The organism is Mucilaginibacter angelicae, from assembly GCF_042434235.1.
GTDB classification, from domain to species: Bacteria; Bacteroidota; Bacteroidia; order Sphingobacteriales; family Sphingobacteriaceae; genus Mucilaginibacter; species Mucilaginibacter angelicae.
This window is the reverse complement of sequence record NZ_JBHLTS010000078.1, coordinates 1-57,671: the sequence shown is the minus strand read 5'-3', so window position 1 is coordinate 57,671 and position 57,671 is coordinate 1. Positions and strand designations below refer to the sequence as shown.

The following is a 57,671-nucleotide window of genomic DNA, read 5'->3' as shown; positions in this document are numbered from 1 at the left end:
TCTTCTTTATGAAAAAAACAGTACTGCTGGCTCTTTTTCTTTTTCCGCTGATAGCCGCTGCTCAAAATCCCGATTCAACCTGGTTTGTTAATAATTTTACTAAAAAAGAGGTCAGCATTCCCATGCGTGACGGTGCAAAGCTGTTTACCTCTGTTTATGTACCTAATGATAAATCAGAAAAACATCCCATACTCATCACCCGTACGCCTTATTCGTGCGCACCGTATGGTAAGGATTACCGGGCTTACTGGCGTAATTTCATGCTTAACTATTGTAAGGAAGGCTATATTATGGTTATCCAGGATATTCGTGGTCGTTGGATGAGCGAGGGGACATTTGAAGTTGTACGGCCTTTTAATCCTAACAAAAAAACAAATAAAGATATAGATGAAGCCAGCGATACCTACGATACAATTGACTGGCTGGTTAAAAATATTGATAACAATAATGGTAAAGTAGGGGTGACCGGAATTTCGTTCCCTGGTTTTTATGCTACCATGGCTGCTTTGAGCGGTCACCCGGCCTTAAAGGCCGTTAGTCCGCAGGCCCCGGTAACGGACCGCTTTTTTGGCGATGATGACCATCATAATGGCGTTTTGTTTTTGATGGATGCCTTTGATTTTCATGCCGGTTTCGGCTTTAGCCAGCCGCGCCCGCAGCCTACTACCAAACCTGCCAAAACTTTTAACATTCCGGATTATGATAACTACGCATGGTATTTAAATATGGGTGCTTTGCCCAATTTTACCAAAGTAACGGGCGATAGTCTCAAGTTTTGGAGTGATATGATGAACCACCCCAATTTTGATGCCTGGTGGAAAGCACGTGATGCCCGCTCCGGAATTAAAAATGTAAAACCTGCCATGCTGATTGTAGGTGGTTTGTTTGATGCCGAAGATGGTTACGGCACCTGGAACACCTACCAGGCATTGGTTAAACAGAGTCCCGCAACCAAAAGCAATCTGGTGATTGGCCCGTGGTATCATGGGCAATGGGCCAGCAGGGATGGTACGCATTTAGGCAATATAAATTTTGGCAGTAAAACAAATGATTGGTATACCACCAATATCGAGATCCCATTTTTTAATTATTACCTGAAAGGTAAAGGCAACATTGATACGCTGAGTAAGGCTACCATATTTTTTTCGGGCGAGAATAAATGGAAGACTTTTAAACAATGGCCGCCTGCCGATGTAACAGAAACACCTGTTTATATTGAGCCGAATGGCAAACTATCTTTCCAGGATATGCCGAGCTTCAGGGCTTCAACAGATAGTTATGTAAGCGACCCGGCCAAGCCGGTTCCATACGCCGAAAAGGTTCACTATTACCGTACCCGTGAATACATGACCGACGATCAGCGTTTTGCCGCTCGCCGTACCGATGTTTTGGTTTACAACACCGATACGCTTACTGAAGACCTTACCCTGGCAGGCCCGGTTGTTGCCGACCTATTGGTAAGCATCTCCAATACCGATGCCGATTTTGTTGTGAAGCTTATTGATGTATTCCCCGAAAATGCAGGTACCGATCCGGTTACTAAATATCCTATGGGCGGTTACCAGATGCTGGTTCGTGCTGAAATTATGAGGGGCAGGTACCGCAACAGTTTTTCGGCTCCGGAGGCTTTTGTGCCAGGCAAGCCTGCGCAGGTAAAGTTTACGCTGCCCGATGTGGCACATACCTTTAAAAAAGGGCATAAACTCATGATCCAGGTGCAAAGCAGCTGGTTCCCATTAGCTGACCGTAACCCGCAGCAGTTTATCGATATCTATCATGCAAAAGATTCGGACTTTGTGAAGGAAACCATCAATGTTTACCACAATAGCTCGAAGGTGATATTACCCGTTATGAATTGATTTTTGATTGAAATTTTTTCACTATACCCATCACAAGATTAATGATAAATAACAGCTGCCCCAGTAAAAAGGCAGCTGTTATTGTTATGGAAGCCAGGAAAGTATCTTGCTGCTTTTTTTGAAATTCTGAAAACGCATAATATCTCCGTGGTGCACCGTCCAATCCCATAAAATGTATTTGCTTATATAACAAAAGGATAACAACGGTTATGGTGATCAGTACATGTGCCCAGCTTAACCAAAGCGATGGCAGCACATCTGTGGCCAATGCATAAATTGCCCATACCATAATGAGCACAACAGCTATCAGCCTGTAAACTATGGCATATGAGATCACAAAGTAAGTATCATGCAGGTTAATATCCATGGAGCCATTTGTAAACAGGAATGAAATTACTGCCGATAGCAATGCAAAAATGGCCAGTAAGTTATACGGCTTAGTTTTAATGTTAAAAAAGTAATAAGGCTTCAAGGCGTTGGTAATATTTGTTGCTGCTATAAAGCTATAGATAAGTTGAAACATCTCAATACTTATTCTGAAGTTCATACAGGGTTATTAATCAGAGCTTATTTTTATGCGGGTTAATTAAAAAACATGGCACCAATTAAGGGCAGTACATTTATTTTAAGATCGTGGCGGTTAACAGATGCACCTTCGCTACAGCACCATGCCGATAATGCCAATATTTACCGTTTTCTTTTTGACCGATTTCCAAACCCGTACACCATGGCTGATGCAGAAAGGTGGGTGTTAGCTCATCAAAGTAAAGCTGTTATAACCAATTTCGCCATTGTAATAAATGATAGTGCGGTTGGGGCAATAGATTTTAAACAGGGTGATGATATATACCGCAAAAATGCCACGTTAGGATATTGGCTGGGCGAGGAATATTGGGGCAAAGGTATAATTACTGAGGCCGTAAAGCTTTTTATACCATATGCTTTTCAAAACTTTAATATAACCCGGATCCAGGCTACCGTAAATGGTAATAACCAGGCATCAATGCGCGTGCTTGAAAAAGCCGGCTTTACAAAAGAGGGGATCATGAGGGACGCCATCATCAAAGGCGGCGAAGTTATGGATGAGCATTTGTATGCAATCCTTAAATAAAATGGCCCGGTTCCCTCAAAAAATCACGTACTTCCATCAACGCAAAACCCAGCAGGTTTAATCCACGCCAGTTATTTGGATTTGTAATTTGGTCATTATCCTGTGCCATACCTATTCCCCAGATCTTGTCAACAGGGCTGGCTTCAACCAGGATCCTGTCGCCGGTGTTAAGCAGGTATTCTGCAAATTGGGGGTGTTGATTAAATTTATGGATATTGCCGGTTACAACTATTTTGTAGCGGTATTCAGTCCACCTTGTTTCGTCAAAACCTGTTACTTGCCGACCCAGTTCTTTTGCTTCGCCGGGTTTAACGGCATTGATGATCTTTTCATATGTTTTCAGATCTTCAAATAAAAATGCCTTTTGGGCCATCATCCAATGCTCGGCGGTATTATACGTAGCACCATCAACTGTAAAAGGCAGCTCATACCATTGGCTGAAACAAAACTTCCCGGCTTCCTCGTTATGCTTATTAGTATGTCCCCAAAAGTAAAGGTATTTTAAGGGCTCATCATTATGGTGTTTGTCAATGAGCCATTGTAAGGTATAGGTTTGCATTATCATTAAGATTTGGCTACAATTTCAAATGTGCTATAATATTATTATCCCGGAGCTGTATAAAGTTGATACGCTCATCCTGCGGATCGTAATCGATACTTAATACAAGGTTATCTATTTTGTAATGGTCTATCAGGAAAGCTTTATCCAATACAATCGAATCTTCGTGCTTTGTTTGTGTAGGTTCGCCTGCTTTTTTGAAAACTTGTGTTCGGGTGTCGGTAAATGAAATTTCAAATGGCAGCCCGTATATCGCATCCGGTTTAGGATAAACGTTCAGGTGAGAAAATATAGGCTGGCCGGGCTCTAAAACTATCAGTTCATCTTCATCAATAACGGCATCTTCGTTTGTGAAGCCTAAATCAATATGCAGTAATTCAGATCGCATATAATCGCTTTTCAAAAGATTGTACGGGCTAAGGTCTGTAAAAGTATCTGCCAAAAATGCCTGGAAATTATCATCATATAGATACGAGCCGAATTGATCTGTAAAGTGAAGATATGTGAACATGCTGAAGTTATTAATGAACAATTTTTCGTTCCATCCGGTTTTTTGAGGCTTTTATAACCTGGTATATCATCCCAATAATTAAGCCCGCAAGACCACCAAGGTAGCCAAAGTTGTGCATTGAGCCAACGGCTATGAAACTCTTTTTATCAATAAGTGTCTCCGGTAAATACCAGTTGACCTGGGTGCCCGAAAGATAAAACCAGCCATAAACCAAGCCGATAAGCCCGCTGATTGCAGTTGTAATTAAAGTGATAAATACGGCGTAGCTAATTGTTTTTAGCATTAGCTTATAATCTTTTTGTATCAGTCCCATCAATCCGTGACCTACGCCAATAATCAATCCTACCCACCAGGTGGCCCAAAAGCCAACCATTGCTACATACAACCTCGGATTAGGTAAAATGGTTTCCGTGCCGGGCTCAATAAAACCAAATTGGTAAAACTTGAATTTTGTGAAATATTCATGGCTTATAGTGTAAGTAAACTGATCATGAATGATGCCGTAGCAACCGGCAATGATAGGAGTGGCGGCTAAAGTGAGTAAAAAGATGAGTACTTTTTCAATTTTATTGATTGATAAGGTTTACCGGATAAAACTACAATAAATCAAAATAAAGCTGAACTATGTTTTTTACTTTAGCGATATGATTGCACGGTTCGCCGGTTTATATTTAAGAGAGGAAGTCCCCGATACCTTCTTTATAACTTCTTATTTTTCATTACTTGATTTTGAAAAAAAACTCCAATTTAACCCCGGCGATGTCTTGTACACCGATAAAAAAATCTCAAAAACAATTGCAATTAATAAAAATAGCAGGGTGCTAATTACTATTGATCAGGGAAGCCCCCGTGGTTTAAATACACACTCCGAAATCTTCATTAAAAATGAAGATGAAACCAGTTTGCTTTGTAGTTTCCGTGTATTTGAAGAAGTGAACGACCTCCGCAAAACGGAATGCTACAAACTGGTTGAATACATTGCAAGCCGGATGAAGGCCAAATATGGAATTGAGTGGGAGTACAAAATTTCGGTAGATACGCCTGAAAAAGAGAAACAGTTTAACAAAAGTGTTTTCCTGATAATCCTGACGCTGATAGTAACATTTATTATAATTTATTACAGGTTAAGGTATGACATGGATCATCCCAGGATAAATTCTGGTCACTAATAAAATGATGTAATTTATTTTTCTCCGTTAAATTGGACTCCCTCTAAAATTCATACTTTTAAACCCGCAATGGAAGCAAAAAATAACAAGAAAACCATTTGGGCCTGGTGCATGTTTGACTGGGCCAATCAGTCATATAACATCGTTATTACCTCTACCATATTCCCGGCGTATTTTGTGGCGGTTACGAAGTTTAATTCAAAGAATACCCAAATGGTGACTTTTTTGGGGCACAGGTATGTTAATACGGTTTTATCAAACTATATACTGGGATTATCATATCTCGTGGTTGCGGCAATTTTGCCTATCCTCACTTCTATAGCCGATTATCGGGGGAATAAAAAATCGTACCTGCAATTGTTTACCTGGCTGGGCAGTTTGGCTTGTGCGGGTTTGTTTTTCTTTAAGCCCGGAGTTGGATTGGAAATCCCGATGCTTTGCTTTGGTCTCGCTTCTATAGGCTATTGTGGCGGCTTTGTGTTTTATAACTCCTATCTGCCGCAAATAGCTACGCCCGATAAGCAGGATGCTGTAAGTGCCAAAGGTTTTATTTATGGCTATGTAGGCAGTATTGTAGTGCAGGTGTTATGCTTTATAGTGGTGCTTGAACCTAATTGGTTTGGCATAACCGACGATTGGTTGCCTGCCCGGATCTCGTTCCTGATGGTTTTTGTCTGGTGGATAGGTTTTTCCATTATTCCGTTCCGCCTGTTACCAAAAGGCCTGCCTAATGAAGGCAGGCAAAATTATAACGTGATAACCGGAGGCTTTAAAGAACTGGCAAAGGTTTTTGGAAAAGTGCGTAACATGCCGCTGCTGAAGCGCTTTCTGGCTTCGTTTTTCCTTTACTCGGTTGGCGTGCAAACAATTATGCTGGTTGCAGCCAATTTCGCGGCCAAAGAATTGCATATGCCCGATGCCGCCTTGATTTCTATTGTGCTCATTATCCAGGTTGTTGCTGTTCCCGGTGCGCTGATCGCCTCCAAATCGTCGGAGAAATTCGGGAATGTGCGTACGCTGGTGGGTTTGGTAGCGGTATGGTCGGCCATTTGCTTGTATGCTTACTTTATTACCAACTCTACCCAGTTTTATGTTGCCGCGGTGATCATAGGTATAGTAATGGGAGGGGTACAATCTTTATCGCGCTCAACCTACTCCAAATATTTGCCCGAGAACATCCCGGATACGGCTTCATATTTCAGTTTTTATGACGTTACCGAAAAGCTTTCGATAGTGGTAGGCCTGTTTTGCTTTGGTTTTGTAGAGGCAGTGACTAATGAAATGCGCGACTCAACACTGGCCCTCGACGGTTTTTTTGTGCTCGGGCTTATTATGCTTATCGTGCTGATGCTTACCGAAAAAAAGCTGCGTAAGCAACGTGTTGAAGTGGAAGCTTAAACAATTTCATTGCACACTTGTACTATCAATAAATAAAAGCATAAGCCATGATCCACACAGTAAACCACAACGTAACCGGCGACAACGGCACGCAAAGAAATATCATTATTGAACCGGTGCTGCATCAATCCGTAAACCATGAACTAAATGCCACCGGCTTGTATAAGCTTTATAAAGGGGGCGCCGATGGGGAAGCTATCCTTTTTGAGATCCAGGAGATAGCCCCCGAAATTGGCGAAAGCAAGCCTTTGCTTGATGATTTAAAGAACCCGGATTATTTAGGCCAGATCCGGTTTGATGGTGATAGCACCTCAAAATGGCATTATTCGGAAGGCCCGCTTTCGCATTATGAGCAGCAGCAGGTAGTGGAGTTTATCCAAAACACAAATAGTTAATTTTTCTTTTTTCCTGCTGACATAGGGCTGTCACCGCCCGTAGGTTACTTTGTATTGTAATCACAAACAAAAAACAATACAATGGAAACTAACGCAATTCAACAACCAACAGAAACTGCAGCAGCATCTGTTTATACACCCGATCAATTTTTACAAAGTTGGCTTGGTCAGCGCCGTGTTACCCGTCGCCTTATCGAAGCTTTCCCCCAGGAAGCCCTTTTTAACTATTCAATAGGCGGGATGCGCCCCTTTGCTGAAATGGTGAAAGAGATCATCAGCATGAGCAGCCCGGGCGTAAAAGGACTTGTAACCAACGATTGGACGCCAATAGCAGGCCTTGATCACCATACCGGAAAAGTTGAGGCCCACTCCAAAAATGACCTGTTAAGGTTATGGGATGATGCTACCGAAGCTATTACCACTTATTGGGCACAGATCCCGGCCGAGCGTTTTCAGGAAACTGTACTGGCATTTGGACAATACGAAGGAGTGGCTAACAGTATTATTCAATACATTATTGACAATGAAATTCATCACCGCGGCCAGGCTTATGTTTATCTTCGTTCTTTAGGTGTTGAGCCGCCTGCGTTTTATGAAAGAAGTTAATCAGTTTTTATAAGAACAATGGAAGGCTTCCCATTAAGGGAGGCCTTTTTTATGCTGGTTTCAGGCGCATGCAGCTATTTTTATATCTTTAACATATCTTACATCTAATTTTTATAATGGCTATCATCCGCTCTTTTGCTCTTTTTTTATTGGCCGGTTTGTTTGAAATAGGCGGCGGTTATCTTGTCTGGCTTTGGCTGAAAGAAGGCAAGCCGTTTTGGTTCGGAATAGCAGGTGGGGTTATCCTGGCGCTTTACGGCGTAGTGGCAACATGGCAAACCGCTAATTTTGGCCGGGTGTACGCGGCTTACGGCGGTATCTTTATTGTGATGGCATTGGTTTGGGCCTGGAAGATTGATGGCTTTAAGCCCGACCGTTATGATATTATCGGGGCTTTGATTGCACTAATAGGTGCCTGCATCATTGTTTATGCACCGCGTGGGCATTGATAGACATTGTCTGGGTTTTAACCTGATTTTTATTTTAGGGCTGAAGTGTATTTTTTAGATTATTTACGGATATTGGCATAAATAAATCTAAACCAATCATGAATGCCAGAATTTTATTTATCACTGTCGTTTTACTTTTGAATAGTATTGTTGCATTTTGCCAAGCTCCATCCGGAGAGTTTCTTAATGGCTTGAAGCAGATCAACACCGACCTGCCTGCCGCTAAATTGAACTTCCTGGCAGCGGTTGCAAAATATCCTTCGTTTCATGGCTCCTATCATTTTTTAGGGGTGATTTATTTAAATGAGCATAAACCTGATTCCGCAATCTGGTATCTAAAAAAGGCGGTTGAATTAAATACGCAAAACATCAATCATACTGCAGAGCATAGTTATTCCCGCTTAATTGCAGCTTATATAAGTAAGCAGGATTATGAAAATGCTTTCGCTACAGCGTGGAGTGCCTATAAACTATTTCCGGATTCAAAATCATTACAATCAGGACTTAAAGACGCTTGTTTGTGGGCTTATTATACTGAAAATAATAAACTCGACCCTCAATATTCTTCTATCGATCCGCGCGACGAATATGTAGTTAATAACATAGATGAGGAATATTTAATTGTAAGGAGTTTGCTTATAAAGGATTATAACCTGCAGGTGGCCGGGCAAAGCCTTGCTAACAAAAAAGGATCTGCCTATGATGTTTTAACTTGTTCAGTTGGGAATACCAATGACACCAGGAAAATTGATTTTAAAATAAACTGGGATATGAATAAATATTTCGGCGGAGACAATGGGCCTACTACAGATGTAGTAAACAATAAACAAAAATCAGTAGCCGAACGGGTCGGGGCAATGCTGGCTGCTGATAATAAAACCGACTTGCCCGAAGCAATTAAAAAAATGCTCAGCGAAAGATAGAGGTGTATTTAATCGGCATTTTTTGCAGTTTCTAAAATTTGCATACATTTAGTGAGCAAATGGAAAACAAAAACAACAAAAAAACCATACGGGCCTGGGCTTTCTTTGATTGGGCCAACTCTGCATACAACCTGGTTATCACTTCAACTATTTTTCCGGCTTATTATGTGGCCATAACCACCAATCACTCCAATGGCGACAGGGTTAACTTTTTCGGGAAAAGCTTTGTAAATACAGCACTTTCAGATTATGCATTATCGGCGGCCTACCTGGTGATGGTATTGCTGTTACCCATATTATCATCCATAGCAGATTATAAAGGCAATAAAAAGCTCTTCATGATGTTTTTTACCCTACTTGGTTCGGCCGCCTGCTGTGCATTGTTCAATTTTGATAAAGACCACCTGGAGATGGGCATCATCTGTTTTGCGCTGGCGGCTATTGGTTACAGCGGCGGTTTTGTATTTTACAACTCATACCTGCCCGAAATCGCCACGGTTGATATGCAGGATAACGTGAGCGCCAAAGGTTTTACCTACGGCTATATCGGCAGTGTGCTGCTTCAGCTCATTTGCTTTTTATTTGTATTAAAAGGCGAGTGGTTTGGCATTGTTGACAAAACCTTTGCTCCGCGATTGTCGTTTTTGCTGGTGGGTATATGGTGGATAGGTTTTGCCATAATCCCATTCAGTGTATTGCCTAAAGGCAGCCCGAATGCGCTAAGTCATAACCACAACATTATAAAAGGTGGGTTTATTGAATTAGCGCATGTTTGGAAAAAGGTTAAAGAAATGCCGCTGTTAAAAAGGTTTTTGCCGTCGTTCTTTTTCTATTCAATGGGAGTACAAACCATAATGCTGGTGGCCACGGGCTTTGCTGCAAAGGAGCTCAAGATGGAAACACCTCAGCTTATCACCATCATTTTAATTATTCAGCTGGTGGCTATTTTGGGTGCAACGCTCATGTCGCGCCTGTCGGGCAAATATGGTAATGTGAGGGTTTTAATAGGGGTGGTGATCCTTTGGATTATGGTTTGTGTAGCTGCTTATTTTACCTATACACAAACACAATTCTACGTTATAGCAGTGGTAGTAGGTTTGGTAATGGGCGGCATTCAGTCTATGTCGCGCTCTACTTATTCAAAATATCTGCCCGAAAATATTCCTGATACGGCATCTTTTTTCAGCTTTTACGATGTTACCGAAAAGCTGGCTATAGTAGGCGGGGTATTTAGCTTTGGCTTTTTTGAAGAAATAACAGGAAGCCCCCGGAATTCGGTTTTAGTATTGGGTGTATTTTTCATAATTGGCCTTATTTTATTGTTTTCTTTGCTGCGGGCTGAGCAAAACATTAATAAAAATTCGGATTTTAGCGCCCGTTAACTATTTTGTGCCGATGAAGGTTGAGTTGTTCATACCATGTTTTATAGATCAGTTGTTTCCTGCGACAGCTTTTAATACCATAAAGTTGCTGGAGAAGGCGGGCTGCAAGGTTAGTTACAACCCGGCGCAAACCTGCTGCGGCCAGCCGGCCTTTAATGCCGGTTTTTGGGACGATGCCAAAGAAGTGGGCAATAAATTTTTAAGTGATTTTTCGGAAGATAGTGTAATTGTTTCGCCCTCTGCCTCATGTACTGGCATGGTGAAAAACTATTATAACGACCTGTTTACCAATACAGCTGTACACAATAAATGCAGGGCTATACAGGGAAATATCTATGAGCTATCAGATTTTTTGGTGAATATCCTGGAGTTTGACTATTTCGGCGCCGAACTTGACGGTAAGGCTGTTTACCATGATAGCTGCGCCGGTTTGCGCGAATGCAAAATAAAGGACGAGCCGCGCCAGCTGCTTTCCAAAGTGCTTGGTCTGGAACTGCTTGATTTGAAAGATGGGGAAACCTGCTGCGGCTTTGGCGGTACTTTTGCCGTAAAGTTTGATGGCATTTCAAGCGCCATGGCACAGCAAAAGGTAAATAATGCCCTTGATGCCGGTGCCGAATATATTATATCTACCGATGCCTCCTGTTTGCTGCACCTGCAGGGCTATATCGATAAAAACAACCTTCCTATCCAAACTATGCACATTGCCGATGTACTGGCCCTGGGCTGGGGGAATGTGTGATTAGCAGCTATTCCTTAACCAGTTTCAACTGCAGGATATCATCATACACTTTGGCATTCCATTGCATTTGTTTACCGTTGTAGTTACTGATCTTTACCCTTGTGGTATCGTTGTTTGTACCGCCATCAAAAACGATATTGAATATTTTTTGATTGGGCTTATAGGTATAACGGCCAAACCAGGCACGGTTAGCTTCAAAAATATAAGGGTTGGCACAAAATGAAATCCGGCCGCCTTCTTCAATATACACATAGCACCAGTTTTGTGCGCCATTCATCCATTCATTTTTACCTACAGGTTTACCATTGCGTATAAATTCGCCTATTTTCCATTTCCCCGTAAAAACAGACGGTGGGTTTGCCATTACAAAGCCGTAGATCCTGTAGAAAGCGAGGCCTATAATAAGCACTTTTATAACCGGCTTTGCAAAGCTTAACCGCACAGGTGATAGGTCGGTCTGTTTAAAAAGTATATTCTTAATATCGGGCCATCGTAATAATAAAAGGTACAGCACTCCGGTAGTGATAATGATTGAGTTTATAAAAGCGCCGGTATCGATGTTATAAAATATATTGATGAGTACGATGTTTAACATTACCGGCAACAGTATGCATGTACCTGATAACGTTGTTCGCCTGAAAAGGAGTAATATGCCTCCGCCAATCTGCAAAAGCCCTAAAATAACCGCGAAAGTATAGGAGTGCCCAAAATAGTTCCAGGTAAGATCAAAGCCGCTTAAGTTGCCCACCGGGATATTGTCCCTCATATAAAAATGTCCAAACTGCGTTTTCAGGATCTTGGCAAAGCCATAAATCATTACCTGGTAAGCGATAAAGTATCGCATTACACCACGCAAAAAAGCATGCCTTATCCCCGAATTAAAACCTGCATTTTTACTTTTATTGTGCCAGTAAACAGCATACGCTGCAGATAATAAGCATATGGCGCAACCGACATAAAAGAACAAACGGATAAATGAGTGTTCATCGGTAAAAGTAAAAAGCTTGTACAACAGCGGCCCTGAGAACATGAATAAACCATCGGCCACTGCTATATAAAGATATAAGCATTCAAAAAACTTGTTGAACCAATAGGAGCGGGGGGCTGCTGCTGAAGACATAAGTATGTATGTTATTTCTTACGCTCAATGTCCAAAATAGCGCCCTCTTTTGCCATTTGTACAAGTATTGGTTTGGCAACGCCTTCCTGTGCACTTTCAAAGGCTGTGTCACCTTTTGCGGCAATATCATCAAGTCCATCCTCACGATCAGCTTCATATTTGTTCAAGGCCAGATAAACAGAATCGCCGGATACTTTATTTACTTTGTAAAGGGTGTAATGGTCGTTTTTAAGTTTGATATGAAAAACATCGTTCTTTTGAGGCGATAAAACCCATTCGTTTACTTTTTTAGCCTTCTGCTTTTCGCTTACATAAAAAAATATCGAAGCAATAATAATTAAAACGCAACCTGCAAATGTCCATACCGGGATAGTGGTTTGAGCCTTCACATTATCATAGCTTAATTTAAGCGGGGCAGGCATTTCCTTCAGCTTTAAAACCTGCTTACAATTGAGGCATTGCGAAACACCTGTTTTACCGATCGGGAAAAACGGGATCCAGAAAATATGCGCCCAGCGCTGAAATACATTCATCTGGATGCTGTTATTAGTATTGCAATTGGGGCAGGAGTCGTTGATTAGGTCGTTTTTTAGAAGTTTGGCCTTGATACCGTATATGATCATGATTGATAAGGTTTGGATACATTAACCCGGTTTGAAAATACAGAATTCATGGCGATAAATAAAATTATCAAATTGTTATAGCTTATTCTTTTACGCTGATATGAAAATTACCCCAAACTAACATTCTGTAAAAAACTGTATCTTTGCCGATTGAAATGAACAAGAAAGTCGCTTTTTACACTTTAGGCTGCAAGCTGAATTATTCAGAGACCTCATCAATCGGTCGGCTGTTTAACCAGGCCGGTTACGATACTGTAAATTTTACAGATACGCCGGATGTTTTTGTGATCAATACCTGCTCGGTAACTGATAATGCCGATAAAAAGTGTAAGAAGATAGTGAAAGAAGCGCTTAAAATTTCGCCTAAGGCCTACGTAACCATAGTAGGTTGCTATGCACAGCTTAAACCACAGGAAATTGCCGAAATCCCCGGCGTTGACATGGTGCTTGGCGCTGCCGAAAAATTCCAGATCGTTGACCACATTACCGACTTAACCAAAAGGCCAAAAGCGCTGGTGCTTAATCAGCCCGTGTCTGAAGCTAATGAGTTTGTTCCCGCATATTCTTTTGGCGACCGTACCCGTACTTTCCTTAAAGTGCAGGATGGCTGCGATTACTCATGTACATTCTGTACCATTCCGCTGGCCCGCGGCGCAAGCAGGAGCGATACCATTGAAAATGTTGTAGCGCAGGCAAGGCAAATTGCCGAATCGGGCGTAAAGGAAATTGTGCTTACCGGTGTAAACCTGGGCGATTTCGGCATCCGCAATGGCAAGCGCGAGGATAAGTTTTTTGATTTGGTTAAAGCGCTTGATGAGGTAGAAGGTATCGACCGTTTCAGGATCTCATCTATTGAACCTAATTTGCTTACCGACGAGATCATTGCTTTTGTTGCTGTCTCAAAACGTTTTGTACCGCATTTTCATATCCCGCTGCAATCAGGATCTGATAAAATCCTGGGGCTGATGCGCCGCCGGTACAAACGCGATCTTTACGTTAACCGTGTTGCCAAAATAAAAGAGCTGATGCCCGATTGCTGCATTGGTGTGGATGTTATTGTTGGTTTTCCGGGCGAAACAAGGGAAGATTTTATCGATACTTATAATTTCCTGAACGAGCTTAATATTTCATACCTGCACGTATTTACCTACTCGGAAAGGGAAAATACCCTGGCTGCCCAGATGACAGGTGCGGTTCCGGGCTCAGCACGTGGCGAAAGGAGCAAAATGCTGCATATCCTGTCGGATAAAAAGCGCCGTGCCTTTTATGAAAGCCAGCTCAATAAAAATGAGGAAGTTTTGTTTGAGGGTGATATTAAAGATGGCTTTATGCACGGCTTTACCCGCAACTATGTAAAAGTGCGTACCAAGTATGACCCTGTACTGGTTAATGAATTAAAAAAGGTGCACCTAACAAATATTTCACCTGATGGTGATGTTGAAATAACAGAAGGCGAAGAAATATTAGTTCATTAAATTCTATATTCGCCTTAAAATTTGACCTATGTTTCCAACGCTCACATCGTTACTGCGATATCTTTTTGGTTTTAATCTTCCTTTGCCTATACAAACCTTCGGCTTTTTTGTAGCGATAGCTTTTGTTGGCGCATATTGGGCCTTTGCCCAGGAGTTTAAACGGAAGGAAGCATTAGGCGTTATCCATTCTTTTAAAAAAAGAGTTACTATCGGTTTACCGGCTTCTAACAGTGAGCTTGCGGGCAACGGTATTTTTGGTTTTATATTGGGTTACAAAATAGTTGATTGTATCCTTAATTATCAGGCCCTAATAGATAGTCCGCAGGATTTTCTGTTATCCTTAAGGGGTAACTGGATCGGTGGTATACTCGGTGCGGCGGCTTTTGCATACTGGGCCTGGCACGAAGCTCAAAAGCAACGTCTTGATAAACCCGAGACTAAAGATGTTGATGTACATCCATATGAGTTGATGGGCAATATTTTGCTGTGGGCAGCCGTATTTGGCTTTGCCGGTGCCAAGCTGTTTAACGCATTGGAAAACTGGGGCGACTTCATGAAAGATCCGGTTGGCATGCTGATAGGCTTTAGTGGTTTAACTTTTTATGGCGGCCTGATCTGCGGTGGTGCAGCAGTGCTTTACATTGCTAATAAGCACGGCGTTAAACCGCTGGATATGCTTGATATTGGCGGCCCCGGTGTGATGCTGGCTTATGCATTAGGCCGTATTGGCTGCCAAATGAGCGGTGACGGCGATTGGGGTATAGTTAATAACGCGCCCAAACCACACTGGTTAAGTTGGGCACCGGATTGGATGTGGAGTTTCAAATTTCCGCATAACGTGAATGATGAGGGTGTACAGATGGTGAATTGCGTAGGTAAATTTTGCCATGAGCTGCCATATCCTGTTTATCCAACATCATTTTACGAATCTGTAATTTGTTTATTACTGTTCTTTGTATTGTGGAAAATAAGGCACAATTTTAAAGCTTCGGGCGTTTTGTTTGGTGTATACATGATATTAGCAGGAGTTGAGCGTTTCTTAATCGAACTCATCAGGGTTAATACCAGGTATGTTGTTGCAGGTATTCCATTTACCCAGGCCGAAATGATCTCGGTGATTATGGTTTTAGGAGGTATTACACTTATTGTAACAGGATTAAACAAAGAAAAGAAAGCGCTGGGCACAACAAATGGCTGATAACAAATCAAAAGGTAAACTAATCGATAACCAGGTATTCAGATTTGTACTTTCGGCCGGTGCCGGTTTTTTGGTTGATGTTTCAGCATTTTACCTGTTTTACCATAACCTGCTTACACAGCACACTTACCATATATTGGGGTTAACTGTTCGTAATTATACCATCTCATTGGCATTATCGTTTTTTATGGGCGTACTGGTTAATTTTTTAATTACCCGCTACATGGTATTCAATGAATCAAAATCGGCACCGCGCAAACAGTTTTTGCGTTTTGTAATGGTGGCCATTATTGGCTTCTTCGCTAATCTGTCTGTAGTAAAAATATTGATCCAGGCTTGCAGCTTTAACCCTACGGTAGCGCGGATCTCAGCGGCGCTGAGCCTGTTTTTCGCGAGTTTTTTTATTCATAAAGTTTTTTCATTCAGCCTATCATTAAAACGTAACCATGCAAACGGCGAGCATCATAAATCAGGTAATTGAGGTTTCAAAACAAGCAGGTGATTTCATCAGGCAGGAGCGTAAAGCATTTGATCCTGATAAGATAGAATATAAAGGCCTCAACGATATGGTATCATACGTTGACAAAACCGCCGAAGAAACTATTGTAAAAGGCCTGAGCAAAATTTTGCCTGAAGCAGGTTTTATCACCGAAGAAAAAACAACCACTAAAACAGGCGAGCGCTACAACTGGATCATCGACCCGCTGGATGGTACTACCAATTTCATTCACGGCGTACCTGCCTTTTCGGTAAGTATCGCTCTAAAAGAATATGACGAACTGATAGCCGGCGTGGTATATGAAATAAACCTTGACGAATGCTTTTATGCCTGGAAGGATGCGCCTGCGTACCTGAACGGCAAAGAGATCAGCATAAGTAAAAACAATACAGTAGACACCAGCTTACTGGCAACCGGTTTTCCGTACTACGATTTTACAAAACAGGCAGCTTATATTGAGTTATTTGCCGAACTGATGCGTAGCAGTCACGGCTTACGTCGCTTAGGTTCGGCAGCAGTTGATCTGGCCTATACAGCATGTGGTCGTTTTGATGCTTTTTACGAGTATAACCTTAACGCCTGGGATGTTGCTGCCGGGATAGTGATCGTTAAGCAGGCCGGGGGCGAGGTGGTGAACTTTAAAGGTGGTGCCGAAGTATTAGATACCCGTGAATTGCTGGCCACTAATGGGAAGATAACAGGGGAGATGCTTCAGGTGATTCAGAAGTATTTTAAGTAATCATTTTTATCTTTCTCCGGGATAGTTTTGATGCTTCAGCTTTTGTTGAGCGAGCTAATCAATATATTTATATTAGCAGCAAATAATACCTTATCATGAAGTTTTCTTTACTCCTATGCGTGGCATTTATATTATGCATTTGCAAAGTATCTGGGCAACAGTTCAATAAATCAATCAATAAAGATTCCCTTTTCAAAACGATTTTAAAAGATATTCCGGAAGAAAAGAAGAAAGAACTTCTTAACGCTTATAATTCGGGGTCGGAAGGAACAAAAGAGTTTTTGCTGGTGATGTATTCTTTACCTAAAAGCTCTAAAAAGGAGTTGATAGAAAATATCAAAGCAAATTATGATAAGATCACCTTACTTAAGACCGCGTACGCAAAATTAGTTCCCCCTAACTATACCGTTTCAATCGAATTCAATCCTGAAAATATAATTACAAGTACTAAAGAAAGTATCGATTTAAAAATAACGCTTTTGAAAGGCACGGAAGCAATTGTTAACCAGGAATGGAATTTAGATTTTAATTCCGATAAACTTAAAGAAATGCTTGCTTCCATTGGTTGGAATAAGGAAACAGTGAAAAATATTAAAAAGTTATTGGCAGAGGCACATTGTATTTCTATTGAAAATGGAAAAGTCGCTACAATAGGCTTTGCCAGAAGCGGATTAGGTAAATATTCGTATCTTTTGTTTAATAGTTCGCTAACTGCTGATAAGGCCAAACAGTATAATGATGGATGTAGTTATATATTTTATGGCAAGAATATCGTACTTGAGTATGCAGGTGGTGCATTTGGGCCTCAATGCTTTCCTGATTGATATGACAAGTTGTTTTAAAATGGAATGAGACTATCAATGTATTGTCAGTTAGAGGTTTTGAGCGTTGATAAATCAAAAAGTAATAAATTACATGGCACTTGATATGGACATTAAAGAACTTATACCTAAACACAAGGATGATCAGAAAGTGATTGCCGGACTTAAAAAGCTTTCATTTGAACAGTTGAAACCTATTGTTCCCGATTTGTTAGAATGGCTTCAGGATATGAATTGGCCAATTGCAAGACCGGTTGCCGATATTTTAAAGCCATTTGCTGACAGAATGACTCCGGATATAATTAGGATCTTAAAAACAAATGACGGGGAGTGGAAGCAGTCGATGTTAGGAAACCTTGCAAGAAATACCACAGATCCTCAATTGTTAAGTGAAATTGAGCGAATTGCAAAATTTCCTTCGAGAGATGAAATCGAAAGCGAAGTTAATCTTGAAGCGATTTCCATTTTAAATGGAGATTATAAGTGAAGCCCCACACACGTAAATCAAAAAAAGCCTCTCATTTTCATGAGAGGCTTTTGGGTAAATGATGGGGCTCGAGCCTCCAAAACTTCACCATCAAATTCTTTAATATTATAACGCTTCAGATACCACTTCGGTAACTTCGGGCACCATGCGTTTAAGCAGGTTTTCGATACCGGCTTTAAGGGTTACGGTTGATGAAGGGCAACCGCTGCATGAACCGCGAAGTTCAACAGTTACAACGCCTTCGTTAAATGAGCGGTAAGAGATAGCCCCGCCATCCTGCTCAACTGCCGGGCGAACGTAGTCATGCAGGATCTGCTGAATTTTAACTTCAGTTTCAGAGCCTTCAAAATTGCCAGCCTCAGCTTCTTCCTCTAACTGTATCTTCAATTCTGATTCGATAGCGCCTTTAACAAACTCTTTCATTATCGGCTCAACATCTGCCCAGTCGCTGCCTTCAGTTTTGGTGATGGTAACAAAATTGCTGGCAAAGAAAACGCCGTTTACAAATGAAAACTTATAAAGCTCCTTTGCAAAAGGTGATTTTTCGGCACTTTCCTTTGTAGGAAAGTCAACACTGCCGTTAATAAGCAGCTTGTTAACTATGAATTTCATAGTTGCCGGGTTAGGCGTTGATTCGGTATATACGTTGATGTTCATCGTTTCGTGTTTTAAAATCTTAATTAACAAATTTAGTGACCTTTTTCATTAAAAGCTACCCCTTACTTTGTTATGACATGCGGATGATGCTTAGATTTCAGATGTGCGGATTTCAGATGTGCAAATTGATTTAAAAATCAAGGCATTATTTCATCGATATATTATTTGCACATCTGCACATCTGAAATTTGCACATTTAAAAATCTGCACATCAGATGCCGGTATAATTTAAAGGTGTGATCTTTTTGATTTCATCTTTAATAGCATCACTTACATTTAACGTATCAACAAACTCCGCTATTGTGTTGGCGTTGATTTGCTGGTTGGTGCGGGTAAGATCTTTAAGGGCTTCATATGGATTTGGATAACCTTCGCGCCTTAATATGGTTTGAATAGCTTCGGCAACAACCGGCCAGTTAGCTTCGAGGTCGGCATTGATGGCATCGGTATTAAGCAACAGTTTGTTTAAACCTTTTACGGTTGATTTGATAGCGATAAGCGTATGCGCCACCGGTACACCGATATTCCTCAATACGGTCGAGTCAGTCAAATCGCGCTGTAATCTTGATATTGGCAGTTTGGCTGCAAGGTGTTCAAATAATGCATTGGCTATGCCCAGGTTACCTTCCGAGTTTTCAAAATCAATAGGGTTAACCTTGTGCGGCATGGCAGATGAGCCAATTTCGCCTGCTTTGATCTTTTGCTTGAAGTAATTCATGGATATATAGGTCCACATGTCACGGTCAAGATCAATAAGGATATTGTTTATACGTTTCAATGCATCGCATTGTGCGGCAAAGTTGTCGTAATGTTCAATCTGGGTAGTAAACTGTGAGCGTTTTAAGCCCAATATTTCGTTCACAAAATGATCGCCGAATGCTTTCCAGTCCTTATCAGGATAGGCTATAAAGTGCGCGTTAAAATTGCCGGTAGCACCACCAAATTTAGCAGAGTGTGGGATTGGCTTCAACAATTCAAGCTGGCTTTCCAAACGCTCAACAAAAACCAGGATCTCTTTGCCTAAACGGGTTGGCGAAGCGGGCTGGCCATGAGTATGCGCCAACAAAGGTACGTTCTCCCAATCGGCAGCAAAAGTTTTCAGGATACTAACCAAATCATTAATAGCAGGGTAGTAGCTGTTGTTCAACGCCAGTTTAAAAGTATATGGAATGGCTGTGTTATTGATATCCTGCGAGGTAAGGCCGAAATGGATGAACTCTTTATATGGCTCCAGGCCTAATTTATCAAACTCTTTTTTAATGAAATACTCAACGGCTTTAACATCGTGATTTGTCGTTTTTTCAATCACTTTGATACTTTCAGCGTCATCTTCCGAAAAATTCCTGTAAATGTCGCGTAACTTTTCTGATATATTTTTATCAAAAGCTTGTAACTGAGGTAGTGGGTATTCAACAAGTGCGATAAAATATTCGATCTCAACAAATACGCGGTACTTAATAAGGGCATATTCTGAAAAGTATCCGGCAAGTTCGGCAGTGGTGTTTCTATAACGGCCGTCAATAGGCGAGATCGCTGAAAGGGAAGTAAGCGTCATATTAAAAAGAGTGGTAATGATTTTTTGCAAAGGTAATCATTTTTGATGTGCCGTTGGCAGATTAAAAGCTTCGCAAATAAACCACAGAATAATAAGCAATAATTAAATGGATTTTAAAAATGAACAAGTATTTGTAATGGAAAAGTAAAAATGAATGGAAACTTTTTATTCAAAAAATGTTTCCTTAGTTTTGACCCGGAAAGTCAATGAGTCAAACAGAAAGAATTATAAAGGGCGCCGAAGACCTGTTTTTAACAGCAGGTATCAAAAGTATCACCATGGATGATATTGCCAGGCATCTTGGTATGTCGAAAAAAACGATCTATCAGTTTTTTAAAGATAAAAATGAATTGGTTGTTGCCTTAACAACAAAGAAGCTGAAGGAAGATGAGGATCAGATGAATGATATCATCAGCAAATCAGCCAACGTAATTGAAGAAATGATCAACATGACCAAATGCTCAGAAGAGATCTTTTCAAGGATTAACCCAATTGTTATCCACGACCTGCAAAAGTATCATCCTGAAGCCTGGAACGACTTTCAAAAGTTTAAGGCAGAGGTATTAATCAAAAAAATGGAAGAACTGCTGATCAAGGGAATGGGACAGGGGTACATCCGTAAAGATATCGATGTAAAGATAATAGCCCGTATGCGGGTTAACCAGGTTGAACTGGGTTTCAATACATCTATATTCCCGGCAACCGAGTTTAGTCCCTGGAAGGTGCAGGTTCAATTTTTAGATCATTTTAACTATGGCATTTGTACCCTTGAAGGCTACAAGCTGCTTAACGAGTATAAGAATATTAATAATGAATAACATGCTGACACACAGTTGTCATTAACTGCATGAAATTTGTATCAGCTTAAATGAAATCAAATCACTCAACCACAACATATATAATGAAATATCTATTTTACACGGTAACTGTGTTTTGCGCCATGGCCTTTAAGGGTTACGCACAGGAAACAGCGCCAAACACACAAACGTACAATTTTACGGTTCAGGATTGTGTTAATTATGCGTATGAGCATCAGGATTCGGTAGTTAATGCCAAACTTGATATCAAAAGCGCCGAGTATAAAGTTAGAGAAACTACCGGTATCGGTTTGCCGCAGGTAAGCGGTACAGCGTCGTTTCAGGATTATCTGAAGATTCCGACTACTTTATTACCCGGACAGTTTTTTGGTCAGCCTGCCGGCACTTTTGTTCCCATTCAGTTTGGTGTTAAATATCAATCAAGTTTTGGGGTAAATGCTGATCAGATCTTGTTTGATGGCAGCTACCTTGTTGGCTTAAAGGCATCAAAAACTTATAAAGAACTTTCTATCCGCAGTCATATCCGCTCAAAAATTGAGGCTAATGTTAATGTTACCAAGGCTTATTACCAGGTTTTGGTTAGCAATGAGCAGCTTAGATTATTAAATGCCAATATTGCACAGCTAAAGCAGCAGATGGACGAAACTGTACAGCAAAATAAACAAGGCGTTGTAGAAAAAATTGATGTAGACCGGATTACGGTTCAGTACAACAATTTAGTTACAAGCCGCGAAAATACCATCCGTTTGTTAGCCTTAAATTACCAGGTACTTAAGTTTCAGATGGGGATGCCTATTGAATACGCGCTTAGCCTGAAAGATAAGCTTGAAGATATCAGGCTGGATGATAACACAGCCGATCTTGCAGCCGATACCTCATTTTACCATAACCGTATTGAGTATAATTTAGCAGAAACAGCCGTAGACCTTAAGCAACTGGACCTGAAACGTCAAAAATCGCTTTCACTGCCATCGCTTAAAGCCAATGCAGCTTATACCTCATCATACCAGAACAATAATTTTAGTAGCCTTTATAAAATGAGCTTCCCATCAAGTTATGTTGGGTTAACTTTAAACGTACCAATATTTAGCGGCCTTCAGCGTGTTAATCAGATAAAGCAGTACAAAATTGCAGTGTTGAAATCACAGAATGATCTGGAGAATGCCAAAAATGGATTAAAACTGCAAGCTAACCAGGCTCATATTACCTATGTAAACGGTTTGCAATCGCTTAATAATCAAAAACGTAACCAAACGCTTGCCCAGGAGGTATTGCGTGTGTCAAAAGTGAAATATCAGCAGGGGGTAGGCTCAAGCATTGAGGTTACACAGGCCCAAACATCGCTTGAAGATGCAGATAACAAATATATACAAGGTCTTTATGATGCCCTGGTTAGTAAAGTTGACCTTGACAAAGCTTACGGACGAATTAAATAATAACAACAACGCTAAACTCACTATATAACAATGAAAATGAAAAAATTTATATACATACCGTTCCTGGTTTTACTGGCTGCATGCTCAAGTAAACCCAAAGATAAAAACGCCGAGTTGGCCGATCTGAAAAAGCAGCAATCGGATATTAACTCAAAAATTGAGAAGCTGCAAGCGGAGATAGGTACTACCGATTCGGCCAAAAGTACTGATGTAAGTGTTACTGAAGTTAAGACCGGTAGCTTCACCAATTATGTACAAATACAAGGTAAGATAGATGCCCAGGATAATGTTACCGCCTATCCGCAGGCGCAGGCAATTATTACCGCTATTTATGTAAAGCCCGGGCAGCATGTGAGTAAAGGCCAGGTATTAGCACAACTGGATAACAGCGTTATGCAACAAAATATTGCACAAAGCGAAGCACAGGTAAGTTTAAATCAACAGTTATTTGATCGTCAGAAAAACCTCTGGGATCAGAAAATAGGCACCGAAGTGCAATACCTGCAGGCTCAAACCACTTTACAAAGCAGCCAGAAAGCTTTGGCATCACTGAAAAAGCAATCGGCTTTATATCGTATCATATCACCAATTAATGGCACTGTAGACCAAATGGACCTGAAGCTTGGTCAGGGCGCCGCACCTGGTCAAACCGGTATTCGTATAGTCAATGCTGATGTTTTAAAAGTTAAGGCCGATGTTCCTGAGTCATATGCAAGCAGCGTAAACACAGGTAATGATGTTAAAATATTGATTCCGGATGCTAACGATTCATTGGTTACCAAGGTGACTTTTGCAGCCAAAGCCATCGACCCTACATCGCGCAGTTTTGGCGTAGAGATCAAGTTGCCGGTACGCAGCACACTTCGCCCTAACATGACCGCTATTTTAAAAATAGCCGATTATTCAAAAAGCCATACCATATCTGTACCGGTTAAAGCTATCCAGAAGTCAGAGAACGGCGACCATGTTTTTGTTAACCAGAATGGTATAGCCAAACAGGTAAATGTTAAATCGGGTGTTACTTATGGCGGCCAAACTGAGATCTTATCAGGCCTAAAGGCCGGCGACCAGCTGGTTGTTGAAGGCGCTACTGAAATAGAGGATGGCGATAAGATCAAAGTTGTTCAGTCGGCCAATTAGTTATTAATCAATTGATCTGTTCATTATGAAAGATGTAAAAAAAGAATTTGGCCCTTCAAGCTGGGCCATTGATAACAAAACAGCCATTTATGTGCTCATGTTTTTGATCACTGCGCTTGGCCTTGTTAGCTATAATAACCTGCCTAAGGAAAATTTCCCGGATATAGCGCAGTCAAAGGTTTTTATAACTACTACCTATGCCGGGCAATCGCCTCAAAACATTGAGAACCTGGTAACGCGTCAGATAGAAAAGCAGCTTAAATCGTTAAAAGGACTGAAGAAGGTTACCTCAAATTCGGTTCAAAACGTATCCATCATCACTGCCGAATTTCAGGCCGATGTAAAGATTAAGGATGCTAAAATTGATGTAAAAGATGCGGTTGATAAAGCGAAACAGGATTTACCTCAAAATGATAACAACCTTAAAGAGCCTGTTATCTCGGATATTAACGTGGCCGATTTGCCTATTTTGTATATCAATATTTCGGGTAATTATGATCTTAAGAAACTGAAAGAATATGCTGATATCTTGAAGGATGAAATTGAGGGTTACCGTGAAATTTCAAAAGTAGATGAAGTAGGTGCTTTAACGCCCGAAATCCAGGTGAATGTTGACCTGAATAAGATGACTGCTGCTCAGATCAGCTTTACTGATATCACCAATGCAATCGGTAATGAAAATATCCTTTCTTCGGCCGGTACAGTAAAAACCGACGGTGTGCGCAGGGCTATAGATATTAAGCAGGATTTTAAAAATGCTGATGAAGTAGCCGCCATGGCTATTCGTAACCCTAAAGGACAGGCTGTTTATTTACGGGATATAGCTGAGGTAAAAGACTCGTTCCTGGAGCAGGAAAGTTATGCGAGGTTAAAAACCAATGATAACCCTAACTTCAAGAATGTAATTACACTCAACGTAAGTAAAAGGGCGGGAGAGAACCTGATCGAGGCCTCGGACAAGATCAACGAGCTGATCAAATTAAAGCAAAAAACAGTTTTCCCTAAAGGGTTGGACATTGTTGTGACCGGCGATCAATCAGACAAAACGCGTACTACGCTTAATGACCTGATCAATACCATCGTTATCGGTTTCCTTTTAGTTACTGTTATCCTGATGTTTTTCATGGGTACAACCAACGCCATTTTCGTGGCATTGTCAGTACCATTATCATGTTTTATAGCCTTTTTGGTGATGCCTGCAATTGGGTTTACCTTAAATATGATCGTGTTGTTCTCGTTCCTACTGGCGCTGGGTATTGTGGTGGATGATGCTATTGTGGTTATTGAGAATACGCACCGTATTTTTGCAAATGGTAAAGTTCCGATCAAGGAAGCAGCAAAAATGGCTGCCGGTGAAGTGTTTTTGCCTGTGTTTTCAGGTACAATGACCACTTTGGCCCCCTTTATACCTTTGGCATTCTGGAATAGTTTGATAGGGCATTTTATGTTCTTCCTGCCAATAACACTGATCATTACATTACTGGCATCATTAGTAGTTGCTTATATCTTTAACCCTGTGTTTGCGGTTGATTTTATGAGGCCTCACCATGATGGTGAACACGATAACCCTAAGTTTGACAGGCCAACAAAAAGGGCAATGATATTTTTGGCGATAGCTGCAGTTATCGGTTATCTGATGAACGTTGGGGTTGGTAACCTGATTGTGCTCATCATGGTGTTATACCTGATCAACCATTTCTTCCTGTTGCGGGTTATTGACAGGTTTCAGAAAAATGCATGGCCTAAATTTCAAAACTGGTATGCAAAATGGCTTGAGCGTGCGGTACACCGTCCGGTTGTAGTTTTACTGGGAACCATTGGCTTATTCGTTTTTGCTATCTTCTTTATGGCTGTGCGAGGCAAAACACCGGAGTTTTTCCCATCCGGGGATCCTAATTTTGCCTATGTATATATTACCCTGCCAATAGGTACTGATCAGGGTTATACCAATGAAGTTACCAGGCAGATAGAAAAACGCGTTGCCCAGGTTGTTGAACCTGATAAGGATATCGTATCGTCGGTAATCTCGAACGTAACCAAAGGTGTAACCGATCCTACTGATGAAGATCAGGGCGATTATGAAAATAAGGGCAAGGTCACTGTGGCGTTTGTAGAGTTTGGCAAGCGTAACGGTAAGGATACCAAAAAGGTATTAGCTAATATCCGTGCTGCAGTGCAGGGGATCCCTGGCGCAAAAATAGCTGTGGCGCAGGAAAATAGTGGTCCGCCGGTTCAAAAGGATATCAGTATCGAAATTGCCGGCGATAACATTGACACACTTGTAGCTACGGGTAACCGATTAAAGAGTTATCTGGCAAAACAAAATATTGCGGGTATTGAAAACCTTATTGCCGACGTTCAAAGTGATAAACCTGAGATTGTTTTTGATATTGACCGGGAAAGGGCCAACCGCGAGGGTATTTCCTCCGGACAGGTAACGCAAAACCTGTTTACAGCTATATTTGGCTGGAAAGCTGCCGACTTCCGTAATACCCGTGAGGATGATTACAAGATCATGGTAAGGGCGCAGGAAAACCAACGCAGTAATATAGATGAGCTCAAGAACATGAAGATCACTTATCGTGACCTTGCTACTGGTGGTGCCATCCGTCAGGTTCCAATTTCTGCTTTTACCGATGTGCGCTATACCAATACTTACAGTAATATTAAACGCAAACAACAACGCAGGGTATTAACACTTGGCTCAAACGTTATTAAGCCTAATAACCCCAATGAGGTTAATGCTAATATCCTTAAAGCAATAAACAACTTTAAGAAACCGGATAATGTGATCATACGTCAAGGCGGTGGCCAGGAAGACCAGATGGAGGCTATGACTTTCCTGCTTTCGGCGCTTGGTGTGTCATTCGGGCTTATTCTGGTTATTTTAATGATCCAGTTTAACTCTATCGGCAAAACGCTTATTATTATTAGCGAGATACTCTTTAGTATTATTGGTGTGTTGCTGGGCGTTACCATATTCGGTATGACAATGTCCATAGTAATGACGGGTATTGGTATCATTGCGCTGGCAGGTGTAGTTGTTCGTAATGGGATCTTACTGGTTGAGTTTACCGATATGCTGCTTGAGCAGGGCGTTAGCATTCATGATGCTGTAGTTGAGGCTGGTCATACCCGTATGACACCGGTATTGTTAACCGCAACTGCTGCCATTTTAGGTTTGATACCGCTGGCAGTTGGTTTCAATATTGATTTCGTGGGCTTGTTTACCCGTTTCCAACCGCATATTCACTTTGGTGGTGATAACGTTGCTTTCTGGGGCCCGCTGGCCTGGACAATGATCTTTGGTTTAGGCTTTGCCACCATTATTACATTGATACTTGTACCATGTTTATACCTGATCCGTTATAACCTAAAAGCAAGGTTGTTCGGCAAAAAATCGGTTGAACCTAAGCATGTTGAGATATTAGAGCCAGAAACAGTTTAAAATAAAGCCAATAATTTACAAAAAACGGCAGTGCTATTTTTAGCACTGCCGTTTTTGCATTTACAGATTTTTAATCAACAAACATAACAGTGCGTTTCGGGTTGTTTAAATAAATGTTTTGAAGCAAATGAAACCTAAAATATCAAAATCACTTTGGCAGGTAATTGGCCTCGGCACACTGGCCGGGATGCGTACCTTATCAGCTCCTGTTGTAGCCACTCATATATTAAGCCATCATCCATCAAAAAAACTGGAGAAATCGCCGTTAAGGTTTATGCAATCAACAACAGTAGCTGCAGTTTTGAAAGTGTTATCCGTTACCGAGCTTATTGCGGATAAATTACCCTCAACCCCAAACCGCATAGAACCAGCCGGGGTAGCAGGCCGCTGTTTATCAGGTGCTTTGGCCGGTGCAAGCATTTACAAAGCTGTTGGCGGTAAAGCGTTAACCGGAGCGTTGGTTGGAGGGACAGCGGCCATAGCTGCAACTTATGGAAGCTATTATTTGCGCAAAAGCATAGTTAAGGCCAATCACATATCCGACCCGGTAATAGGTGCTGCCGAAGATGCTTTGGTAATCGGAGCAGGTATTGGCCTAAGTAAATTGGTTTAGGCTCCTGCTGTTGGCTGAACATATTTTTCAAGCTCACCCAGGTTGCTGATCTCATTACGTGAACGCGGCAGGCTGCCCGGGAAATTCTTTTGAATAAATGTGATCAGGTTTTCACGGATGTAGCAACGCAGATCGAATGCGTTTGATGAGGTACTGGAGCTCATCAGCATACGGATCTCTATGGTATGTTCCCTTACATCAGTAACCTGCACTACTTTAACCCGTTTATCCCATAAGGTTGATTTAACGATGAGGCGTTCAAACTCTTCACGTATGGCATCAACAGGAACAGTATGGTCCATGTATAAAAACACGGTGCCCAGGATATCTGCCGATGTCCGCGTCCAGTTTTGAAAGGGCTTTTGGATAAAATAATTGATGGGGAGTATCAAGCGGCGTTCGTCCCAGATTTTTAGCACTACATAAGTTAAAGTGATTTCTTCCACGCGGCCCCATTCTTCTTCCACAACCAAAACGTCATCAATGCGGATAGGCTGCGTAAACGCTATCTGGAAACCCGCAAGTAGGTTTCCCAATGAATTTTGCGCTGCAAAACCAACTATAATACCACCAATTCCAACGCCTGTAAGTAAACCGGTGCCTATTTTGCGCATACTTTCAAAACTAAGCAGGATAATGGCAACAGTTAAAAAGATGATGGTTACCACAATGATCTTACGTATAAACTGGATCTGCGTTCGCACTTTGCGCTCTTTAAGGTTATCAACCTTATTAAGGTCGTAGGTGTGATAAATATAATCTTCCAAAATGCGGACAGAACGGACAAGCAGCCCCGCAAAGGAAATAGTAAGCAAAATTTCAATAGTTTTATCGAGTGGCTGATAATAAAGCTTGTTCATCCGCATCAAAGGTGAGAACAGGTTTAACAGAAACAGCGGTATAAAATAGGCAACGGCCGGCCCGAGGTTTACGATTATTGACCGTAAGATGGAATAATCGGTGTCCTTTCGCTCAGCGTAGATCCTGAATAACCTGGTTATAATAAATTTAGTGATCAGGCCTATGAGTATCGCCGAAACGATGATGATCAGGTTCCAGGCAAAGGATGGGATCCGTTGTGAAAACTCAAGCAAATCGGGCGGTAACCTGTTTTCTATATCCATAATCACAAAATGTTTTCCTATAAAATAGTTAGAATGTAAAATTGTTTTAGCAAATGGCCCCTGGACGGGTGTTGCTACATTTATTTAATGAATTTTTGATAGTTTTGTTAAAAAAGTCAGGAAATCGATTGTATGGACTTTTTGTTTACCTGTTTAAATAAAACTTAACGATCAGATGGCAGCAGCGAATGACCAGCAGGATATTAAAAGAGAGAAAATTTTAGAGGCCTCGCATCAGCGCTTTTTACATTACGGTTATTCAAAAACTACCATGAATGAAATAGCCGGCGACCTCTCCATGTCAAAGGCACTGCTGTATTATTATTTTCCGGATAAAAGCCAGTTGTACATTGCTGTAATGCGCAAGCTTGCTGCTGATTATCTTAAAACGCTCGAAAACAGGCTAAATACTTTTACCAATTTAAAAGAAGCTTTTACTTTCCAGGTAAACACCCATCACGAGTTTATCGTTAATAATTACAACTTTTTTGATTTTTTCAGGCTTAATGAGCAAAACCTTCCGGAAACCATCTGGCAAATAGTTGGTGAAGTACATGGTGCTGAGTTGGGCCTGCTGAGCAATGCCATTAAAAGCGAAGTTGCAAAAGGAGCGATAAAACCTGTAGAAAACCCTGATGAGGTTGTTGATGTATTGATGGATGCCTTACATGGCATCAGGGTAGGGGCCATATCCCAAAAGAAAAGTAACTTCCCCCGCAAGGAACATCTTGAAGAGATCCACACCAAAAAGCTGCTCCTGCTGGATATTTTTATCCGGGGCTTAATGGCTTAAAGTCATCTGAAGGTATAAATAAGCTGTACTGTCAGTTAGCCGTCAAATGAATTGGCTATTCAATACTGTGGCTGCTATTTATGGGTACATTTGTACTTACAAATAATTTAATAGCCAGGTAATTACCTTCCCGTTCAAATTATTTATAAATACTTCTTTTTTAAGAGGTGATTGTTTTAGAGTGATTTAGCCTGCATAGCATTTTTGCCGTGCAGGCTTTTTTTATACACTGATATTCGTGTGGATATCAATATTGCCAATCAATATTTTATGAACCGGGCAGGCATTGGCTATTTTTAGTAGCCGCTCTCTTTGCTCTTCACTCACTTCGCCTTTAAAGCTAAGCCTGGTTTCAATGCGTGTACCGCTTAAAGTCTTAAACATTTCAACGTCGGCTTTAATTTCTTCGATAGGCCACATTTTGCGGTTAATGTACATGCGCAGGGTAATAACGGTGCAGCTTGCAAGGCTGGCCAGTAATAAACTAAATGGGTTCATACCGGTATCGCTGCCATCGGCTTTCAGGGGCTCATCCGTGATGATACCGTGGCCGCCACTGTTAACTACTGTTTGATATTGGGTGCGCCCTATAAGTGCAGTAGCACTTTCTATCAACTCAATTTCTGCTTCTTCCATAAGGCTTGTGTTTTCTTTTATTCCGAGCTTTCGTTAATATCAACCACAGCCCAGTTCTTTTTCAAAAATTTAGGGCCGCCGTTATATTTCAGGACCACCTCAAAATTAGTACGGTTTGTTTCGCCTTTGTCCCCCGTTGAAAGTACATACGATTTAATGATAAAAATCGAGTCGGCTTTTTTACCAAACTGGTATTTATCATCGGGAAAGGAGATGTTGCCGTTACGGATGGTTGGTTTTACAAATTCCATTGCAATTTTATAAGTATCATCGGCATTGGGCATTTTACTGAATGAAAGCACTTCTGAAATGCCCCCGGATGTGGCAAATTTCACCATGATAAAAATAAACACTACGCCGGCAATAACCATGGCATATACGCCTTTCATAGCGCGCTTTTTTTTGAGCTGCTTTTCTTTAAGATAAGTTTGTGTCATTAGTTTAAAAAGGGTGCAATAAAAATACTAATTAAATTGATGAATGAAAGTTGCGCTCCCTTTTTAACAGTATTTAGGGCTGATGACCAAAGAATAAATATGCGATAAAGATAGCGGCAATAACACCGGCCAAATCGGCTATAAGCCCGGCTGGGATGGCATAGCGGGATTTTTTAATACCCACCGAACCGAAATACAGGGCCACAATATAAAAAGTAGTATCGGCCGAACCGTTAAAGATCCCGGCAAGCCTCCCGGCAAATTTGTCGACCCCAAAAGTTTGCATAACCGTTATCATCATACCTTTTGAACCAGAGCCGCTTAAAGGCTTAAGGTAAGCAACCGGCATGGCATCAACAAAACGGGTATCTAAATTAAACCGAACACAAACCCAGCGCAGCCCTTCGTTCATATAATCCAAAGCTCCGCAGCTTCTGAACACGCTTATGCCTACCAACATGGCAACCAGGTAGGGGATTATTTTAACAGAGGTTTCAAAACCTCCCTTGGCGCCCTCTACAAAAACTTCAAATACATTTACCTTCTTGATCAACCCACCCACAATAAATATTACCGGTATGGTAAACAGCATCACATTACTGATAACAGATGATACCGTGCTGATCTGCCCTTTGGTTAACTGGGTGGTGAAGTACCATACTACCAGTGTAATAAAAGCTGTAACGCCGCCAAGCCAGCCAATGATTACCCTATCGAAAAGGTTAATCTTTTGCTTGATGGCAACCGCTATAAGTCCCACTACAGTAGCTACATAAGTAGCGATAATGCAGGGTAAAAATACCTCGGCCGGATCTTTTGAGTTAAGGATTGCCCTTTGGGCTATAATGGTAACCGGCAATAATTGTAAGCCCGATGTATGCAGCACCAGGAACATGATCTGGGCATTTGATGCGGTTTCCTTATCGGGATTAAGCTCCTGCAGGCTGCCCATAGCTTTTAAACCGAGTGGTGTGGCCGCATTGTCAAGGCCCATCAAGTTAGCCGAAAAGTTCATCATCATTTGGCCTGTAGCCGGGTGGTCCTTAGGTACATCCGGGAACAAACGGCTAAAGAACGGTCGTACTATCTTTGATAAAAAATTGATTGCCCCGGCTTTCTCACCAATGTTCAGAATACCGAGCCAGAATGCCATCGAGCCAATTAACGGCAATGCAATATCCATTACTGATGATTTTGACGAATTAAATAATCCTTCAACCAATAATTTGAAAGCTTCTGTATCGCCAAAAAAAACTAATTTTATAAGTGAAACGACAAATGCAATTACAAAAAAAGCTATCCAGATATAGTTAAGCGCCATAGTAATGTTTAAGGCTTTGAAGTTAGTGCTTTTGCTGTTTAATATGAAATGCTGATATTTATATACTACTGATATAAACAATAAATGAACGAGGCAATCAACCAACTCACCAATATAATTGATAACGTACGGCAATTAAAAGGCCATAATATTGATTGGGCATATAAAGCATCGCCCGCTAAATGGTCTAACAAAGAAGTCATCGGTCATTTAATTGATAGTGCCCAAATTAACCTGCAGCGCTTTGTACGCTGTACTTATGAAGAAAACTTCAGGCTTACCTATGAGCAAGTTGAATGGGTTGCAGCTGCCCGTTACCAGGATGCTGACGTTGAAGAGTTAATAGAGCTTTGGGCACTATTAAACCTGCAAATTGTACGTGTATTAAAAAATTACCCGCCAGGGAGGTTAGGCATACGTTGCGATAACAGTAAACAGGAGCCCAACCTACAAACAGTTGAGTGGCTTGCTGCCGACTATGTTGAGCATATGTTGCATCATTTAAAAGGGATCTTGTAATGGCTGGCTATTCAGGTACACCACTGGCAAAAAAGCTCGGCATAAAAGCCGGGGCAAAGCTTATGCTGATTAATGCACCTGATCATTACCTTGAGTTGTTTACCGATATGCCTGCTGATGTTTATTTTACAGATAATGTTTCGCTTGAAAATGATGTGATCCATTTCTTTAGCAAAAGTGCAGATGAATACCAGGCTAAGCTTCCCAAATTAATGGAGCAAATAAAGCAGGATGGCATGATCTGGATTTCCTGGCCCAAAAAGGCCTCAAAAGTATTGACTGATATTACGGAAGACCTGATCAGGAACTTCGCCCTGCAAATTGGGTTGGTTGATATTAAGGTTTGCGCGGTTGATGAAGTTTGGTCAGGTTTAAAGCTGGTGATACCTGTTAAGAACAGAAAATATATGACATAGGTCATTTTTAGCTAAAACCGCTTAAACAACAGTAGTGCGTTTTAGCATAAGCGCTTAATTGTATAACTTAGCGCAATAATACCGAATACTATGGCTCAGATTGAATTAAAACGTGTACATGGCGATTTTGGCTTTGAAGCTGTTGACGCTAACGGGCACACAGTAAAAATGGACAGCAGTCCGGAAAGTGGGGGCCAGGATTTTGGGATCCGCCCAATGCAGATACTTTTGATGGGCCTTGCCGGTTGCTCGGCAATTGACGTGATCAGTATCCTTAAAAAACAACGCCAGGAAATAACCGACTATAAAATGGTGGTTAACGGCGAACGTGAAGCCGGTAAGGAGCCTTCATTATGGGAGGATGTGGATATTGAATTTCATATTTACGGTGATGTTGATGAGGATAAAGCTGTACGCGCTGCCGAACTCTCTATTAACAAATACTGTTCAGTTGCTGCAACGCTTTCAAAAGCTGGTGCCGAAATTAAATGGAAGGTGATTGTTCACCCTGCTGAATAACACATAAACTTTTAAAGTATACCAAATGGCGGAACAGGAAGTACCTATTAAAACAGTGCACCTGTTCCCCCTTTTGGATCAAAAGCTGATAGATCTGCTTAAATCACTATCGGCCGATGACTGGAACAAGCCTACATTGGCAAAACTTTGGACGGTAAAAGATATTGCCGCTCATTTGCTTGATGGTAACATCCGTACCATATCCTCATCTCATCAATTCGCTGGCGATCTTCCGCCCAATCCCATTAATAGCTACAGTGATTTAGTGGATTTTTTGAATGGATTAAATGCCACATGGGTAAAAGCTATGAGGCGCATGAGTCCGCAGTTACTTACTGAGTTATTGGAAACAACAGGCAAGCAATACAGCGAGATAATGGCTAAGGCAGACCTGTTTGCACCTGCACCATTTTCCGTAGCCTGGGCAGGAGAGGAGCACTCCGTTAACTGGTTTCATATAGCCCGGGAATACACTGAAAAGTTTCATCATCAGCAACAGATCCGCGAAGCGGTTGGTAAACAAGGTATTATTACTGCTGAATTGTTTTACCCTTGCATTGACACTTTTATGTGTGGACTGCCGCATGCATACCGTACGGTCATAGCCAATACCGGGGCCCTTGTCCAAATTAAGGTAACGGGTGAAGCTGGCGGAGATTGGTACCTCCTCAAGATGACCGAGGGCTGGACGCTCACTAAAAATGCAGGTTCAAGCCTGGATACAATAGTTACTTTATCTCCCGATATCGCCTGGAAAGTATTTACCAAAGGCATCCATCCACAAACTGCATTAGAAGCATCAGAAATCAGCGGAAATATTAACCTTGGCGAAAATCTATTTAATATGGTTGCCGTAATGGCTTAACCGAAATAATATTTATTTACCAATATCTGTACAAAACTGTATTCTTTTTAACTCATTAACCAGTTGGTACAGAAAGTCAAATGCGCATCATTTATTGCCGTTTAAGTTAATCTGAAATGTGTCATAAAAATACAGTCGTTTAGCTTAGCTAATCAGCGTTTTATATTAAATTTCTATTATTGTTATTCGATTTGTTTTCTGGGCGTTTTGCAGTAGGTTTTCGGGGCTGTAAATATTGATGGCATCAATGTTGGACTATCCTATGTACGTTTTACTTGAATGTTAAACGTATAATTAAACTTATAAATATGAAAACAAATTTAAAAAAAGCTTCGCTACTTCTTACCGGAGTTATGATTGGAAGTAAATTATTCGCTCAATCAGCAGATACTTCAGCTACAGCAAAAGATTACGTAAAACCATTTTCCGGCGGCGGCGAATTACGCACCTGGTCGATAGGCGTGCATGGTGGGCTGTTAACTCCATTTACCGTATTCGGTCGTAACAGCAGGCAGGATTTTACAAGCCCAACTGAACAATTTGGTTATGGCGCTTACATTAAAAAACAAATATTACCATCATTTGGCTTACAAGCCGATTTCCTTCGCGGTGAGGTATCATCATCAAACAGCCACGTAAATACAGCTGGTACATCTACTTATGACTCTTACTCTACAAAACTAAATTGGTCGGCAGCCTTAAGTGCCAACTTTACATTGGCAAACATTAACTGGCGTCACGACAGGCCGTTCATTCAACCGTACTTAACTGCAGGTGCTGGTTATATGAACTATACGCCAAGGATTACACCAGCTGGCGGCACCCAGGAAAACTTCAAGAAAACCGATAACGGGCACATTGGTGAAGTATTCATTCCGATTGGTGCAGGTTTGAAATTCAACCTTGCTCCGGGTATCAACCTTGATCTGGGTTACCAGGTTAACTTTGTTCAATCGGATAACTTTGACGGTTACAACTTTGGCAACAGCGATGACAGATTTTCATACGCTCACGTTGGTTTAGAGTTTGCATTAGGCAGCAAGAAAAAACCGCAAATGGCTGTTCATAACCCGGTATCGTCAATGCGTACTGAGTACCTGTGGGAAAACCAACGTACCCGCGCTGAGTTACAGCAACAAATTGATGCTGAAAAAGCAAGAAACGCACAATTGGCCAGCGATCTTGCTGCAACCAATGCCAACCTTGCTAAGTTAACTACAGATAGTGATGGTGACGGTGTTGTTGATGTTAATGACAAATGTCCTAACACACCTGCAGGTCAAAAAGTTGATGGTTCAGGCTGTCCTTTAGCTAAACCGGTAGTATATGTTACCGAAGAAGATAAAAAAGTAGTTAAAGACGCTATCAAAAACCTGGAATTTGATTTGGGCAAAGCTACCATCCGTGACCACTCATACCCAAGTTTGGATAGGGTTGCTCAACTATTGGTTGATAAAAACTTTAGCTTGAAACTTGCCGGTCATACAGATAACACAGGTTCGGCTGATTTGAACATGCGTTTATCAAAAGACCGTGCCGAGTCGGTTAAAGCATATTTAGTGAGCAAAGGTGCAAATGCATCACGTATTGAAGCAACAGGTTATGGCCAAACCCAGCCAATTGCTACAAACAAAACCGCTGCCGGCCGTCAGGCTAACCGCAGGGTTGAGTTTACTTTATATTAGTAGAAAGTAAATTCTTTAAATAATAAAAGGCAAAAGGCCACCCAATCTCGGGTGGCCTTTGCTTTTTTGTGATTAAGTTAACGGAATTAGTTGTTAGTATAACCAGGGTTTTGATCGCTTTCACCAATATCATCATTTTGCTTAATTTCCTGCAGTGGGATAGGGTAGCGGTTGTGGTACTGTTGTATGGTTCCTGATTGTGCAGTCCATTTATTGCGGGCTTTAACCAGGTCAACCAATTTGCCTGAACGGATTAAATCCATCCTTCTCCAGCCTTCAAAGCACAATTCACGCATGCGCTCGTCAAGCATTTTAGTACGGAATTCATCCGGCGACATACCATTGTTCCAGCGTTTATCGGCAGGCAAGGTGCCACCCCAGGCCCTTTTGCGGATCTGGTTGTTTACAATATCAACCGCTTGTGTTGTATTGCCGGTTTCGTTAAGTGTTTCGGCATAGCACAGCAGGATATCCGCATAGCGTAAAAAGAAGATATCTTTACCTGATAGCCAAAAGCTCAAAGTTCCATCCGTACGAATGTCCTCAAACTTTTTAACATGCGGGTCGAGCTCGTCACCGCCAAAAGTTGGGTTAAGTACAGGTTTTTTGCCTTTGTAGGTGAAATCGTAGCGGATACTTTCGCCTTTGCGAATATCTCCATCTTCCCACAATCCACCTTTACTTACGTCTGAATAGCAGTAGGTTGTAGGTACCATGAGGTCATATCCGCCAAAATAACAATACTGATCAATATCAGCTAAAGAGCGTGAGCCCATTTGCCACTGGCATTGGTTGTTATCAGGGTAAACGTTATTAAACTGAAACTCATAAATTGATTCGGTGCTGTTTGCGTTGGTTGGTTTCCACAAATCAGCATAGTTTGGCACCAGCGAATACTTACCGCTGTTAACTACCTGCTCAAAATAGGTTTTAGCTTTGGTATAGTCCCTTAAGCCGGATGCAGCAGGCGCATACAGGTAAATTTTACCTAATAAAGCAAGCGCAGCACCTTTTGTAGCACGGCGTTTATCGGTTTGTGTTTCGGGCAGGTATTTTACCGCATTTTCAAGATCGGTAATAATAAACTGGTACACTAATGGCAGCGGCTGGCGCTTGGTGCCGTACTCCTGGAATTTTGCCTGGTCAATGATAGGGATCTCGCCCCAGTATTGGGATATTTCAAAGGTTAAGGCCGCGCGAATAAAACTTGATTCGCCTAAAAGCGTGTTTTTTCTTGTGCCTTCCTCTTTATTAAGCCCCAGGGCGTAAACCGCTTTGGCTGCTGCCGAAATTACCGGCCAGCGGTTGTTCCATTGTTCGGCCAGTGCAGTGTTACTTGGCGCTAAAAAGCCGTTATAGCGGTCAAGACCTGCCTGCCTGTCATCTGTTTTAACCTGGTAGGCCCCTTGCTGGGCTTCATCACTGCCGAGAGTGAACATAAAGCCGCCACGGTCTTTTTTAACATTTCGCCAGCTGGTGTATAAACCCAATACCAAAGGTTCAATATTGTCAAGCTTTGAAAAAACCTGTTCCTCAGTTAAAGCCGTTTGCGGCTCCTGAACCACAAATTTCTTACATGAGCCTGATACCACTACCACAAAGGCAAGTAATATCAAAATATATTTTCTTTTCATTTTTCAGTATGATTAAATCGTATTAAAATCCAATATTAACACCCGCTACAATCATTTTTTGCATTGGATAACCATCGCCGCCCTCCGGGTCATAACCTTTGTATTTGGTTATGGTGAACAGGTTGCTACCTGTTACATACACCCTGAAATTGCTTAACCTTGCTTTTTTCATGAACGGCTGGTTAAAGCTGTATGCCAGTGTTAAGGCAGATAACCTCAGGTATGATGAGTTTTGTACCGCGTAATCAGTTTCGCCTACTCCATAACGACCGGTACCCTGGTAGGCCCTTGGGATGTTGCTGTTGGTATTGGTTGGTGTCCAGCGGTTAAGCTCATCGTCAATACCTGCATATTCGCCGGTACCGTTAAGTAGGCCTTCATATAAGCCACTGATTTTTTTACCGCCAACGTTATAGGTGAATACTCCATTTAACGATATGTTTTTGTAGGTAAAGTTGGTTGAGAAGCCACCGTAAAACTTAGGATCAGTATTGCCTACAACAATTCGGTCGGCATCATCAATCTTTTTATCACCGTTAACATCAACAGGGATTATATCACCCGGACGGATAGTGCGGCCGCCGTAGTCGATACCTTTAATGCGATCCATATCCGACTGTTGGGCAATCTTCTCAAACTTATAGGTGTAAATTGAATTCAATGATTTACCAAGGAAAAGGTTGCCTTCACGCTGGATATCAACACCGGTAAAGCCACCATAATTATAAATAGCGTCAACACTGCCATAAAGTTTAGTGATCTTGTTGCGGTATGATGAGATATTTGCGCTAAAATCCCATTGGAAGTCCTTGTTGTTCAGGATACGGGCGTTTACATTCAACTCAACACCCTTGTTTAACAAGGCACCAACGTTATCAATGGTATTACTAAAGCCCGACGTTGTTGAAAGCGTGCGCTGCATCAACAGGTCATTATTATGAATAATGAAGTAATCGGCAGTAATATTAAGCCTGTTTTTCAGGATGCCAAGATCAACACCTACGTTCAGTTGTTTTTGTTTTTCCCAGCGAAGATTAGGGTTCCCTAAGCGGCCGTCAGATACATAAGTAACCGAGCCACTTGTAAATACCGGCCTGTATAATGAACGGTAAGCAAAGTCTGGTATGTTTTGATTACCGGCAATACCATAACCTGCGCGGAGTTTAAGATTATCGATATTGGCACCCTTCATGAAATCCTCGCGGGCTACATTCCATGCCAATGCAAGCGATGGGAATAATCCCCATTTGTTGCCATTTCCAAATCTTGATGAACCATCATAGCGGCTGGTTAACGTAGCAAAGTATTTATTATCGTAGTTATAGTTTATCCTGCCAATGTAACTTACCAATGAGTTGGTGGTAAAATCAGATTGAAGCTGGAACTTATCTTTCAGATATGCACCACCAAGATACTTGAACGAGAAGTCATCTGTAGCAAATCCCTGTGCATCAACCTGATTGTAATCATGGCTGTTTTTAGTTAAGCCAAAGCTAACCAAGGCCGAGAAATTATTTTTGCCGATGCTTTTATCATACGATACCGAATTGTCCCATTGCCAGTTCAACCAGTTATCTTTCTTTTGAGTAGCGCTGCCACTCGTTGAGTTACGTAGTGACTGTCCTAAATCCCTTGGAATGTAGTTGAAATAGTTTTGATTCCGTACATCAACAGAGAAGCCGCTGCGGATATTCAATCCTTGAATTGGATTAACAACCACGTAGTTGGTAGTTAACAAGCGGTTTTGATTGCCTTTTCCATCAATCCTTAAGCTTCGTATGGGGTTATACAGATCCGGACTCTTGATGCCTTTCCAGCTCAAATAAGCAACGGTATCATTTATTGGCAGCAACGGGTTCGCGTTAGCTGCTATGTTGAATACGCCACCGTCGATATAGGATTCTTCGGTGCGGGCAAACGTGGTGTTGGTACCAACTTTTAACCATGGTTTTATTTTTTGGTCGAGATTGATCTTGCCACCGTAACGTTTATAGTCGGAAGTTTTTAGCAAGCCTTTTTGATCGGTATAATTAAAGCTTACATATACAGATGAGCCATCGGTTGTGCTTTTTGAAAAGCTGATGGTGTGATTTTGCTGAACACCGTTTTGCTTGATCCTGCTAAGCCAGTTGTAGCTTTGACCTGCGTTATAGGTTTTTAATTCATCAGCGCCAAAAGCAGGCGAGCCAGGCGATAACAGGGTTTTAACATATGTCGCCCTATCGGCAGTTGGATTGTCATCCATGTATTTATTAGCATAGGCATCGACGCGCAAATCAACTATTTGCTGCGCATTAAGGTAGTTTACATTGTGGGTAAATGATTGGAAGCCTACCCATGCATTATAATCGATCCTGCCTTCACCGCTTTTGCCTTTTTTGGTGGTGATCAAAACCACGCCGTTAGCACCCCGGGCGCCATACAGTGCCGTTGCCGAAGCATCCTTCAAAATGTCTACACTGGCAACATCGTCGGGGTTAATGGAGTTAAAGCCGTCTTCAATCACCAAACCGTCAACAACATAAATAGGGTTTGCTCCATACTGAATAGAATTGTTGCCCCGTACCTTTATAGATGCAGTACCACCGGGGCGAGGGTCGGTATTCTGCACCAATACACCCGCAACGCGGCCCTGGATAGCCTGGTTAACATTGGTCACCGGCAGCTCTTTTAAGGTTTTTTCATTTACACTGCCTACCGAACCTGTCAGGTCGCCCTTTTTTATCACAGCGCCTACAACCACTACTTCGGTAAGGTTGTTGTTAGCCGGTACCAGCGCAATATTCATCGCGCCTTCCTTTGCCGGCAACTCCTGTGTCTCAAATCCTACTGCCGAAAATACCAAAATGGTTCCCGCAGCAACATTTAAGGTGAATGCCCCGTTATTGTCGGTTACTGTACCTGTTTTGGTGCCTTTTATGGTAACCGAAACCCCGGGCACAGGAAGTCCTCGCTCGTCGACTACTTTACCCGAAACAGGGGCCTGTGTCAGATCAAGGTCGTTCCTTTTGGTAAGTGACGGTAGCTGCTCAATATTTAAATTCCTGATCACAATAACATCTCCCGAAACCTCGTAGGTGAGTTTCAGCGGTGTAAACAGATCTGTTAATACAGTACCCAATGATTTTTGGAAGTATGAAGCATTAACCTTTTGATTGCCATTGATAAGATCAGGGCTGAAAACAAAATTAATATGATATTGCTGCTCCAGTTTTTTGATCACCGTTTTGAGCGCTGTATTGCTTTCGCTTACTGAAATTTTTGTGTCAAGGATGGCCTGTGCTTTTGAATCTTTAGCAATGGCGGTGCCTAACAATGAGAGACTTAATGTTAACTGTAAAAACGTGATCTTCATTATTTTTACGAGTATAGGTTTATATTTCATAGATTTGGTTAGAGTTAATAATTCGTTAATAACTTGACAAAAAAGCCCCGCTCAACCTTTGCAAGAGGTTACAGTAAAAATGGGTATCAAGCATTTTGGGGCTAAACTTTTGGACCGGCAGTACCGCAAATATTGCCGGTTTCTTTTTTCGTGGGGCGCTTATGTAATCATTTCTTTCATTTGCATCATAATTTGGTTAACGGGTTAATTAATTTAATTGGTTGTGCTATGGTTAAGGCCTGGGTTGGATATGATGATGCGGCCGTCGATAAACTGGCAGGATGCGTTTATCGCTTTGCATATAAGTTTTACTTTTTCGTCAAGTGGACGGTCTGACAGGGATGCTGATAGGTTGATACTGCCAATCGCGGCTTTATCATATTCTATGTTCACATCGTAGGCTTTATCGATTTTATCAATGATCTCTGACAATGGGGCGCCATCAAAGGTAAATTCCTTTTGTGCCACCGGGGTTGATAGGGTGAGGGGTACAGGCAAAGTTTCTTTTTTAACCAGGGTTAATTTAGATGTATAGGTAACCTGCTGATTAGGTAAAAGAGTGACTATCTCTTTAGGTAATTCGCTTTTTGGTGCTTTATTTTGGTTGTATACCAATACTTTACCGGTGTTAACAATTACCTTAAACTCCTGATTTATGCTGAACGACCTTACTGTAAAACTTGTTCCCATTACCCGTACCGCCATTTCGTGGCTGTGAACGATGAAAGGCATAGCCGGGTTTTTATGGATCTCGAAAAACGCTTCTCCGTTTAAAAATGCTTCCCGGCCCGCTTTAAATGATTTGGGGTATCTTATGCCCGAACCGGGTTTTAAAACAGCAAGGCTGCCATCATCCATCCTAACCAGTTTTGATTCGGCTGTATTGTTGGTGATGCTAATATATCCGTCAGTTTGCACAGCCAGGGATAGTTGCGATGATGACCCGGTACGTGTTTTTAAGAATACCAGCCCTGCAGTTATAAATATCAATAAAATTGCCGCTATCCTGAACCATTTGGTTTGATATAGCTTCAGGGTCTTAACCTCCGGCTCCGGGTTTTCATCATGGTAATGACCTTGCACATGCGCCACTATTGCATTTACCTCATCATCACTTAAACCACTATCAAGAGGTTTAATATTAAGGGAAGAAATGATTTGACGTGCGCTTTCTGCAACTTTCTTTCTATCGGGATTATCCAAAAGCCACTGTTCCCAAAACGTTTGGTGCTCAGCAGTGCTGTTTAAAACCCAGTTGATAAAAAAATCGTCATGTAAAAAGTCTTCAACTTCGTAATTGCTGTAATTAGTCACGGAAACTGATTCAATTGGTTTGTAATAGTATATATTCCGGATCGGTAAAAAATTACCCCTCTAAAAAGAGAAAAAATTAAAATGTATGTTAACTGTCTGATAAACAGTTTTATATTTTTTAGAAAGTATGCTTTAAAAACAGGGTAAGCAGGATCAGCCACTCCGAGCGGAAGTTTTTGTAGGCCTTTTGCAACAGGTTGTGTACCGATTGTTTGCTGATCTCCATGATTTGCGAAATGTTATCAAAATCAAGGTTTTCATAAAACCGCAGGTACATGATCTCGCGCTGGCGGGGAGGGAGGGCATTCAATACCTGTTTGATCCGTGTTGAGAGTTCAAGCGTCTCCATATCGGTGATCATTTTTGATTCGATATTGAACTCCACTATAAATTCATAGTTTTCATCAAGGGGTTCGCCACGGTTCCATTTTGATTGCTCCCTGAAAATCCTTAATCTAACCGACTTAAAAAGGTAATATTTTACGGCAGGAGTGGAGCTGATCTTTAGGCGACGGTTCCACAGTTCAAGAAATACATCCTGGATACAATCCTTTAAAAAATCTTTATCCTGGCAAATCCGGAAACCATAGTTGAATAACGGCCTCGAGTATTTCTGCATTAAGCGGGTATAGGCTAACTCATCACCCGCCCTGAACAAATCCCATAGTATGGAATCATTGGAGGTAATCAAGTGTTCTGTATCAGCGCTCATTTTTGTTGCAAATCGGTCTGTCTTTCTTTACTTGTACATCAAAAACCGGCGTTATTTAATATCCAGGTAAATTAAAACAAAGTTATTTAAAAGATTAATTAACATAACCGATTATTGCTGCAGGTGGTAAATAATATTCGATTTTAGTTAAAGGTTAAAGATCATAGTTAGTCAGTAAAGCGTCGCCTGTTTAAAACTGACTTTTTAATGACTTTATTAATTAGAAATTAAAAAACCGAGTTTGCTGCTGCTTGTTTATTCCACGACATCTCATTAATCTATCAATTAGCTATGAAAGCAATCTTAGTGGTTCACAATCTCAAAAAGGAAAGTAATTATGCGCTTACCTACGCCAGTAATTTAGGTGCAAAACTAAAAACCAAAGTAATTGTCATGAACACGGTACCCGAACCCCTTAGTGTTCAATTATCCGATACCGATGCGCAGGACATGTTCGACAGCGAAGATTTTATTATTAAGGGTCAGGATAAAGGCGCTGAAAATATACTCTTCCTTAACTACCTGGATATTTTAGGGATGTCGCTCCATGCAATTACGGCTAAATACGATATAGGCCTAATAATTAAAGGTGTTAGCGGAACGGCTAAAGAGATCAATGAACAGCTTACACCTATTCTGAACCACTCGGGCTGCCCGTTGCTGGCCGTTCCCGAAGATGCTTCCTTTAATATTACCAACATGGGTTATCTCGCCGATCTGCGTTATGCAAAAAAGGATATCGTAAGTTTTTTAAGTAAAATGAGCGAGGCCATGAATGTAAAGGCCTCGCTTTTTAATACCACGGAATCGGGATTGCCACATATGAATGAAACTTATGCAGAAACCGTGTTCAGGCAATTGTTTTCCAATTCGGGGCTTAACCTTGTAAATATTAAAGAGCGGGATATCATGAAAACAGTCGACGTTTTAGCCAACATAATGCAGGTTGACTTTTTTGTGTTGAGTAATCGCAGCTCGCAATTAAACAGTCTTTGGGATTGGGAGAATATGGAGAATGAAGAACACGCCCATCTCCCTGCGCTTATCTTTCCATGCTAAAGCCTTTATAAATATAAAAAAGGGAAGGTTCTGTTTGGAATCTTCCCTTTTTTATTTCTGCTAAGCTATTCTCGTCATTTACTTACGGTTTTGGTGTTGCAGCTGCTACTATTTTTAATAATTCATCATCCGGATGGTTTTTAACTATGCATTGGTTATCCAGTATCATAGTTGCACCATTGTCGGCAGTGTAGGCGGGCCATTTAGGTAAGGATGATGCATTGGGATTTCCGGTTTTGGCAAAGTTTATCCATGCGCTGCTTATTTTATCGGCAAGGGCATAGGCTTCTTTACCACCGCCAGTCATTTCCTGGCAACGGGCTATATTATTAAACTGGAAAGCAATATCCATGCAGTGCATGGCCTTGTACATACCGCCGTTTACGGGCGATTGCCAGGTAAACAGGTACATATAAACAGGGGCCGCACCGCTTACAGCTTTTTCATTGGCCTGCTTAATAGCTAATGAACGGAAGTTAAATTCAATGTCGGTATATTCTGACGGCTTTGAAATTGTGGGGTAGGCTTTTTGAGCTGCAGCGATGTAAGCATCCGTTTTATCGGCATATTTTTTTTGCAAGGCAGCTTTTAATTCATCCATGGTCTGGCTTTTGGGGCCAGGTATAAATGGGGCAAATTCATTTTTAGTTGTACCTACCAGCAGCGGAACATTTTTTGACAGTTCTTTAGCTGCCGGATCGGATGGTTGATAAGGCAGGAAATCGCCGTCTAAAGCCGGGCCCCAGCCGTTTATGCCCTTACCTTCTTTTTTCAGTTCGGCAGAAACTTTGCGCATGGCTTTTTTGCCTGCTTCGTTCAGGATATCATAAGATAGTTTCTGAAGTGAATCAACCTGCGAAGGTTGAAGGTGAAGTTCTTCCAGTAATGCCGCGGCAACTTTTTGGGTAACCGCTTTTTCGTTGAAGTTGGTGATATAGCTGCCGCTTTCAACAATGGCATTTTTAAATAAGCCCTTTGCTGATGGTGCATTCATTAAAGAGGTAACCTTACCTCCACCGCCCGACTGGCCAAAGATGGTCACATTATCAGGATCGCCACCAAACTGGGCTATGTTTTGTTTAACCCAATCCAAAGCCAGTTTCAAATCAAGCAGCCCCGCATTTGCCGAACCTTTATATTTATCGCCATAGGCAGACAGGTCAAGGAAGCCAAGGATATTTAACCGGTGATTTACTGATACCAGCACCACATCACCTTTTTTAGCCAGGTTTTCGCCATCATATGACGGCAGCTCAATTGATGAACCCGCAGTGAAGCCGCCGCCATGCAGCCATACCATCACCGGGCGTTTTTTACCGTCGTTCAATTTCTGTGTCCAAACATTGAGCGACTGGCAATGCTCATTTGAATAACCCAGATCATGCTGAAAGGCAAATTCAAACTCGTCATTAACGGTTGTGGTAGGATCCGTAGGGCATACCGGGCCGTAAGTTTTTGAGCTGCGTACATCTGTCCACGGGGCAGGCTTTTCAGGCGCCATAAAGCGGTCGGCTTTGGCATAGGGAATACCTTTAAATGTAAAAATGCCATTGTGAAGATAACCTCTTACTTTTCCGCTTTCGGTTGATGTTACAGCTACCTCGTTCCCGGCAACAACAGGTTCGTTGCCGCTTTGGCAAAATGCCGTTACAGGTAAAAAGCAAACGAGTAAAAGCAGCATAAGGGTACTGTTTTTTTTCATAATTGTATTTGGTTAATTGGTTTAAAGCAATGTATCCCTGCACTTTTGAGGGATAAGGAAGAAGAAACATAGCGAATCAATAATCACCCAAAAAAGATAAATATCGATGCTATTGTGTAAATATAACACAATGGGTTTTGTAATTGCAATTTATATCAGATTTTTTACCTTAAATTTTAATGGGAATAAAAATGCATTAAATCATTGTGTCTGCTTGCTTTTTATCAACCTTAAAACACTTAAATTTAATGTGTTAATTAATGATCTATGTTCCGCAACCTGCCTTTTTTCGTCGTGGTGATTTTGTCTGTTTCCTCTTGTAATCATGTCCGTGTAAATGCTGATAAGCAGAAATCTGTTAGCCATGTAAATCCACATGTAAAAGCTAAACAGAAAAGCAGCGGGGTTAAAAAGCCGGTGCCGGTTTGGGGTTATCGTTTTGTTATTACGGGCGATTTTAACGGGGATGGTAAAAAGGATACCCTTACAGAGCATTATTTTAGCGGCATAATCCATAAGGAAACAAATAAGTTTTATGATAATGCAGATTATGATTACGATTGGGAAATGACTCATCGGCAAAAACCGTATTCATTTATCAGTTGCAACGATCCCGCTATTCATAAACTGGAGATAGCCAAAGAAGCCACTTTTGGATTACTGTATTTGAAAAACGAAGGCGATTTGAATGGTGACGGCAGAGATGAAATCTCTTTAGTGAGAAACAATGCCGATTTTTCAAGCTTAAATGAATATTCGATAATGACCTATAAAAATAATGGATGGGTTAATCTCTACTGGTTTCCAATATGGGAATGGCAGCTCCCGCAGCTACCTGAAGCTTCCAATCAATACGGTCTTTTCGGGATCGATGGGGTTGCTATAACAAATTCAGATACTACAAATCAGCGATTATTGAAAGAACTGACAAGTTTTGGAGGGCTGGCCAAAAAGGTTAGTAAAAATAAGATCCGGATCATTTACAGGAGTAAAGAGATATCCGTGGATACGATCATTGTTAAACTCAAAGATCACCATCCTCCTTTATAATTCAAATTCCATAGCTATCCTTATATCTTTGCATCGAAGCTTTAAAGATTTCCATTGCATTGCCCTCAATATCCTGGTTTTCAAATGCACCGTACACCGTATCAAAATTAAGCTGAGATGCTTTTTGATATGCTTTGGCAAATGCCGTTTTAGAGAGTAATATGATATTAGGATAGCTGTACATCATAGCCATGTGCTGTTTGCTGCGGGCTATATTAAAAGTATCGCCGCAAAGCATGGTACCCTGTGGGGTTAACCCGGTAATGTGCAATACACAACTGCCTGCAAAATGCCCACCTATATGTACTATACTTATCCCGTCCCCAAGCGGCATTCTATCGCCGTTCCATAACCGGATATGCGGTGTTTCAAATGGTACCCATTCTGCGTCGTTTTGGTGAATGTATATGGGGCAGTCGAACTCATCAGCCCAATCATTCATATTGCTGTAATAATGCGGGTGCGAAAATGCTATTGCTTTTAAGCCGCCTTTAGCCCTGATAAAATCTATTGTAGGTTTATCCAAATACGGAATGCAATCCCATAAAACATTACCGCCAGGTGAAATAAGTAATAGCGCCCGTTGGGCTATTGCAAAATCGGGCACTATTTTCAGCGAATACAGACACTCATTTAATTGGGTGATTTTGATGTTCCGATGTTCAAGTTCGGCAGGTAAAGTCCACTGCTGGCCGCTTTCCGGAATATATTGGCGGTCATCAGTGCAGATCGGGCAAAATGCAAGCATATCAGGTTGGGCCAAAAGCTGGGTACCGCATGTGCTGCATATGATAGTTTTGTTCATTTTGTTTGTAGTTGTTATAAAGTATTGTTCTATAAAATAGCTTTAGATGCGGTAAGCTATTTTAACCAAGGCCCTGATCTGTTTTAAATCAGCAGCAGTGTTGATCTGATCGCAGTTATCGGTGTTTGTAACTATGGCTGTCACTGGTTTTTTAAACTTAAGTTTCCCGTATTTTGAAAGGTTAACAAGCAATACGCTGAATAAAATTACAATTAAGCCTAAAACCTGCACCAGCGAAATGCTTTCGTGCGCAAAGCAAACGCCAAGCAGCACAGCGATAACCGGATTTACATACGAATGGGTACTGACCTGTGTTGCAGGCCTTACCTGCAGCAGCCATATATAAGCACTGAATGCCCCGATTGATCCGAATATGACCAGGTAAATAATAGCCATCCATGATTGCGCCGGAACAGCAGCGGGATCAAACTCTTTAAACTCCTGGTGAATAAATGCCGCCGGTACAAAGGCTAAACCGGCAATGATCATTTGCCAGGATGTATTTACCCTTGCCGGAGCCGTACCACCGCGTTTTTTTGAATACAACGAACCTGCCGACCATGCAATTGGGCCTGCCAATAACAATAGTAATCCTATAAATTTAGTGTGGTCCATAGTACCGGTAACCGATTTTAGGAACGCTTCGCCAAAAAGGAGCAAGATTCCTGCAAAGCCGATGATGAGGCCTAATATGGTTGATCTGTTTTTCAGGTTTATCCGCCAGTTAGCTTTATCCAATATAATGAACCAAATCGGGTTTACAGAAACCATAATGGCAACCATGGCACTGGGGATATTACGTTCAACCCAGATCACTATGCCCGTTGCTACAAATAAGGTAAGCAGTCCGCAGATACCGGAAGTAATAACATCGCGTTTAACAAATAATTTATCGCCTTTAATGTAGCACCAGCCAAGTAACAAAATACCGGCGGTAAAGAAACGCAGGGCGCCCATCAACATAGGAGGGAAGCCCTGAACCGCCATTTGTATAAAGAAATAAGTTGAGCCCCATACTATATACACAGTAGCAAAGGCGATGATCACTAAAAGCGGTGATGCTTTTGTATTTACTGTATTTGCCATGATTATTTATTGGTTAAAGAATGTTTGCAGATTTTAATTGGTTTGCGATGTTTGATAAGCCACCAGCTTTTTGTTCACGATACGTGTGGCGAACCATTTATCCAAACTCCAGGAATATTCAGTTAGGCTTGCCAGCAGGAAGCTTGCGCCGCTCAGCGTAAAAACTGAATAGCCTAAAGGCGATTCGATACCGAAGGAGATGGCCATCGCGATAGCAAAACATAAACTCAGTATGCCGCTGCCGATAGCTGCCATACGCGTGAATAGGCCAAGGATCAGTAATAGCCCGAATCCGCCCTCGCCAATGGTTGCAATAGTTGCCAGTGGATTTACGATGCCTTCAGGGAGAAAGCTCATTACCTGTTTGGCATAGGCGGTGAAATGTTTCCAGTCGCCCCAGCCAACATGAGGCTGACCGTTTGGGCCAAATAAGCCAAGGCGGTCGGCTACTTCCCAAAGGTAGCTCGCGCCAATAGCTATTCTGAGGTATATGGATGAAAGTTTTTGATTGATATGCATAGATTTTATTTTTTTGATGATCAAAAATACCATGCTTTTGGACTATACTTGTAGTCCAGAAAATAGATTAAAGATAGTCCAATATGATGCTCATCGAAAGTTTATTAAGCGTGGATAAAAGCAGCCAGGTTCCTGTATACCTGCAAATTAGCAATGGTGTTATTAGTTACATCAGGCAGGGGACTTTAAAGCCTGGTTCTGCGCTGCCTGCCAGTCGCGCGTTGTCAGCATCGTTGAATGTCCATCGTAAAACGGTGGTGGCTGCTTATGACGAACTCTATGCGCAAAGCTGGGTTGATGTGATCCCGCGCAAGGGGATCTATGTGGCTAAAAACCTGCCCGATGTTGCTCCCCGGCCTATTGAAAAAGCTGTTCTGAAACATAGCCTGGCACATAAAACTTCCTTTAAAGTAGATGACAACAGGATCAATCTCCAACGTATGTTTGTGCCGATGCCCGATGGTAACCTGACATTTACCGAAGGTTTCCCCGATACCCGCATTGCACCTGTTGACTTAATGGTGCGCGAATACAGGCGGATGGCAAGCTATCACTTTACACATAAATACTTGATGTACGGGCCTGAGCAAGGTTCGGAAAATTTAAGAAATGAGCTTGCCCGTTTTTTAGGCGAAACCCGTGGCCTGCATGTAACACATAATGATATTTTAATAACCAAGGGCGTTCAGATGGCGCTTTACCTGTGTGCCCAGGTACTGATCAATAAAAATGATATCGTGATTGTAGGCGACCCGGGTTACAGCGGGGCAAATGAAGTGTTTGAACAGGCAGGGGCCCAGTTGGCTTTTGTACCGGTAGATGAGCATGGCATTGATATTAACGCTGTTGAGGCTATTTGCAAGGTTAAAAAGGTGCGCATGTTGTACGTAGTGCCGCACCATCATCAGCCTACCACAGTAACGCTGAGTTCAGAAAGGCGCATGCATTTGCTGGAGCTGGCCGCAAAATACCAGTTTGCCATTATTGAAGACGACTATGATTTTGATTTCCACTATACCAGCGGCCCAATTTTGCCGCTGGCCAGCGCCGATTATTACGGAAACGTAATATATGTTGGCTCATTTTGTAAAACCATTGCACCGGGCATCCGCATTGGCTTTATGGTTGCCCCGGCTAATTTTTTACTCCAGGCCACCCGCTTGCGCAGGCTGATAGACCGCCAGGGAGAGCACCTGCTTGAAGAAGCCATGGCAAGCCTGTTAAAGAACGGGGACATAGGCAGGCACCTGAAAAAAGCCAATAAGCTGTACCACGAACGCCGGGATATTCTTTGCAGCCTGCTGCAGGAGCAACTGGGCGATTATCTGACCTTTAAAATACCAAGCGGCGGCTTTGCTATATGGGTTAAATATCTTCATGACCTGGATACTGCTGTAGTATCTGAAAAAGCCAATGAACTGGGTTTATCCATAGGTTTGGGCCATGATTATTATTACGATAAAACATTTAAGCACAGCTTTGTGCGGATAGGTTTTGCCTCTTTAAATGAAAAAGAAATGCAGGAGGCAGTAAGCATCTGGAAAAAGGCCATTCTCAAATGCCTCCCCATGGTTTAAATTTTGGCATAGGGGGTAAATGTCATAGTAGATCAGGTTTTGCGATAGTTGTATGAAGCTTGTGTCATGCTTTGGCAGTTCGTGTCATGTTTTTAAGCAGCTGATTTTCTGCCAAAAAATGCATTTGTCATGCTGGTGACAAATTGTCGCTTATTTTTTTTCAAATTGCTAAGGCACATATTATTCAAAAATCGGTGACGGATTTTTTTACAAAAAAATGTTGGACGATAGATTTTTGGAGTTACAAAGCAGCCTGTGAAAATAGCGTACGAAATAAATTTCTCTAAAAATAAATTTGCGCCTGTTTACCTGTTTTTGCCAAAATAATTCGGCAAAAAATAGCTTGTCGATTTTTTCTACCCCAATTTGAGCCTATTTTTTTAATCCTAAAGGTAAAATCCGGATTTAAATTTGAAAAACTCCTGTTTTTGAAGATGATTTCAAAGAAATGTCAATTTTAAAAAATGATGTTTTTGGCCTAAAGTGTTGATTTTTAGAGGCGATTTTTTAATGGCATATTTTTAGCCGAACCACTGCCAGGAATGATACAATTGTTCTTGCATCCCTGCCACAGCATGCCTGTAGGAACGGTTGTAATTCCTTAAAACATTGTTAGTTCAGTAATTAAAAACATTTAAAAAATTAAAATTATGTTAACCGTATTAGAAGTTGCCCTTTTCTTAGCTGTTATTATCGTTCCATTAACTCCTGCAAGAAAAACTGCAAAATAATTGGATACTTAAAACCAGTTAATGAATGGGCGGCCTTTGGCTGCCCATTTTCGTTTTTACACTATTTGCAGCAGCTCATGCAAATTCCTGAACAATCCGTTTACAGTCCCTTCAGGCAGGTACTAAGGCTTTCTCTTCTTGCCTCTTGTTAACCACCAAATTTTTTATTTATCAGTAATGTTACCTATGGTAGTGGTGATGTAGTGCCTTAATAATAGCATCAGATAGCACTATCAGATAGATTTGTGCACTGGTAACCCGGTATATGCCTATCAGCAATTTTACATGTTATGTTATAAATTGTAACTGATATATTATGTACATTGGATAGGATACCAAAACCATATAAACCATATTATACCTAAAGTGAAAAAGGGAACCCTGTTAGTCACCGCATTTATTTTTATTCAAACTTTTTGTTTTGGCAGTAAAATTCCTGTAAAAAATGACACCGGCGGCAAGTCTGTATATCAGGCCCGTCTGCAGGATTCGGACGCTGTTTATTTTACACCCGAAAATTTCAAAATCAAAGCCGATGGCAAAACCGATGTTTCGGACGAATTGCAAGCCGCCATTACCAAAGTAAAAACAGAGCATAACTTCGGCGTACTTTTTATCCCCGAAGGGAAATACTTAATTTCCAAAACTATATTTATACCTACTGCCATAAGGTTAATAGGCTATGGTAAAAACAGGCCTCAAATTATCCTGGCAAAAAGCTCCCCCGGTTTTCAAACTGCCTATGAAAATGATAAAGGGCATGCCAAATACATGTTTTGGTTTGTAAGTAACCTTTCAAAACCCGGTGATGAAGTCCATGATGCCGGAGCATCAACTTTTTATAGCTCAATATCAAACATCAATCTTAAAATAGAAGATGGTAACCCTTATGCGGTAGCTATGCGCACGCATTTTGCACAACACAGCTTTATAGCACATGTGGACATAAACATAGGTAAAGGCCTGGCCGGCATGTTTGATGTAGGCAATGAAATGGAAGATGTTCGATTTTTTGGTGGCCAGTATGGTATTTACACAACTAAACCATCACCAGGTTGGCAGTTTATGATGGTTGATACCTATTTTGAAGGCCAGCGCGAGGCAGCCATCCGCACGCAGGAAGCCGGGCTTACCATTGTAAGGATGAATGTTAAGCATGTGCCAACCGTAATCAGCATCAACCCAAACTACCATGAAAAATTATTTATGGAAGATTGCCGTTTTGATGGCGTAAGTGGTCCGGCTATCATCATCAGCAATGAAGATAATGCCTTTAACCAGATCAACCTGCGTAATGTGGTTTGCCGGAATGTACTGGTTTTGGCCAGCTATCGCCGCAGTGGTAAAACAACCCCGGGGACAGGAAATATCTACCGGGTAAAAAGCTTCACTTATGGTTTGCAAATGGATGGCCTCGATGCCGATCCGCAATATAAAACCACTAACGAGCAGGAGCCCTTAACCGCATTGCCGGAGGTGGAGAAAAAGGATATCCCGGATTTTCCGGCCATTGAAACCTGGGCTAACCTGAAAACGCTTGGTGCCAAAGGTGATGGCCTTACTGATGATACGCAGGCTCTACAAGCTGCCATTGATAAATATGAAACCATATATGTGCCGCAGGGCTGGTATCGCGTTAGCCAAACTATTAAACTGAGGCCAACCACTAAATTGATAGGGCTAAACCCCATTGCCACGCAGTTTTTAATTGCTGATAATACACCTGCGTTCGGCGGCTTTGGCGGCCCTGTACCTTTATTAGAATCATCAAAAGGGGGGAGTAATATTTTAAGCGGGATAGGGCTTTGTACAAGTGCTGACAATCCGCGTGCCGTAGCCTGTAAATGGATGGCGGGCGCCGATTCATATATGAATGATGTAAAGTTTGTTGGCGGTCACGGTGGTATGCAGCGTGTTGGGGCACCCAAAAGCACGGCAGGCAGCGGTGCTTATAACCGGGCTCAAAACGGTACTGACGCTTCATGGGATACACAGTACTGGAGCCTTTGGATAACCGACGGCGGCGGCGGTACCTTTAAAGATATCTGGAGTGCCAATACTTACGCCACAGCTGGCACTTATATATCAAATACGCAAACGCCTGGTCGTATTTATGCCATGTCGATAGAGCACCACGTGCGTAACGAGGTGCGGTTTAACAACATAGCCAACTGGAAGGTATACGCCATGCAGTTAGAGGAGGAAAGCCGTGAAAGTACCGAATGCCAGCCGATGGAACTGGAAAATTCAAGCAATATAGTGTTTGCCAATTTGTATATGTTCAGGGTGATCAGGGTTAACAAACCGGCGCCATATTCTATCAGGAAATGGGGCGGCAAAAACATCGAATTGCTGAACGTTCATAATTACAGCCAGATAAAATACACCACTACTTCATCGCTGTATGATATAAATACAGCCACTGAGGTAAGGCCATGGGAATTTGCAAGGCTTTATATAAATGATAAAGCCAATGCTGTTGAACAACAGGGCGGTACAATCAATAAACTGGCGACCGGTTTTGAATTTGCATCGGCTGTGTGCGCTGATAGCAAGGGCAACATATATTTCAGCGAGCAGCGGATGAAGCGGATCTATAAATGGTCGGCTGCCGACAGGCAAATCAGTTTACCGGCCGATTATCCCTGGGAGCCGCTTTCATTGGCCTGCGATAAAAATGATAACCTGCTGGTTGTTTTCAAATATGTTCCAAAGCCTGGCTATCTTGTAAATGGTAAACCCGAAAAATTTGATAACCCTGCCGATGCTGCAGGTACCTCTTTTAGCGGATGGGGTAATTCGGGATTTGCAAGCTGGGCTTACAGTATTGATCCCAATAAACCGGATGAAACCATACAAAAGCTGAAGACCATCCCCATGGGCCAGGTGAACCCGGTTTACAAAGCGCTGTACCCCGCACACCGCTGGCGCGATTATCATGATTTTAATACCGTAACGGTGAATAAACCAACCGAATGCTTTGTTGCACCCGATGGGGCTACTATTATCCCAGTAGTATACGATCTTGCCCGCTCAACCGCTTTGGCAGCCGCATATCCCGGGAAGCCTTTGTATACCAGCGATGAATATGACAAACGCACGGTGAGTACTGCTGTAAGCAAGGACGGCTATATTACCGATTTAAAATACTTTGCCGAAAGGGGCGAGTTTGCCTCCGCCACCGACGATAAAGGAAATGTTTACATAGCCGACGGGCAAATTTATGTATATGACGGCGCCGGTAAACAGATCAGCATGATAAAAGTACCGGAACGGCCAACCGGTCTGACGTTCGGTGGTGTGGGTAATAATACTTTATATATCACCAGTCATAATTCATTGTTTTCCGTAAAAGTTAAATAAACCCCTAAATAAAAAGTACATGCAACAATTACCCAAGCGCCTTTTGTCTATCGATGTATTGCGTGCCATTACCATGCTCCTGATGATATTTGTTAACGATGCCAGTGGCGTAAGGCATATCCCCGAATGGATTGACCATGCCAAAGGTTTTGAGGACAGGATGGGTTTTGCCGATACCATTTTTCCTGCGTTTTTGTTTATTGTAGGCCTATCCTTACCGCTTGCCATCAATAACCGGATCAAAAAGGGCGATAGTGCCAGGCAGGTATTGTTTTACATTTTGATACGGAGTGTTGCATTGCTCATTATGGGTTTTTACCATGTAAACCTCGAAGATTATAATTCATCAGCTGGCTTAATCCCAAAAGCTGCATGGGCGCTGGTTATTACTACGGCTTTCTTCCTTATCTGGCTTGATTACCCAGAAACTATGGCCAGGGCTAAGAAATATTCGCTGCAAATACTGGGGATTGCTCTGCTGATAGCTATGGCTGTGATTTACAAAGGGGGCGAAGATGGGGAAGTAAGGGGTATGGAGCCTTCATGGTGGGGAATATTGGGTTTGATAGGCTGGGCATATTTAGTTTGCGCACTGATATTTTTTGCTGTTAAGGGCAAGCTGAACAGTCTTATTGTAGCATGGGTAGTACTTGCCGCCATCAATATTTTAGCCCACTCGGTATTTAAAATAAAGGTGATGCGCGATGAATCGATGGTGTCCATTGCCGGAAATGATGTTACAGGAAGTTTTATTGGCAATGCAATCATCTTTTTAAAACCGCTTTGGATAATCCATGATGCATCAACCATGACTTTAACCATGGGCGGTGTGGTTGTATCGGGGATTTATACCAAATTGGTTGAGCAGGGCAAAGCCCAACGCATTTGGGCTACACTGGCTATTATTGGTGTACTATTCCTGGTAGCAGGTTTTGCGCTAAGACCTTATACCGAAGGGATTTCCAAGATCCGTTCAACACCGGCATGGGTACTCATTTGCTCGGGTATTACTACGCTGGCATTTCTGATACTGATATATGTAATTGATGTTAAAGGAAAAGTAAACGCCTTTAACTGGATCAAACCTGCAGGTACCAGTACACTTACCTGTTACCTGATCCCGTACTTCCAGGTATTTATACTGGAGCTTTTACATATTAATTATCCCAGTGTAATTAATAATGGCTTGCCGGGGCTGTTACGCTCATTCCTGACGGCTGTGATCATTATTTTATTTGTTGGATTGCTTGAAAAGAAAAGATTACGCCTAAAAATTTAAATGCTATTTATACCTAAATTCTAATGATAACAATTTTATCCTTATTGCAAACCCGGCGATATAAAGCCGGGATAATGGCCTGCCTTTGCCTCATGCTAACGGTTTTTACTGCCCATGCTCAAAAACACAAACAAAAAAAACATGTTATAATTGGCTATGTAAGCGGTTTTCGCGGCTTGATTGATACCAGCATGGTGCATGCAGAGAAGCTTACGCATATTAATTATGCTTTTGTAAATGTAATTGGCAACAGGGCGTTTCTAACCCATCCCAAAACAGATACAAGCAACTTCAGGTACCTGGTGGGGTTGAAAAAGAAAAATCCTGATCTGAAGGTTTTAATTTCAATAGGCGGCTGGCTATGGAGCAAGAACTTTTCGGATATGGCGCTTACCGATACTTCGCGCAAAGCTTTTGCTGAAAGTGCTGTTGATATAGTACGCAAGTTTAAAATGGATGGCGTTGATATAGACTGGGAATACCCCAATGCCTCAGGCGCAGGTAATATCCATCGCCCTGAAGATAAAGAAAACTATACCAGTCTGTTTTTGGAATTAAGGGCCCAGCTAAATAAACTTGAAAAAGAAACCGGGAAAAAGTTGCTGCTTACGGCGGCAGTGGGCGCATTTAAACATTTTGTGCAAAATACCGAAATGGATAAAATAGGTGCCTGCCTGGATTATATCAACCTGATGACCTATGATTATGGTGCCGAAATAGCAAATCATCATACAGGCCTGTATGCTTCAAAATATCTCAAAACAGAGAACAACTCAGACAACGGCACACAGGTTTTTATAGAAGCGGGCGTTCCGCGCAATAAGCTTGTTTTAGGCATGGCCTTTTACAGCCGCTCAACAAGGGTATCTGACAGTACCAAAACCGGGCTTGGCTCGCGTAACCTGGAACGAATGAAAGGAGGTGGCTATACTTTTATTAAAGACAGTCTGCTCACCAATAAGGCCTTTAAATACTACCGCGATAAAAGCGCAAAAGCTCCTTACCTGTACAACCCCACAACCCGCCAGTTTTTATCATTTGACGACGAATGGTCAATTAAAAAGAAATGCCAGTATGTGAAAAAGAACGGTATGGCCGGGGTAATGTTCTGGGAATATGTTGATGACAGGAAAGAGTACCTGCTTGATGCAGCTAACCGACATCTGAATTAGACAGGAACCTAAATCTTATATAAAAGTAAAGCCGCCTGGTTATCGGGCGGCTTTATTGTTGTATATAAATAATAAAAAATTAATTGTCATTTCGAAACGAGGTACGAGTGAGAAATCTCCTATGATGAAAATAAGCTACAGAAAGGCTAATATTCTTGAAAAGCGGGCTAATAGACTACTATAAAGTTATAATTTATAAATGATTAAGCAAAGCGAGGCCATGTTTTCTTAATTT

53 protein-coding genes are annotated in these 57,671 nt (G+C 41.6%); 33 read left to right on the top strand and 20 right to left on the bottom strand.

What is annotated here, in order from left to right; all coding sequences use genetic code 11:
* Nucleotides 1-8 precede the first annotated feature (8 nt).
* Complete coding sequence (locus ACFFGT_RS28530) at nt 9-1,859, top strand: CocE/NonD family hydrolase (RefSeq protein ID WP_377025924.1); 1,851 nt, start codon at nt 9-11, stop codon at nt 1,857-1,859.
* Here the strand turns inward: ACFFGT_RS28530 and ACFFGT_RS28525 are convergent.
* Nucleotides 1,849-2,406 carry a hypothetical protein gene (locus ACFFGT_RS28525; RefSeq protein WP_377025923.1) on the bottom strand — a complete coding sequence of 186 codons (558 nt, stop codon included), beginning with the start codon at nt 2,404-2,406 and terminating at the stop codon, nt 1,849-1,851. The two genes, ACFFGT_RS28530 and ACFFGT_RS28525, sit on opposite strands and share 11 nt — an antisense overlap.
* 48 nt (nt 2,407-2,454) lie before the next feature.
* On the opposite strand from ACFFGT_RS28525, the gene ACFFGT_RS28520 reads away from it, so the two are divergent.
* Nucleotides 2,455-2,970 (top strand): GNAT family N-acetyltransferase, encoded by a 516-nt coding sequence (locus tag ACFFGT_RS28520; protein ID WP_377025922.1) that lies wholly within the window; start codon nt 2,455-2,457, stop codon nt 2,968-2,970.
* On the opposite strand, the gene ybiA is transcribed toward ACFFGT_RS28520, so the two are convergent.
* From ybiA to ACFFGT_RS28505, 3 genes are read right to left on the bottom strand one after another with little or no spacing between them, the layout of a single operon-like run.
* Entirely contained in the window at nt 2,963-3,529 is a 567-nt protein-coding gene (ybiA, locus tag ACFFGT_RS28515; protein ID WP_377025921.1) for a riboflavin biosynthesis intermediates N-glycosidase, read from the bottom strand. The genes ACFFGT_RS28520 and ybiA overlap by 8 nt on opposite strands.
* 16 nt (nt 3,530-3,545) lie before the next feature.
* Nucleotides 3,546-4,040 carry a hypothetical protein gene (locus ACFFGT_RS28510; RefSeq protein WP_377025920.1) on the bottom strand — a complete coding sequence of 165 codons (495 nt, stop codon included), beginning with the start codon at nt 4,038-4,040 and terminating at the stop codon, nt 3,546-3,548.
* Nucleotides 4,041-4,050: 10 nt separating this feature from the next.
* Nucleotides 4,051-4,323: a hypothetical protein gene (locus tag ACFFGT_RS28505; RefSeq protein ID WP_377025919.1), complete on the bottom strand. Its 273-nt coding sequence runs from the start codon at nt 4,321-4,323 to the stop codon at nt 4,051-4,053.
* A 361-nt stretch (nt 4,324-4,684) separates the two neighbouring features.
* Between ACFFGT_RS28505 and ACFFGT_RS28500 the strand changes: the two genes are divergently transcribed.
* The 8 genes from ACFFGT_RS28500 (at nt 4,685) to ACFFGT_RS28465 (ending at nt 11,104) form a co-directional block, all read left to right on the top strand.
* A complete protein-coding gene (locus ACFFGT_RS28500; protein WP_377025918.1) occupies nt 4,685-5,209 on the top strand; it encodes a hypothetical protein in 525 nt (174 codons plus the stop codon).
* A 69-nt stretch (nt 5,210-5,278) separates the two neighbouring features.
* Nucleotides 5,279-6,607 (top strand): MFS transporter, encoded by a 1,329-nt coding sequence (locus tag ACFFGT_RS28495; RefSeq protein ID WP_377025917.1) that lies wholly within the window; start codon nt 5,279-5,281, stop codon nt 6,605-6,607.
* A gap of 47 nt (nt 6,608-6,654) precedes the next feature.
* A complete protein-coding gene (locus ACFFGT_RS28490) occupies nt 6,655-7,002 on the top strand; it encodes a hypothetical protein (RefSeq protein ID WP_377025916.1) in 348 nt (115 codons plus the stop codon).
* A gap of 81 nt (nt 7,003-7,083) precedes the next feature.
* The gene (locus tag ACFFGT_RS28485; RefSeq protein WP_377025915.1) at nt 7,084-7,608 is read left to right on the top strand and encodes a DinB family protein; all 525 of its coding nucleotides are present in this window, start codon (nt 7,084-7,086) and stop codon (nt 7,606-7,608) included.
* A gap of 116 nt (nt 7,609-7,724) precedes the next feature.
* Nucleotides 7,725-8,057: a YnfA family protein gene (locus ACFFGT_RS28480; protein WP_377025914.1), complete on the top strand. Its 333-nt coding sequence runs from the start codon at nt 7,725-7,727 to the stop codon at nt 8,055-8,057.
* A gap of 98 nt (nt 8,058-8,155) precedes the next feature.
* Nucleotides 8,156-8,980: a tetratricopeptide repeat protein gene (locus ACFFGT_RS28475; protein ID WP_377025913.1), complete on the top strand. Its 825-nt coding sequence runs from the start codon at nt 8,156-8,158 to the stop codon at nt 8,978-8,980.
* A gap of 59 nt (nt 8,981-9,039) precedes the next feature.
* Entirely contained in the window at nt 9,040-10,362 is a 1,323-nt protein-coding gene (locus ACFFGT_RS28470; RefSeq protein ID WP_377025912.1) for an MFS transporter, read from the top strand.
* A gap of 13 nt (nt 10,363-10,375) precedes the next feature.
* The gene (locus ACFFGT_RS28465) at nt 10,376-11,104 is read left to right on the top strand and encodes a (Fe-S)-binding protein (RefSeq protein WP_377025911.1); all 729 of its coding nucleotides are present in this window, start codon (nt 10,376-10,378) and stop codon (nt 11,102-11,104) included.
* Between the two features lie 7 nt (nt 11,105-11,111).
* On the opposite strand, the gene ACFFGT_RS28460 is transcribed toward ACFFGT_RS28465, so the two are convergent.
* Together ACFFGT_RS28460 and ACFFGT_RS28455 are read right to left on the bottom strand one after the other, a co-directional pair.
* Nucleotides 11,112-12,224 carry a hypothetical protein gene (locus ACFFGT_RS28460; RefSeq protein ID WP_377025910.1) on the bottom strand — a complete coding sequence of 371 codons (1,113 nt, stop codon included), beginning with the start codon at nt 12,222-12,224 and terminating at the stop codon, nt 11,112-11,114.
* Between the two features lie 11 nt (nt 12,225-12,235).
* On the bottom strand, nt 12,236-12,847 hold the full coding sequence (locus ACFFGT_RS28455; protein WP_377025909.1) for a hypothetical protein: 612 nt from the start codon (nt 12,845-12,847) through the stop codon (nt 12,236-12,238).
* A gap of 155 nt (nt 12,848-13,002) precedes the next feature.
* Here ACFFGT_RS28455 and mtaB point away from each other — a divergent pair, with 155 nt between their 5' ends.
* The 6 genes from mtaB (at nt 13,003) to ACFFGT_RS28425 (ending at nt 18,066) form a co-directional block, all read left to right on the top strand.
* Nucleotides 13,003-14,322, top strand: a complete 1,320-nt coding sequence (gene mtaB / locus ACFFGT_RS28450) for a tRNA (N(6)-L-threonylcarbamoyladenosine(37)-C(2))-methylthiotransferase MtaB (protein WP_377025908.1) — start codon at nt 13,003-13,005, stop codon at nt 14,320-14,322.
* A 28-nt stretch (nt 14,323-14,350) separates the two neighbouring features.
* On the top strand, nt 14,351-15,520 hold the full coding sequence (locus ACFFGT_RS28445; protein WP_377025907.1) for a prolipoprotein diacylglyceryl transferase: 1,170 nt from the start codon (nt 14,351-14,353) through the stop codon (nt 15,518-15,520).
* On the top strand, nt 15,513-16,001 hold the full coding sequence (locus ACFFGT_RS28440; RefSeq protein ID WP_377025906.1) for a GtrA family protein: 489 nt from the start codon (nt 15,513-15,515) through the stop codon (nt 15,999-16,001). Before ACFFGT_RS28445 ends, ACFFGT_RS28440 begins: the two co-directional genes overlap by 8 nt.
* Entirely contained in the window at nt 15,967-16,758 is a 792-nt protein-coding gene (locus tag ACFFGT_RS28435) for an inositol monophosphatase family protein (RefSeq protein ID WP_377025905.1), read from the top strand. Before ACFFGT_RS28440 ends, ACFFGT_RS28435 begins: the two co-directional genes overlap by 35 nt.
* A 95-nt stretch (nt 16,759-16,853) precedes the next feature.
* On the top strand, nt 16,854-17,582 hold the full coding sequence (locus ACFFGT_RS28430; protein WP_377025904.1) for a hypothetical protein: 729 nt from the start codon (nt 16,854-16,856) through the stop codon (nt 17,580-17,582).
* Nucleotides 17,583-17,673: 91 nt separating this feature from the next.
* Complete coding sequence (locus tag ACFFGT_RS28425) at nt 17,674-18,066, top strand: DUF5071 domain-containing protein (protein ID WP_377025903.1); 393 nt, start codon at nt 17,674-17,676, stop codon at nt 18,064-18,066.
* A 105-nt stretch (nt 18,067-18,171) separates the two neighbouring features.
* On the opposite strand, the gene ACFFGT_RS28420 is transcribed toward ACFFGT_RS28425, so the two are convergent.
* On the bottom strand, nt 18,172-18,723 hold the full coding sequence (locus ACFFGT_RS28420) for a NifU family protein (RefSeq protein WP_377025902.1): 552 nt from the start codon (nt 18,721-18,723) through the stop codon (nt 18,172-18,174).
* Nucleotides 18,724-18,934: 211 nt separating this feature from the next.
* Nucleotides 18,935-20,278, bottom strand: a complete 1,344-nt coding sequence (gene purB, locus ACFFGT_RS28415) for an adenylosuccinate lyase (protein WP_377025901.1) — start codon at nt 20,276-20,278, stop codon at nt 18,935-18,937.
* A gap of 206 nt (nt 20,279-20,484) precedes the next feature.
* On the opposite strand from purB, the gene ACFFGT_RS28410 reads away from it, so the two are divergent.
* From ACFFGT_RS28410 to ACFFGT_RS28390, 5 genes are all read left to right on the top strand, one after another.
* The gene (locus ACFFGT_RS28410) at nt 20,485-21,096 is read left to right on the top strand and encodes a TetR/AcrR family transcriptional regulator (protein WP_377025900.1); all 612 of its coding nucleotides are present in this window, start codon (nt 20,485-20,487) and stop codon (nt 21,094-21,096) included.
* 83 nt (nt 21,097-21,179) lie between these two features.
* Nucleotides 21,180-22,532 (top strand): TolC family protein, encoded by a 1,353-nt coding sequence (locus ACFFGT_RS28405; RefSeq protein ID WP_377025899.1) that lies wholly within the window; start codon nt 21,180-21,182, stop codon nt 22,530-22,532.
* A gap of 36 nt (nt 22,533-22,568) precedes the next feature.
* Entirely contained in the window at nt 22,569-23,672 is a 1,104-nt protein-coding gene (locus ACFFGT_RS28400; RefSeq protein ID WP_377025898.1) for an efflux RND transporter periplasmic adaptor subunit, read from the top strand.
* Between the two features lie 25 nt (nt 23,673-23,697).
* Entirely contained in the window at nt 23,698-27,120 is a 3,423-nt protein-coding gene (locus ACFFGT_RS28395) for an efflux RND transporter permease subunit (RefSeq protein ID WP_377025897.1), read from the top strand.
* Between the two features lie 127 nt (nt 27,121-27,247).
* Complete coding sequence (locus tag ACFFGT_RS28390; RefSeq protein WP_377025896.1) at nt 27,248-27,733, top strand: DUF4126 family protein; 486 nt, start codon at nt 27,248-27,250, stop codon at nt 27,731-27,733.
* Here ACFFGT_RS28390 and ACFFGT_RS28385 read toward each other — a convergent pair.
* The gene (locus ACFFGT_RS28385) at nt 27,730-28,857 is read right to left on the bottom strand and encodes a mechanosensitive ion channel family protein (RefSeq protein WP_377025895.1); all 1,128 of its coding nucleotides are present in this window, start codon (nt 28,855-28,857) and stop codon (nt 27,730-27,732) included. The two genes, ACFFGT_RS28390 and ACFFGT_RS28385, sit on opposite strands and share 4 nt — an antisense overlap.
* Nucleotides 28,858-29,032: 175 nt before the next feature.
* On the opposite strand from ACFFGT_RS28385, the gene ACFFGT_RS28380 reads away from it, so the two are divergent.
* Complete coding sequence (locus tag ACFFGT_RS28380; protein ID WP_377025894.1) at nt 29,033-29,650, top strand: TetR/AcrR family transcriptional regulator; 618 nt, start codon at nt 29,033-29,035, stop codon at nt 29,648-29,650.
* Nucleotides 29,651-29,872: 222 nt separating this feature from the next.
* Here ACFFGT_RS28380 and ACFFGT_RS28375 read toward each other — a convergent pair whose 3' ends face one another.
* The 3 genes from ACFFGT_RS28375 to ACFFGT_RS28365 all read right to left on the bottom strand — a co-directional run bounded on the left by ACFFGT_RS28375 (nt 29,873) and on the right by ACFFGT_RS28365 (nt 32,044).
* Nucleotides 29,873-30,286 (bottom strand): OsmC family protein, encoded by a 414-nt coding sequence (locus ACFFGT_RS28375; protein WP_377025893.1) that lies wholly within the window; start codon nt 30,284-30,286, stop codon nt 29,873-29,875.
* 17 nt (nt 30,287-30,303) lie between these two features.
* Nucleotides 30,304-30,723, bottom strand: coding sequence for a hypothetical protein (locus tag ACFFGT_RS28370; RefSeq protein WP_377025892.1), 420 nt, complete (start codon nt 30,721-30,723; stop codon nt 30,304-30,306).
* 73 nt (nt 30,724-30,796) lie between these two features.
* On the bottom strand, nt 30,797-32,044 hold the full coding sequence (locus tag ACFFGT_RS28365) for a spore maturation protein (protein WP_377025891.1): 1,248 nt from the start codon (nt 32,042-32,044) through the stop codon (nt 30,797-30,799).
* Between the two features lie 84 nt (nt 32,045-32,128).
* Here ACFFGT_RS28365 and ACFFGT_RS28360 point away from each other — a divergent pair, with 84 nt between their 5' ends.
* From ACFFGT_RS28360 to ACFFGT_RS28340, 5 genes are all read left to right on the top strand, one after another.
* Nucleotides 32,129-32,563, top strand: coding sequence for a DinB family protein (locus ACFFGT_RS28360; protein ID WP_377025890.1), 435 nt, complete (start codon nt 32,129-32,131; stop codon nt 32,561-32,563).
* Nucleotides 32,563-32,979 (top strand): DUF3052 domain-containing protein, encoded by a 417-nt coding sequence (locus tag ACFFGT_RS28355; RefSeq protein ID WP_377025889.1) that lies wholly within the window; start codon nt 32,563-32,565, stop codon nt 32,977-32,979. The genes ACFFGT_RS28360 and ACFFGT_RS28355 overlap by 1 nt, the downstream gene beginning before the upstream one ends.
* 90 nt (nt 32,980-33,069) lie before the next feature.
* Nucleotides 33,070-33,498, top strand: coding sequence for an OsmC family protein (locus tag ACFFGT_RS28350; protein ID WP_377025888.1), 429 nt, complete (start codon nt 33,070-33,072; stop codon nt 33,496-33,498).
* A gap of 25 nt (nt 33,499-33,523) precedes the next feature.
* Nucleotides 33,524-34,363 (top strand): maleylpyruvate isomerase N-terminal domain-containing protein, encoded by an 840-nt coding sequence (locus tag ACFFGT_RS28345; protein WP_377025887.1) that lies wholly within the window; start codon nt 33,524-33,526, stop codon nt 34,361-34,363.
* 308 nt (nt 34,364-34,671) lie between these two features.
* Complete coding sequence (locus tag ACFFGT_RS28340; RefSeq protein WP_377025886.1) at nt 34,672-36,048, top strand: DUF6089 family protein; 1,377 nt, start codon at nt 34,672-34,674, stop codon at nt 36,046-36,048.
* Between the two features lie 86 nt (nt 36,049-36,134).
* Here the strand turns inward: ACFFGT_RS28340 and ACFFGT_RS28335 are convergent, their stop codons facing one another.
* From ACFFGT_RS28335 to ACFFGT_RS28320, 4 genes are all read right to left on the bottom strand, one after another.
* Entirely contained in the window at nt 36,135-37,682 is a 1,548-nt protein-coding gene (locus tag ACFFGT_RS28335; RefSeq protein WP_377025885.1) for a RagB/SusD family nutrient uptake outer membrane protein, read from the bottom strand.
* Nucleotides 37,683-37,704: 22 nt separating this feature from the next.
* A complete protein-coding gene (locus tag ACFFGT_RS28330; RefSeq protein WP_377025884.1) occupies nt 37,705-41,067 on the bottom strand; it encodes a TonB-dependent receptor in 3,363 nt (1,120 codons plus the stop codon).
* A 213-nt stretch (nt 41,068-41,280) separates the two neighbouring features.
* Nucleotides 41,281-42,381 carry a FecR family protein gene (locus tag ACFFGT_RS28325; RefSeq protein WP_377025883.1) on the bottom strand — a complete coding sequence of 367 codons (1,101 nt, stop codon included), beginning with the start codon at nt 42,379-42,381 and terminating at the stop codon, nt 41,281-41,283.
* 118 nt (nt 42,382-42,499) lie between these two features.
* Nucleotides 42,500-43,093: an RNA polymerase sigma factor gene (locus ACFFGT_RS28320; RefSeq protein WP_377025882.1), complete on the bottom strand. Its 594-nt coding sequence runs from the start codon at nt 43,091-43,093 to the stop codon at nt 42,500-42,502.
* Nucleotides 43,094-43,384: 291 nt separating this feature from the next.
* Here ACFFGT_RS28320 and ACFFGT_RS28315 point away from each other — a divergent pair, with 291 nt between their 5' ends.
* A complete protein-coding gene (locus ACFFGT_RS28315) occupies nt 43,385-44,152 on the top strand; it encodes an adenine nucleotide alpha hydrolase family protein (RefSeq protein ID WP_377025881.1) in 768 nt (255 codons plus the stop codon).
* 82 nt (nt 44,153-44,234) lie between these two features.
* Here ACFFGT_RS28315 and ACFFGT_RS28310 read toward each other — a convergent pair whose 3' ends face one another.
* Nucleotides 44,235-45,854 carry a carboxylesterase/lipase family protein gene (locus ACFFGT_RS28310; RefSeq protein ID WP_377025880.1) on the bottom strand — a complete coding sequence of 540 codons (1,620 nt, stop codon included), beginning with the start codon at nt 45,852-45,854 and terminating at the stop codon, nt 44,235-44,237.
* Between the two features lie 267 nt (nt 45,855-46,121).
* Between ACFFGT_RS28310 and ACFFGT_RS28305 the strand changes: the two genes are divergently transcribed.
* Nucleotides 46,122-46,904 (top strand): hypothetical protein, encoded by a 783-nt coding sequence (locus ACFFGT_RS28305; RefSeq protein ID WP_377025879.1) that lies wholly within the window; start codon nt 46,122-46,124, stop codon nt 46,902-46,904.
* A 1-nt stretch (nt 46,905) separates the two neighbouring features.
* Here ACFFGT_RS28305 and ACFFGT_RS28300 read toward each other — a convergent pair whose 3' ends face one another.
* The 3 genes from ACFFGT_RS28300 to ACFFGT_RS28290 are packed head-to-tail and all read right to left on the bottom strand — an operon-like array spanning nt 46,906 to nt 49,314.
* Complete coding sequence (locus ACFFGT_RS28300; protein WP_377025878.1) at nt 46,906-47,709, bottom strand: MBL fold metallo-hydrolase; 804 nt, start codon at nt 47,707-47,709, stop codon at nt 46,906-46,908.
* A gap of 42 nt (nt 47,710-47,751) precedes the next feature.
* On the bottom strand, nt 47,752-48,795 hold the full coding sequence (locus ACFFGT_RS28295; protein ID WP_377025877.1) for an EamA family transporter: 1,044 nt from the start codon (nt 48,793-48,795) through the stop codon (nt 47,752-47,754).
* A 33-nt stretch (nt 48,796-48,828) separates the two neighbouring features.
* Nucleotides 48,829-49,314 carry a DoxX family membrane protein gene (locus tag ACFFGT_RS28290; RefSeq protein WP_377025876.1) on the bottom strand — a complete coding sequence of 162 codons (486 nt, stop codon included), beginning with the start codon at nt 49,312-49,314 and terminating at the stop codon, nt 48,829-48,831.
* Nucleotides 49,315-49,397: 83 nt separating this feature from the next.
* On the opposite strand from ACFFGT_RS28290, the gene pdxR reads away from it, so the two are divergent.
* From pdxR to ACFFGT_RS28270, 4 genes are all read left to right on the top strand, one after another.
* The gene (gene pdxR, locus ACFFGT_RS28285; protein ID WP_377025875.1) at nt 49,398-50,891 is read left to right on the top strand and encodes a MocR-like pyridoxine biosynthesis transcription factor PdxR; all 1,494 of its coding nucleotides are present in this window, start codon (nt 49,398-49,400) and stop codon (nt 50,889-50,891) included.
* Between the two features lie 1,097 nt (nt 50,892-51,988).
* Nucleotides 51,989-54,985 carry a glycosyl hydrolase family 28-related protein gene (locus ACFFGT_RS28280; RefSeq protein ID WP_377025874.1) on the top strand — a complete coding sequence of 999 codons (2,997 nt, stop codon included), beginning with the start codon at nt 51,989-51,991 and terminating at the stop codon, nt 54,983-54,985.
* A gap of 19 nt (nt 54,986-55,004) precedes the next feature.
* Nucleotides 55,005-56,264: a DUF5009 domain-containing protein gene (locus ACFFGT_RS28275; protein WP_377025873.1), complete on the top strand. Its 1,260-nt coding sequence runs from the start codon at nt 55,005-55,007 to the stop codon at nt 56,262-56,264.
* Between the two features lie 23 nt (nt 56,265-56,287).
* Nucleotides 56,288-57,436, top strand: a complete 1,149-nt coding sequence (locus ACFFGT_RS28270; RefSeq protein ID WP_377025872.1) for a glycoside hydrolase family 18 protein — start codon at nt 56,288-56,290, stop codon at nt 57,434-57,436.
* The last annotated feature ends 235 nt before the right edge of the window (nt 57,437-57,671 follow it).

Coding starts and splice junctions, on each gene's coding strand:
- ACFFGT_RS28530 (WP_377025924.1), top strand. CDS start 9: ATGAAAAAAACAGTACTGCTGGCTCTTTTTCTTTTTCCGCTGATAGCC.
- ACFFGT_RS28525 (WP_377025923.1), bottom strand. CDS start 2,406: ATGAACTTCAGAATAAGTATTGAGATGTTTCAACTTATCTATAGCTTT.
- ACFFGT_RS28520 (WP_377025922.1), top strand. CDS start 2,455: ATGGCACCAATTAAGGGCAGTACATTTATTTTAAGATCGTGGCGGTTA.
- ybiA (WP_377025921.1), bottom strand. CDS start 3,529: ATGCAAACCTATACCTTACAATGGCTCATTGACAAACACCATAATGAT.
- ACFFGT_RS28510 (WP_377025920.1), bottom strand. CDS start 4,040: ATGTTCACATATCTTCACTTTACAGATCAATTCGGCTCGTATCTATAT.
- ACFFGT_RS28505 (WP_377025919.1), bottom strand. CDS start 4,323: ATGCTAAAAACAATTAGCTACGCCGTATTTATCACTTTAATTACAACT.
- ACFFGT_RS28500 (WP_377025918.1), top strand. CDS start 4,685: ATGATTGCACGGTTCGCCGGTTTATATTTAAGAGAGGAAGTCCCCGAT.
- ACFFGT_RS28495 (WP_377025917.1), top strand. CDS start 5,279: ATGGAAGCAAAAAATAACAAGAAAACCATTTGGGCCTGGTGCATGTTT.
- ACFFGT_RS28490 (WP_377025916.1), top strand. CDS start 6,655: ATGATCCACACAGTAAACCACAACGTAACCGGCGACAACGGCACGCAA.
- ACFFGT_RS28485 (WP_377025915.1), top strand. CDS start 7,084: ATGGAAACTAACGCAATTCAACAACCAACAGAAACTGCAGCAGCATCT.
- ACFFGT_RS28480 (WP_377025914.1), top strand. CDS start 7,725: ATGGCTATCATCCGCTCTTTTGCTCTTTTTTTATTGGCCGGTTTGTTT.
- ACFFGT_RS28475 (WP_377025913.1), top strand. CDS start 8,156: ATGAATGCCAGAATTTTATTTATCACTGTCGTTTTACTTTTGAATAGT.
- ACFFGT_RS28470 (WP_377025912.1), top strand. CDS start 9,040: ATGGAAAACAAAAACAACAAAAAAACCATACGGGCCTGGGCTTTCTTT.
- ACFFGT_RS28465 (WP_377025911.1), top strand. CDS start 10,376: ATGAAGGTTGAGTTGTTCATACCATGTTTTATAGATCAGTTGTTTCCT.
- ACFFGT_RS28460 (WP_377025910.1), bottom strand. CDS start 12,224: ATGTCTTCAGCAGCAGCCCCCCGCTCCTATTGGTTCAACAAGTTTTTT.
- ACFFGT_RS28455 (WP_377025909.1), bottom strand. CDS start 12,847: ATGATCATATACGGTATCAAGGCCAAACTTCTAAAAAACGACCTAATC.
- mtaB (WP_377025908.1), top strand. CDS start 13,003: ATGAACAAGAAAGTCGCTTTTTACACTTTAGGCTGCAAGCTGAATTAT.
- ACFFGT_RS28445 (WP_377025907.1), top strand. CDS start 14,351: ATGTTTCCAACGCTCACATCGTTACTGCGATATCTTTTTGGTTTTAAT.
- ACFFGT_RS28440 (WP_377025906.1), top strand. CDS start 15,513: ATGGCTGATAACAAATCAAAAGGTAAACTAATCGATAACCAGGTATTC.
- ACFFGT_RS28435 (WP_377025905.1), top strand. CDS start 15,967: ATGCAAACGGCGAGCATCATAAATCAGGTAATTGAGGTTTCAAAACAA.
- ACFFGT_RS28430 (WP_377025904.1), top strand. CDS start 16,854: ATGAAGTTTTCTTTACTCCTATGCGTGGCATTTATATTATGCATTTGC.
- ACFFGT_RS28425 (WP_377025903.1), top strand. CDS start 17,674: ATGGCACTTGATATGGACATTAAAGAACTTATACCTAAACACAAGGAT.
- ACFFGT_RS28420 (WP_377025902.1), bottom strand. CDS start 18,723: ATGAACATCAACGTATATACCGAATCAACGCCTAACCCGGCAACTATG.
- purB (WP_377025901.1), bottom strand. CDS start 20,278: ATGACGCTTACTTCCCTTTCAGCGATCTCGCCTATTGACGGCCGTTAT.
- ACFFGT_RS28410 (WP_377025900.1), top strand. CDS start 20,485: ATGAGTCAAACAGAAAGAATTATAAAGGGCGCCGAAGACCTGTTTTTA.
- ACFFGT_RS28405 (WP_377025899.1), top strand. CDS start 21,180: ATGAAATATCTATTTTACACGGTAACTGTGTTTTGCGCCATGGCCTTT.
- ACFFGT_RS28400 (WP_377025898.1), top strand. CDS start 22,569: ATGAAAAAATTTATATACATACCGTTCCTGGTTTTACTGGCTGCATGC.
- ACFFGT_RS28395 (WP_377025897.1), top strand. CDS start 23,698: ATGAAAGATGTAAAAAAAGAATTTGGCCCTTCAAGCTGGGCCATTGAT.
- ACFFGT_RS28390 (WP_377025896.1), top strand. CDS start 27,248: ATGAAACCTAAAATATCAAAATCACTTTGGCAGGTAATTGGCCTCGGC.
- ACFFGT_RS28385 (WP_377025895.1), bottom strand. CDS start 28,857: ATGGATATAGAAAACAGGTTACCGCCCGATTTGCTTGAGTTTTCACAA.
- ACFFGT_RS28380 (WP_377025894.1), top strand. CDS start 29,033: ATGGCAGCAGCGAATGACCAGCAGGATATTAAAAGAGAGAAAATTTTA.
- ACFFGT_RS28375 (WP_377025893.1), bottom strand. CDS start 30,286: ATGGAAGAAGCAGAAATTGAGTTGATAGAAAGTGCTACTGCACTTATA.
- ACFFGT_RS28370 (WP_377025892.1), bottom strand. CDS start 30,723: ATGACACAAACTTATCTTAAAGAAAAGCAGCTCAAAAAAAAGCGCGCT.
- ACFFGT_RS28365 (WP_377025891.1), bottom strand. CDS start 32,044: ATGGCGCTTAACTATATCTGGATAGCTTTTTTTGTAATTGCATTTGTC.
- ACFFGT_RS28360 (WP_377025890.1), top strand. CDS start 32,129: ATGAACGAGGCAATCAACCAACTCACCAATATAATTGATAACGTACGG.
- ACFFGT_RS28355 (WP_377025889.1), top strand. CDS start 32,563: ATGGCTGGCTATTCAGGTACACCACTGGCAAAAAAGCTCGGCATAAAA.
- ACFFGT_RS28350 (WP_377025888.1), top strand. CDS start 33,070: ATGGCTCAGATTGAATTAAAACGTGTACATGGCGATTTTGGCTTTGAA.
- ACFFGT_RS28345 (WP_377025887.1), top strand. CDS start 33,524: ATGGCGGAACAGGAAGTACCTATTAAAACAGTGCACCTGTTCCCCCTT.
- ACFFGT_RS28340 (WP_377025886.1), top strand. CDS start 34,672: ATGAAAACAAATTTAAAAAAAGCTTCGCTACTTCTTACCGGAGTTATG.
- ACFFGT_RS28335 (WP_377025885.1), bottom strand. CDS start 37,682: ATGAAAAGAAAATATATTTTGATATTACTTGCCTTTGTGGTAGTGGTA.
- ACFFGT_RS28330 (WP_377025884.1), bottom strand. CDS start 41,067: ATGAAATATAAACCTATACTCGTAAAAATAATGAAGATCACGTTTTTA.
- ACFFGT_RS28320 (WP_377025882.1), bottom strand. CDS start 43,093: ATGAGCGCTGATACAGAACACTTGATTACCTCCAATGATTCCATACTA.
- ACFFGT_RS28315 (WP_377025881.1), top strand. CDS start 43,385: ATGAAAGCAATCTTAGTGGTTCACAATCTCAAAAAGGAAAGTAATTAT.
- ACFFGT_RS28310 (WP_377025880.1), bottom strand. CDS start 45,854: ATGAAAAAAAACAGTACCCTTATGCTGCTTTTACTCGTTTGCTTTTTA.
- ACFFGT_RS28305 (WP_377025879.1), top strand. CDS start 46,122: ATGTTCCGCAACCTGCCTTTTTTCGTCGTGGTGATTTTGTCTGTTTCC.
- ACFFGT_RS28300 (WP_377025878.1), bottom strand. CDS start 47,709: ATGAACAAAACTATCATATGCAGCACATGCGGTACCCAGCTTTTGGCC.
- ACFFGT_RS28295 (WP_377025877.1), bottom strand. CDS start 48,795: ATGGCAAATACAGTAAATACAAAAGCATCACCGCTTTTAGTGATCATC.
- ACFFGT_RS28290 (WP_377025876.1), bottom strand. CDS start 49,314: ATGCATATCAATCAAAAACTTTCATCCATATACCTCAGAATAGCTATT.
- pdxR (WP_377025875.1), top strand. CDS start 49,398: ATGATGCTCATCGAAAGTTTATTAAGCGTGGATAAAAGCAGCCAGGTT.
- ACFFGT_RS28275 (WP_377025873.1), top strand. CDS start 55,005: ATGCAACAATTACCCAAGCGCCTTTTGTCTATCGATGTATTGCGTGCC.
- ACFFGT_RS28270 (WP_377025872.1), top strand. CDS start 56,288: ATGATAACAATTTTATCCTTATTGCAAACCCGGCGATATAAAGCCGGG.